Raw genomic sequence first — 55,238 nt, forward strand, 5'->3', positions numbered from 1 at the left:
GGAGGGGGGCGTCGGGCCGGGTGTGTCAGGCCGTCCCGGCGAGGGCGGCGGCGAGCCGTTCGGCGGCCACGACGAGCCGGTCGGTGCCCTCCGCGGCGCCGAAGCCCACCCGCAGGTGCGGGGCGGGCGGCTCGGCGGTGAAGTAGGCCCGGCCGGGGGTGACCGCGGCGCCGGCGCGCAGGGCGGCCGCCGCCACCGCGTGCGGGTCGGTGCCGTCCGGGAGGCGCAGCCAGAGGTGCTGCCCGCCCGAGGGGAGCGTCGCGGGCAGCAGCTCGGGCCGGAGCCGCTGCAGGGTGCCGGCGAGGGCGCGGCGGCGGTCCTGCAGGGCGCCGGAGAGCGCGCGCAGGTGGTGGGCCCAGGCGGGGGCGCCGACGAGTTCGAGGGCGGCGTCCTGCAGCGGGCGGGGCACGAAGAAGCTGTCGACGGCCTGCACGGCGCGGAGCCGTTCGAGGGCCGGGCCGCGGGCGGCGAGGGCGGCGACCCGCAGGTTCGGCGAGGTCGGCTTGGTGAGCGAGCGGACGTGCACCACGACGCCGTCCGGATCGTCGGCCGCCAGCGGCGGCGGCGGGGGTGCGGCGTCGGCGTGCACGAGGCGCCGGGCGAAGTCGTCCTCGACGACGAACGCCCCGGCCGCGCGGGCGATGCGCAGCACCTCGGCCCGGCGCGCGGTGGAGAGCACCGCGCCGGTCGGGTTCTGGAAGAGCGGCTGGCAGGCCAGCACCCTGGCCCCGGTGGCGGCGAAGGCGTCGGCGAGCAGGTCGGTGCGCACGCCGTCGGCGTCCACCGGCACGGGTACGGGACGCAGCCCGGCCGCCCGGGCGACGGCCAGCAGGCCCGGGTAGGTGGGCGACTCGACGAGCACGGGGGCGCCGGGGGCGGCGAGCGAACGCAGCGCGGTGGTGAGGGCGCTCTGGCCGCCGGCGGTCACCAGCACGTCGGCGGCGCCGATCGTGCCGCCGATGTCGCGGGCGAACCAGGCACGGAGTTCCGGCAGGCCCTCCAGCGGCGGGCGGCTCCAGGCGCCGGGGCGGCGGCCGGCCCGGGCGAGGGCGGCGGACAGCGCGCGTTCGGGCTGGAGCGAGGGGTGCAGGTAGCCGCCGTTGAGGTCGACGACCTCGGGGGGCTGCAGGGCGAGCGCGCCGAACACGCCGGTGGCGTCTGCGGAGCGGGCCGGCGGCACGCCGGCCTCGGCGCTCAGCGCGACCTCCTGCCAGCTGGTGTCGCCCGCGGCCGGGACGGCGGGCTGCGGCGCCGCACGGAAGACCCCGGCGCCCGGCCGGGACACGACGAGGCCGTCGGCGGCGAGCAGGGCGATCGCCCGGGCGACGGTCACCGGGCTCACCCGGTGGCGTTCCATCAGCGCCCGGCTCGACGGCAGGCGGCCGCCGACCGGGTAGCGGTCCAGATCCTGGCGGAGGATGCGGGCGAGATCGGCCTCACTGCTACGCTCGTGCATGACAGCACACGATAGCGCTATCCTCTCCCGCCCGGTAGCGGTCGGCGGCACCGCCCTCGCGGCCCTGGGCGTGCTCTGCTTCTCCTTCAGCTTCCCCGCCACCGCGTGGGCCCTGACCGGCTTCGGCCCGTGGACGGCCGCCGGCCTGCGCGGCGTGCTGGCGGCCGCGGTCGCCGCGGCGGTGCTGCTGGCGGCCCGCGCCCCGCTCCCGGACCGCCGCTCCTGGCCGGGCCTGCTGACCGTGGCGGCCGGCTGCGTGGTGGGCTTCCCGCTGCTGACCACCCTGGCCCTGCAGACCTCCTCGACCGCGCACTCGGCGGTGGTGATCGGGCTGCTGCCGCTCGCGACGGCGGTCTTCGCCGCGCTGCGCACCGGGGCGCGGCCGTCCCGCACGTTCTGGTGGGCGGCGCTGGCCGGTGCGGCGGCGGTGGGCGCGTTCACCGTGCAGCAGAGCGGGGGCGCGGTCGGCCGCGCCGACGTCCACCTGCTCGCCGCGCTCCTGGTGTGCGCCGCGGGGTACGCGGAGGGCGGGCGGCTGGCCCGCGTGATGCCGGGCCGGCTGGTGATCGCCTGGGCGGTGGTGGCGGCGCTGCCCGTGTCGGTGCTGACCGCGGCGGTGGCGCTCGCCGCCGAACCGGTGCACGGGGGACCGCGGGCGCTCGCCGGCCTCGCCTACACGGCCGCCGTCTCGCAGGTCGGCGGCTTCGTGGTCTGGTACCGCGGGATGGCCCGCATCGGCGTGCCGAAGGCCAGTCAGCTGCAGCTCGCGCAGCCGCTGCTCACGCTGGGCTGGGCGGTGCTGGTGCTGGGGGAGCGGCTCTCGCCGGCGGCGCCGGTGGCGGCGCTGGCGGTGCTGGCCTGCATCGCGGCCACCCAGCGGGCGCGCGGCTGAGGCGGGCCCGCCGGGCGGTGGCGGGTGGAGCGGGCCCGCCCGGCCGCCGGGGCGGGCGGGCCGGGCGGGGCCGACGGCCGGGGTGGGCGGCCGTCGGCGGGGGGAGCGGCCTCAGTTGACCGTGATGCCGTTCGCCGTGCACGCCTCGGCGAACTCGGGGGTGCAGACCTCGGAGGCCTTGTAGAGGTTGCCCGCGATGACCGTCGAGGCGACCTTGTCCTTGGTGACGACGATGGGGCTGAGCAGCATCGAGGGGATCTGCAGGCCGTTGCTCTCGGTCATGGCGCTCGCGACCGAGGTGATGTCGAGGCCCTTGACCAGGTAGACGGCCATGGTGGCGGCGGCGTCGGCCTCGGGCTTGTACGGCTTGTAGATCGTGTAGGCCTGGTCGCCGGCGAGGATGCGCTGGATGGCGTCGAGGGTGGCGTCCTGGCCGCCGACCGGCACCTTGATGCCGGCCGCCTTGAGGGCGGCGATGACGGAGGTGGCCATGCCGTCGTTGGCCGAGTAGACGGCCTGGATGCCGGACTTGCCGAAGTGCGAGATGGCCTCGTTGACCTTGGTCGCTGCGAGCTCGGGGCGCCATTCGCCGCTCTGCTCGTAGATGATCCTCTTGACCTTCTCGTCGAGGACCTTGTGCGCGCCCTTCTTGAACTGCCCGGCGTTCGGGTCGGAGCCGGCGCCGTTGATCATGACGACGTTGGCGCTCGACGCCTTGTTGCCGAGAGCGTCCAGCAGGGCCTGCCCCTGCAGTTCGCCAGTACGTTCGTTGTCGAAGGATATGTAGGCGGCAACGTTTCCGGCGGCGAGCCGGTCGTACGCGATGACCTTGGTGCCCTTCTTGGCGGCGGCTGCGACCCACGGCGCGGTGGCGCTCGAGTTGACCGGGTCGAGCAGGATCACCTTCACGCCCTTCGCGAGGAGCGCCTCGAACTGCTCCTTCTGCGCGGCCTCGTCGCCGTCGGCGTTGGCGTAGTCGACGGTGCACCGGGTGCACAGCGCCGCCACCGAGGCCTCGATCAGCGGCTTGTCGAAGCTCTCGTAGCGCGTGGACGAGGACTTCTCCGGGAGCAGCAGACCGATGGTCTTGTTCCCGGAGGAGGAGCCCGCGTCGGTGGACGAGCCGCAAGCGGCCAGTGACAGCGCCGCCGACACAGCAGCCGTGCCGGCGAGGATGCGACGCGTCAATGCGTTCATGGTGGGTGGTGCCTCCCTGACAGCGCCGCGACGTGCGGCGATCAGGAAGTCAATCCGTAACACGCGGCGCCCGTCAACAAGTAAAACATTTACGCAGACTTCTCGATCACATTGTTATCTTGTTGAATTCAAGATCGACCTGTGACCGTGCACATCCAAGTTCGGACGACAACTTCTCAACTCGGCGTCCCTGAGCGGCATACCGCGCCGCGGTCACCGCTCGGTGCGCACCACCAGGCACACCCCGGCGACCACGATCCCGCCACCGAGTACGATGGGCCAGGTCAGCGCCTCGGAGAGCACCAGCCACCCGAGCAGCACCGCCACCACCGGGTTGACGTACGCGTACGTCGCCACCAGCGGCAGCGGTGCGCGCTGCAGCAGCCACGCGTACGCGCTGAACGCCACGAGCGAGCCGAACACGACGAGGTACGCCAGCCCCGCCCAGGACGACGCCGAGACCGCCCCCGGATCGAAGCCCTGCGGCTCCTGCCGGACGCACGCGAGCACCAGTGCGCCCGCTCCGCCCGCGAGCATCTCGTACGCGCTCGCCGCCAGCGGGTTCGCCGGCATCGGCAGCCGGCCGGCCAGCACCGAGCCGCACGCCCACAGCAGCGACCCCGTCACCAGCGCGACCAGGCCCGCCGGCCGGACGTCGCCGGTGATGCCCGGCGCGCTCAGCACCACCAGGCCCAGCAGCCCGACCAGCACGCCCCCGAGCGTCGCGCCCGACGTCCGCACCCCCGTCACCCGGCGCACCACCACGACCCACAGCGGCACGCTCGCCACCATCAGCGCGGCCAGCCCGGACGGCACCGACCGCTCCGCCAGCACCACCATCCCGTTCCCGCCGACCAGCAGCAGGGCGCCGACCAGCGCCGCCGAGGCCAGCTCCCGCGGTGCCACCCGCAGCGCGGCCGGCCCCTGCCGCCACGCCAGCAGCCCGGCCAGCAGCACGCCGGCCGTCACGAACCGCGCCGCCGCCGAGAGGAACGGCGGCATGGTCTCCACCACCACCCGGATCGCCAGGTAGGTCGACCCCCACACCACGTAGACGATGCCGAGGGCGCCCCACACGGCGCCCGTGATCCGCGGCCCGGCACCGGCTCCGCCCGGGGCGGCCGCACCGGCCGGGACGGGTGCGGCGTCGACCGGGGCGGCGGAGGCGGAGGGGGTGGCGGAGGGCTCCCCGGCGGGCCGGTGCGAAGCCGATGTCATGCGTGTCTCCCTGGTTCGCTGCTGAACGTTCGTATGACACCACATCCGGGCCGCCCGGCGGGAGCCGCCGCCGGCCTGCGCCTTCCGGATGAAGTCACCGGCCGGGCGCACCCCCTCGGCCGTCCGGGTGCCCCGGCGGTGGTAGGCATGGACCGTCCGAGCGCCGACGGCCCCGACCCTGGGAGAGCACACGCGGTGGAGTGGTTCGCAGCACCCGAGTACTGGCTCGCCCGTGAGGTCTTCCAGCGGCTGCTCGCCCTCCTCTACACCCTCGGCTTCGTCGCCGCAGCCCGGCAGTTCCGCGCCCTGATCGGCGAGCACGGCATGACGCCCGTGCCCCGCTTCACCGCCGCCGTGCCGTTCCGCCGCTCGCCGAGCCTCTTCCACCTCCACTACGACGACCGCACCTTCGCCGCCACCGCCTGGACCGGAGCCGCCCTCGCCGCCGCCCTGGCCGCCGGCGCCGGCGACGCCCTCCCGCTGTGGGCCGCCATGCTCGCCTGGGCCGTGCTCTGGACGCTCTACCTCTCCATCGTCAACGTCGGCCAGACCTGGTACGCCTTCGGCTGGGAGTCGCTCCTGCTGGAAGCCGGCACGCTCGCCGCACTCCTCGGCAACGACACCGTCGCCCCGCCCGTCACCGTGCTCTGGCTGCTGCGCTGGCTGCTCTTCCGCGTCGAGTTCGGCGCCGGGATGATCAAGTGGCGGGGCGACCCCTGCTGGCGCGACCTCACCTGCCTCTACCACCACCACGAGACCCAGCCGATGCCCGGACCCCTCAGCTGGTTCTTCCACCACCTGCCCCGCCCGCTCCACCGGGTCGAGGCGGCCGCCAACCACGTCGTCCAGCTGCTCGTCCCGTTCGCCCTCTTCCTGCCCCAGCCGGCCGCGAGCGCCGCCGCCGCCCTGATGGCCCTCACCCAGCTCTGGCTCGTGCTCTCCGGCAACTTCGCCTGGCTGAACTGGCTCACCATCGCGCTCACCCTCACCGTCGTCGACGCCCGCACCGCCGACCGGCTGCTCCCCCTGCCTGCCACCCCCCGCCACACCGGCACCCCGCTCTGGTACGAGGTGCTCGTGCTCACCGCCACGGCCGGCATCCTCGCCCTCGGCGTCCGCCCCGCCCGCAACCTCCTCTCCCGCCGCCAGGTGATGAACCGCTCCTTCGACCGGCTCCACCTCGTCAACAGCTACGGCGCCTTCGGCTCCGTCACCCGCATCCGGCACGAGATCGTCCTCGAAGGCACGGACACCGCGCGGCCCGGGCCCGACACCCGCTGGCACGCCTACGAATTCCGGGGCAAACCGGGCGAACCCCGGCGAATGCCACGGCAGATCGCGCCGTACCACCTCCGCCTCGACTGGCTCATGTGGTTCGCCGCCATCTCACCGTCCTACGCGCGGCCCTGGTTCACGCCGCTCGTCGCCCGGCTCCTCGTCAACGACCCCGACACCCTCCGGCTGCTCCGCCACAACCCCTTCCCGGACACCCCGCCCGTCTGTGTCCGAGCCCGCCTCTACCGTTACCGGTACAGCAGTTGGCGCCGACTCAGGTCGACCGGCGAGTGGTGGCGGCGCGAACCGCTCCGCGACTTCCTGCCACCCGTCACGCTCAGCGACGTCCACCACCTCGCGCCCCTGCGCGGGCCATGACACGGCACAGCTCCGCAACAACCCAGCCCGGTGCGTGCACGCGTCGAACGGGCACCCGTATTCTGGCCCTCCGCGCCGCACCCGCCGAGCCGCACCAGGCGCCTTCTCCGCAAACCCCCTCCCGTCACCCGCCACGGAACCGGACTTCCACATGACAGTGCGCTACCTGAACGACGCCGACGCCTCGGTGCCGGCCCCGGCTGCCACTCCGGACGGCGAAGCCGGCCCGGACACCCGCGAGGAGCTCGGCCGCTACGCAGACCAGGGCGGATTCAGCCTCACCGCCGACGCCAACCCGTGGCTCGCCGCCACCGACACCGTCACCGGCCCCGAGGACGCCCGCGGAGCCTCGACGGTGCTCGCCGAACTCCGCAGCCTCGAAATCCGTGCCGTCGGCGCAGCCGTCACCGGCATCGCCGCCAAGGCCGAACTCGACGTCCCCGACACCCTGCTCGGCCTCGGCACCCTGCTCGACGTCCTGCAGCGCGTCCACACCACCGGGTCGACCCTCCGCGCCGAAGCCTTCGCCGCAGATCTCGACTCCCTCACCGCCGCCACCGGCAGCCGCCGCTGGCGTGCCGAGCAGGGCGTCAAGCTCTCCTGGAGCAAGCGCCGCGCCCTGCGCGCCGAGGCCCGCGGCCTCGTCGCCGGCAAGAAGCCCAAGCGCATCGAGCTGCACGCCGCCCTCGTCGCCGCAGCCGCCGCCCGTACCGACTGGGCCGCCCTCGCCACCGGCGACGGCCGCCCCACGGTGCCCGCCGACGGCGCCCTGCTCGCCGAGACCGCCCAGGCCATCGACGCGCTCGGCACCGCCGTCCGCGCCCTCGGCCGCCTCCTCCCCGGCCAGGACCCCGAGCAGCTCCAGCTCGCCGACCTCGCCGACCTCGTCGACCGGCTCGCCGCCGACGAGGGCACCCTCTACCGCCTCCCGGCCCTCGCCTCCCTGCGCACCGCCCTCGCCGCCCAGGGCCTGGACGGGCTCCTGGACGAGCTGACGGAGCGTCAGGCGGACCGCGAAGCGGCACTCGCCGCGTACGACCGCCGCACCGCCGCCGCCGAGGCCGAGGACACCACCGAGGCCGAGGAAGCCGCCCGCCAGGCGCTCGCCGCCGGCCCGCGCGAGAGCGGCGAGCAGACCGCGGCGGCCGAGGCCGAGCCGGTGGCCGAGGTCGAGCCTGCCGTTGAGGCTGAGCCGGTGGCCGAGGTCGAGCCCGTGGCTGAGGTTGAGCCGGTCGTCGAGGAGGCCGTCGAGGTCGAGGCCGAGCCCGTGGCTGAGGTCGAGCCTGCCGTTGAGGCTGAGCCGGTGGCCGAGGTCGAGCCCGTGGCTGAGGTTGAGCCTGCCGTTGAGGCTGAGCCGGTGGCCGAGGTCGAGCCCGTGGCTGAGGTTGAGCCGGTTGTCGAGGAGGCCGTCGAGGTCGAGGCCGAGCCCGTGGCTGAGGTTGAGCCGGTCGTTGAGGCTGAGCCTGCCGTTGAGGCTGAGCCGGTGGCTGAGGTTGAGCCGGTGGCTGAGGTTGAGCCGGTGGCCGAGGTCGAGCCTGCCGTTGAGGCTGAGCCGGTGGCTGAGGTTGAGCCGGTTGTCGAGGGGACCGTCGAGGTCGAGGCCGAGCCCGTCGCTGAGGCCGACCCGGTCGTCGAGGTCGAGGCCGAGCCCGTCGCTGAGGCCGACCCGGTCGTCGAGGTCGAGGCTGAGCCCGTCGCTGAGGTCGAGCCCGAGCCCGAGCCCGTCGCCGAGGCCGAGCCGGTTGTCGAGCCCGAGCCCGAGCCCGTTGCCGAGGTCGTCGAGAAGGCGGCTCCCGCCGCTGCCCCGGCTGCCCCGGCTGCCGCTGGTCGGCCGGCGAAGCCGGAGATCACCGCGGGCAAGGCGGTCACCGCGTACACCCCTGCCGAGCTGGCCGCGCTGGTGGGCTGGCTGGACGGTGACGGCACCACCCGCAGCGACGACGAGCTGCTGCGTGCCGCGATGAAGGAGCTGGGCTTCGCCCGGCTCGGTCCCCGTATCAAGGAGGCGCTGGGCGCCGCCGTGACGGAGGTCCGCGGCTGACGCCGTTCCGCAGGAGTGCCCGTGCCCGCCGGCGGATCACCGCCGGCGGGCACGGGTGTGTCGGGGCGGGGTCAGCCGACGGTGATGGCGTCGAGTTTGGCCCGCAGGTAGTCGGTGGAGTCGACGGGGGCGTGGGCGACGCGTCCGAGCGGGGCGGGGAGCGGGGCGACCGTCGTGTGCGGGTCGCACTCGTAGAAGTACACGAGCGACATGAGTTCCTCGTCGGGGGCCTCGGGGGAGGGCGGCAGCACCCGGTGCCGGCCTGAGCGCCACCGGTCGCCGGTCCAGCGGGCCATCAGGTCGCCGATGTTGACGGTGAGCGCGGCGGGGTCGTACGGGGCGTCGGCCCAGCCCTGTTCCTCCGTCCAGACCTGGAGGCCGCCGCGGCCCTGCTGGCGGTCGAGCAGGGTGACGGTGCCGAAGTCGGTGTGGGGTCCGATCCGGTACTGGCCGGGCAGGGGGGTGCCGACGGCGTCGGACGCCGGGTACCAGTTGATGTTGCAGGTGTAGGTGGGGGCGCCGGTGTGGCGGGTGAAGAAGTCCTCGGGGCGGCCGAGGGCGGCGGCGAGCAGGCGGAGGGTCTCGTCGGCGATGGTCCGCATGCGTGCCATGTACGCCTCGACGAGTCGCTGCAGGCCTGGGGCGTCGGTGTCGGGCCAGACGTTGCGCCGGAACCAGAACGCGTCGAGTTCGGCGTCGCCGGTGGTGTTCTCGGCGCCGACGGTCCACGACTCCTTGAGGTCGGGGGGTGTCGCGGTGCCTTCGGAGTAGCCGTTGGCCTCGGCGCCGGGGCCGAGCCAGCCGCGGCCGCCGACGGAGACGGCGTAGCGCCGCTTGACCGCGTCGGGCAGGGCGAAGAAGGCGCGGGCGGCGGCTCTGACCTCGGCGCGTTCGTCCTGCGTCACGCCGTGGCCGGTGATCAGCAGGAAGCCGGCCCGGCCGAGGGCCTCGTCGACGCTGCGGGCGGTGCGGGCGCGTTCGGTGTCCGTGCCGGCGGTCCACGCGCCGAGGTCGACGGTGGGAATGCGTACCTCTGCCATGTCGTCTGCTCCTACTCGCCGATGTCCTCGAACCACAGCTCCGGCCGGGCTGCGATGAAGTCCGTCATCAACCGCACGCAGGCGGGGTCGTCGACGATCGTGATGCCGACGCCGTGCCCGGCCAGCCAGTCGTGGCCGCCGCTGAAGGTGCGGGCCTCGCCGATCACCACCCGCCCGATCCCGAACTGCCGTACCAGGCCCGAGCAGTACCAGCACGGCGACAGGGTCGTCACCATGGTGGTGCGCCCGTAGCCGCGCAGCCGCCCGGCGGCGCGGAAGGCCGCCGTCTCCGCGTGCATCGACGGATCGCCGTCCTGCACGCGGCGGTTGTGGCCGCGTCCGAGGAGTTCGCCGTGCTCGTCGAAGAGTGCGGCGCCGATCGGCACCCCGCCCTCCGCGAGCCCGGCCCGGGCCTCCTCGACCGCGACCGCGAGCATGCGTCCGACATCCACCGTCTCCACCTCCGTCTGCGAAACACCACGGCAACGAATGCTGCGTACCCTCCCTGGCGCCGCATCCCTCGGACCGACGCGCCGCCTTTTTCCCTTCCGTCCTGCTTCCAGCGCCACCGCACCACCCACCCTCAGCCGCCTGACCTGCCGGGAGATCGACATGCCCGCTCTCACCGTCCGCGAGATCCTCGCCCTCGACGTCCTCGGCCCGGCCTCCCCGCTTCTGCTGGCGGGCCGCACCTCCCTCGACCGGCCCGTCCGCTGGGTGCACTCCAGCGAGGTCTACGAGGGCTGCAACTTCCTCTACGGGGGCGAGCTGCTCCTGACCAACGGCTACGGTCTGGCGCGGGCGTCCGCCGACCGGCAGCGCACGTACGTCCGCGAGCTCGCCACGCGGGCCGCGGCGGCGCTCTTCGTCGAGATCGGCCGCGCCCTGCCGGAGATGCCGGAGGCGGTGACCGCCGAGGCCGAGCGGCTGGGCCTGCCGCTGGTGGCGCTGCGCCGGGTCGTGCCGTTCGTGCGGATCGCCGAGGTGGTCAACACGGCGATCGTGTCGCTGTCGCTGGCCGCGCGGGCCACCCGCCGCTTCCGGGACTCCCCGCACACCGTGCCGGGCGGCGCCGACCAGGGGCGCGCCCTGCTCGCCGACCTGCTGGACGGTGTGCCGATCGGCCCCGCGGAGGCGTGTGCCCGGGCCGAACTCGCCGGCTTCCGCGTGCCGGAGGGCCACCGGCTGCTGGGGCTCGCCGCCCGCGGCCTGCCCGGTACGGTGCCGGGGCGGGTGACGGCTCCGGTGCCCGGCCGGGTCGGCGGCTCGGCCATGGCGGCCGAACTCGACGGCGGACTGCTCGCGCTGCTGGCCGTGCCGGCCTCGCCCGACCCCGTGCGGGCCGTGCGGGCCGCGCTGGAGGCGGTCGCGCCGCCCGGTGCCGTGGTGGGCCTGGGGTCCGCCGTACCGGCCGGTGCTGGCTGGCAGCGGAGCGGCGAGAGCCTGCGGGATGCGGCCGCCACCCTCGAACTCGCCGTCACCGTGCCGCCCGCCGAGCCGCGCCGGCCCGGCCCGGAGGAGCCGTACGTCGCCACCGCCCGGGCCTTCACCCTGGAGCGCGAACTCTCCCGTTCGGGCGGGCGCGAGCGCTGGACGCGGCTCGCCGAGGACGCCCTCGGACCGCTGCTGGACTGGGAGTCCCGGCACCCCAGCGATCTCGTCCGCACGCTGGAGGTGCACCTGCGCAACGGCTGCTCGCCGACCCGCACCGCCGGGCTGCTGCACATCGGCCGGCAGTCGTTCTACCAGCGGCTGGAGCGGATCGAGCGGCTGCTCGGGCTCGTGGTCGCCGACCCCGAGCTGCAGGCCGAACTGCTGCTCGCCACGTGCGCGCACCGGCTGCTGCAGGCCGCCGCCCCGGACCGTCCGGTGGCGCGGCGGCGCACCGTGCCGGCCGCTCAGCGGGTCGGCGCGAGTCCCGGCACCCGGCGCAGCGCCGTGTACAGCGCGGCCGTGAGCACGAACCCGGCGACGCAGGTGAGGTCGCCGATCGCGGGCTCCGCGCGGACGAGGTAGCCGCTGAAGTCCTCCTGGTTGGAGAAGAGCAGCACCGACACGACGGTGCCCAGCAGCATGGCGACCGGGCCCGCCCACACCTCGTAGCCGCCGTCCGTCATCCGGGACGAGGTGTCGGCGTCGCTCGTGCCTGCGCGGTGCCGGAGCCACTGGTCGGTCAGCACCACGGCCAGCCAGGGGGCCACCCAGTAGGCGATGACCAGCAGGAACGCCTCGTAGGAGTGGCCGGCGTCGTCGAGGCCGGCCCAGGCGACGAGGAAGCCGAGCACGCCGATCACCGCGGCGACGGGGCCGCGCGGCAGCCTGCGCAGACCGAGGGAGACGAAGGACATGCCGGCGGAGTAGATGTTGATGGCGTTGGCGGAGACGGCACCCAGCATGATCGCCAGGAGGGTCAGGTCGCCCAGCCAGCCCGGCAGGTGGCCGGTGAAGGCCGCCGTCGGGTTCTTCTCGCCGGTGGCGACGGTCGCGGAGGCAGCCCCGACGACGGCGAGCAGCGAGACGCCCGCGAAGACGCCGAGCGCCGGGTACAGCGCGACCTTCCAGCGGGTGGTGCCGGACGGCAGGTAGCGGGTGTAGTCGGAGGCGAACGGGTTCCAGCCCGCCGCGTAGCCGAATGCGGTGCTGAACGCGAGCAGGAAGCCTCCGGCGCTGCCCGCGGTGGACGCGGAGCCGCCGAGGTGGGCCTTGCCGAGCGTCACCGCCGACGCCGCCAGGAACACCACGGTGAGCACCGGCAGGGCGTACTGCTCGAAGCGGTGCACGAAGTTGTGCCCGAGGTACGCCACCGCGACCTGCGCCAGGACGACCAGCACCAGGCACGGCAGGGTCGGCCAGCCGGTCAGGCCCGCGAGGGCGAACGCCCCCGACACGCTGTTGACGGCGAACCAGCCCAGGCCCGCACCGGCCGCGTTGAGCGCCGCCGGCAGCGCGTTGCCCCAGCGGCCGAACGCGACCCGTCCGGCGACCATCTGCGGCACGCCGAACCGCGGGCCGTACGCGCTCAGCACGCCGTGGGTGAGCGAGCCGAGCGCGGTGCCGAGCAGCAGGGCGGCGGTGGCCGTCCAGAAGCCCAGGCCGAAGAACAGCACCGAGATCACCCCGATGTAGATCGTGGCGAACTCCATGTTGGGCGAGAGCCATGTCAGGAGCAGCCCCGACGGGCTTCCGTGCCGGGCCGGTTCGGGGACGGGCTCGGCGCCGGTGGGTTCGACCGCGAGCACGTGGGCGCCGTAGGCGGTGATCTCCGCGGCGGCGCCGGGGGCGGTGGTGGGGGCTGTCGTCATGTCCACAATCTCGACCCGCCGCCAGGACCCCCGCAACGGGCAACCCGCCCGCACCGCCGCCCCCCGGTGCGTACGGTCCGTACGCCCGGGAGCCCTGCGGTGCGGGCGGGTTGCCGCACCGTTACCCGCGGGTTTCACGGCCCGCGGAGCCGGCGGTCCTACCGTGCGGTGGCGGCCAGTCCGTCCAGCTCCTCCTTGCTCGGCGCCAGGGTGTTGCCGCCGAGCGGCTTCGGCGGTCCGGCGGGCTGCAGGGCGTACTGGCCCTGCAGCGGCGTGATCATCGAGGCCGGGGCGTCCGGGAAGGTGGTCAGGTACAGGAGGTACGACTGACCGGGAGTCAGCTGCTTGTCCTCCGAGGTGTACCGGGTGGTGCCGAGGAGACCGCCCAGCTGCTTGATCTCGACGCGGTCCCCGGCCTTGGCCGCGCCCTTGTAGACCTTGCCGACCGTGACGGCGACGACCGTCACCACGAGCGGCTGGTCGGCGGCGGCAGCGCCCGTGCCGGCGGCCGGGTTCAGCTTGGGATCGGTCCCCGTCGGGACGTTCGGGGTCAGGTTGCGCACCTCGCTGCCCGGCAGGGTGACCGCCTCGATCACGAGGTCGGCCTTCCCGAACAGCTCGCTGCTCGACGTGTAGGAGGGGTACGTGGCGTGGTACGCCACTTCGGTGATCGCGGACGACTGCCCCCCCGGCCGACGAGCACGCCGTGCTGCCGAGGGCGAGAGCACCTGCGCAGACCAGTGGGAGAATGAGCTTTTTCAACGCTTTCCCCGATTTCTAGTAGATGGCGTTGACGTCGTCGATGTCGTAGGTGGTCGGTTTGACCAGCGTGTTCCACGACTCGTATTTCATGATCGATGCCGATGACGTGGACGGGTTGTCGACGAGGCTGAGTCCGTGGCCCAGTTCGTGGCCGAAGACGCGGGTCACCATGTTGTTCCAGTTGGTCGCGTCCCGGACGATCGTGGTCGTGTTGAGCTTGATGCTGAACGTGCGGCTGCTGTTGCGTGACCCGGTGCTGGTGAAGAGCCCGTACCAGGTGTCCGCGTACGAGGTGACGCTGAGCGTGTTCGGCGAGTTGGAGAGCGTGCCGATGGCTGCCGGCGTGGGCGTGCCGTTCCAGTTGGAGATGGCGGCGGTCAGCGGCGTCTGCCAGGTGTCGTTGTAGGAGAAGGTCCGGATGCTGAAGCTCGCGGAGGGCATGCCTCCGGACCAGTAGGTCGCGTAGGCGGCCTGGGGTGCTGTCTGGGCGCCGATGCCGGCGACGGTCACGAGTGCTGTGAGCAGGCCGAGGCGGCCACTTGTCCGCACGGAATTCCACCTTCCGGATCATGGATTGTTTCCAAGCCGGAACGGCCTGCCGCTCCCCGGCGCCGAAGGTGCCGGATAACTGCGGGCGATGTGCGCCCGACGGCAGGTCATTTCCCCCCTGGTGCCTGCAGCCCAAGTGTCCGTCGTTGACGAATCAATGGAGTTCTTGCTATGGACGACAATGTCGTTCTGGAATTGTTTTGTCTCCGTCCTGTGTGTGTGGCGTATTTGTCGCCGTCCGCTGCATCCGATGCCTTTTGTCGCGATGGCGGGAGGCATTCGCCCCCCTTCGTCCGGGTCGCGGCGGCGGTCGGCGCCGCGGTGTCCGTCGCGGTGCCGGGACTTCGACGGAGCCGGGGCCCCCGCGGTTCCCCGGCCGCCGGGTGGCGGCCGGGGATGCGGATCCGTCCCGGCCGCCGGGCTCAGCCGCCGAACCGCAGCGTCTGCAGGTGCTCGGGCACGATCACCCGGCCGCCGGGTACGAGCCGGCGGGCCTCGGCGACGACGCCGTCGAGGTCCATGGAGCTGTCGGCCAGGGCGGGTTCGCCGATCGGGGTCTCGAAGTTGTCCCAGTGCACGGGCACGACCGTGCGGGGCCGTCCGAGGGCGTTCAGCAGCCGTGAGGCGTACGCGTGGGTGGTGCCGGTGCGGCTCGGCACGGCCACCATGGCGATGTCGGGCCGCAGCCCGGTGACGTGGCGTTCGACGAAGTCGCTCGCGCCCATGAGGAAGGCGGAGGGGCCGTCGCCGAAGCGGATCTGGAAGGCGAGCGTGTCGCCCTCGGGCAGGTCGGTGATGGTCCGCGGGGCCTGGGCGGGAGGCGCGGTGAGGGTGCCGGGCGCGAAGTAGGTGTGCTTGGCGTTGCGGCTGTGCAGGCTGCCGACGGTCTCCACGGTGAAGCCGTCGAAGTCGAGCACCTCACCGCCCTTGACGGGGACGAGCCGGCCCCGGTCGACGCCCATCGCCGCCAGCAGGTGGCAGGTCGTCTGGGTACCCATGACCGTCGCGCCGGTGGTCCGGGCGATGTGGGGCACGTCGTTGACGTGGTCCCAGTGGCTGTGGCTGACGAGGATCAGGTCCGGCCGGCCGGCGTGCTGCTCGACGAGGGCGGTGTCGACGGTGAGTTCGGTCGCCGGGTCGAAGGCGGGCTTGCGGCTGGTCGCGGGGAACAGCCCGGTGTCGTACCGGGTGAGGTACGGGTCGAGGAGCACCGTCCGTCCGGAACCCTCGATCCGCCAGCCGGAGTTGCCGAGCCAGGTGAAGGCGGTCGCGGTGCCGCCCGTCGGGGCGGGGTCCGCCGCGGGGGCCGCGGCCGCGGCGTGGGCGGGCAGGGCGGCGGCGGGGAGGGCGGCTGCCCCCGCGGCGGCCGTCCTCAGCAGGGTGCGTCGTGCCAACGGGTGTGCGGTCACGGGTTTCTGACATCCTCTCGGCCGATGGGGCGCAGGCGAACTCCTGTGCCCGGCGGGAAGGACCGCATACCGACCGTTCCGGTTCCGCCGAGGCCCCCGGCGGTCCGGCCGGACCGGCCCGTAGGCTTTTCCCATGCGAGACGTTGCGGCGGGGATCGGCTATCTCTTCAAGGGCCAGCGGTGGGTGGCCGGGCATGCCCGGTGGTGGGGGTTCGGGATGATCCCGGCGCTGATCGCCCTGGTGGGGTACGTGGCGGCGATGGTCGCGCTCGTGGTCTGGTCCGGCGACCTCGCCGACTGGGCGACGCCGTTCGCCGACGACTGGGCCTCGCCGTGGCAGGGCCTGCTGCGCGGGGCGCTGGCGGCCACGGTGGTGGTGGGCGGCGGCCTGCTGTCGGTGGTGACCTTCACCGCGGTGACGCTCCTGGTGGGGCAGCCGTTCTACGAGTCGCTCTGCGAGAAGGTCGACGAGACCGAGGGCGGCGCCCCGGCCAAGCCGGACGTGCCGCTCTGGCGGGAGCTGCTGGTGTCGGCGCGCGACAGCCTGTCGGTGCTGCTGCGGGTGGTGGCGATCGGCGTGCTGCTGTTCGCGGGCGGCTTCCTGCCGGTGGTGGGGCAGACGGTGGTGCCGGTGCTCGGCGTGCTGGCCTCCGGCTACTTCCTGACGGTGGAGCTGGCGGCGGTGGCCCTGCAGCGCCGCGGCATCCCGCAGCGCGAGCGGCTGCGGCTGCTGCGGTCGCGGCTGGGGCTGGCGCTGGGTTTCGGCGCGCCGCTGGTGCTGCTCTTCCTGGTGCCGTTCCTGACCGTGCTGGCGATGCCGGGCGCGGTGGCCGGCGCCACCCTGCTCGCCCGCGACCTCGCCCCGGTGGGCGACACCGGCGAGGAGGGTGCCGACGGGGACGACACCGAGGAGGAGGGTGCCGGCGGCCGGAGCGCGGACGGCGCCCACGGTGGGTACGGCGGCCGCGGCGGGCACGGGCCGGAGCACGACGGCCGCGCCGGGCGGAGCATCGACTTCAGCAAGTGACACGGCCGAAGCCACGCAGTGTGACGGTGATTTGACTTTCCGCCACCATCTGGCGGATAAAAGCCGCATGAGCGCACCGGCACGCACCCGAGCGACCGCGACCCCGCCGGCCCCGGCCGGGATCGATCTTGCGGACCCCGGCTTCTGGCGGCTCCCCGACCGGGACCGGGCGGCGGCCTTCGCCGAGCTCCGCCGCCTGGACGGCCCGGTGCGCTTCACCGACCGGGCGTCGGGGCGGTCCTTCCTGGCGCTCGTCCGGCACGCCGACGTGGTGGCCGCGAGCCGTACTCCCGAGGTGTTCGTCAGCGGTCCGGGCGTCACCACGCCCGAGCCGGCGGGCTGGGTGCGGGCGCTGTTCGGCGACTCGATGGTCAACCTCGACGACCCGCACCACGCGGACCTGCGGCGGATCGTCTCGCGGGCCTTCACCCCGCGGCTGATCTCCCGGGTGGAGGACGACATCCGGCGGGTCGCCGCGCGGGTCGTCGACGACGTGCTGGAGCGCCGGCCGGACGACTTCGTGTCGGCGGTCGCCGCGGAGCTGCCGTACCAGGTGATCTGCAACATGATGGGGATCCCGGAGCGGCAGCGCCGGCAGATCCTCGCGCTGGTCAACCACGCGTCCGAGCACACCGGGGTGGCGCGCAGCCGGCTGCGGGTGCCGGGCCGGGGGCTGCGGGCGCTGGGCCGGATGCAGCTCGTCATCGCGGCACTCGGCCGGGAGCGCCGCCGGCGTCCGGCCGACGACCTGATCTCGGCGCTGGTCACCGCGGACGTCGACGGCCGGCACCTCAACTCCCGTGAGCTGGGCGCCTTCTTCTCGCTGCTGCTGGTCGCCGGCGTGGAGACGACCCGTAACGCGCTCGCGCACGGCCTGCACCTGCTGACCGTGCACCCGGAGCAGCGCGCCCTGCTGCTGGACGACTTCGAGCCGCGGGTCGGCGGTGCGGTGGAGGAGATCGTCCGCTGGTCCACGCCGATCGTGCAGTTCCGCCGGACGGTCGCCGCCGATCACGACCTGCACGGCACCCGCCTGGTGCAGGGGGAGAAGGTGGTGCTGTTCTTCGGCGCGGCCAACCGCGACGAGGCGGTCTTCGCCGACCCGGAGTCCTTCGACATCACCCGCTCGCCCAACCCGCACCTGGGGTTCGGCGGCGGCGGCCCGCACTTCTGCCTCGGCGCCTACCTGGCCCGGCAGGAGATGAAGGTGCTCTACCGCGAGCTCTTCGCCCGGCTGCCGGAGGTGCGGTCGGTGGGCGAGCCGGTGCTGATCCCGTCCAGTTTCGACCACCGGGTGCGGTCGCTGCGCTTCACCGGCTGAGCGCGCCTGCCGCGGCCGGCCCGGCGGTCCGCGCGCCGGTCCCCGTGTCCGTCCGTGCCCCTGTCCCTGTCTCCGTCTCCGTCCGTGCGTCCGGGGCCGCGTCCGGCCCGGCGGCGGCGATGGCGAGGGCGGCGGCGCCGACCAGTCCGGCGTCGGTGCCGAGCAGTGCGGGGGTGACGGTGAGGCCCGCGGTGAAGGGCAGTGCGGCGTAGGTGGCGAGGTGGCGCCGCAGGGGTGCGAAGAAGAGTTCGCCCGCGCCTGCGACGCCGCCGCCGACGACGACCGTGTCGAGTTCGACCAGGGTGGCGGTGGCGGCGATGCCGGCGGCGAGGGCCTGGGCGGCCCGGTCGAAGGCGCCGATCGCGACGGGATCCCCGGCGGCGGCCGAGGCGGCGACGGCCGCGGCGGAGGCGTCGGGGCCGGTGGGCCGCCAGCCGTGGTCGTGGGCGTGACGGGCGATGGCCGTGCCGCTGGCGAGCAGTTCGAGGCAGCCGCGCGAGCCGCACGGGCAGGGGTCTCCGTCGAGGTCGACGGTGATGTGGCCGAGGTGGCCGGCGTTGCCCGTGGGGCCGGTGTGCACGGCGCCGTCCAGGACGAGTCCGCCGCCCACGCCAGTGGAGACGACGATGCAGAGGGCGCTGCGGTGCCCGCGGGCGGCGCCCCGCCAGTGTTCGGCGGCGGTCATGGCGACGGCGTCGCCGCCGAGGACGGCGGGCAGGCCGCGGGCGGCGGGGTGGGCGGCGATGTGGTCGAGCACGGGGAATCCGCGCCAGGCGGGGATGTTGACCGGGCTGACCCGGCCGGCCCGGATGTCGACGGGGCCCGCGCTGCCGACGCCCAGGGCGACCGCCTCGGGCCAGGACGGGTGCCCGGCGAGTTCGGTGAGCACCTCGTCGAGGGCCCGTGCCACGACGTCGGCGGCCTCCCGGGCGGGGGTGGGGCGCTGCACCTGCGTGAGGAGCGTGCCCTCGGCGTCGACGAGGCCACCGGCGATCTTCGTGCCGCCGATGTCCAGGGCCGCGTAGAGCGGGGATGCCGCGGCGGGCCTGGGCCGGTGGGGGGCGGTCCGCTGCTTGCTCATGGTGGCTCTCCGGCCGGTGCGTCGGGTCGTGGTGCGGCGGGTCCGGTGGGTCACCGGACCGCCCGGGACGAGTCTGGACTGCCAAGACAACGTTGTCCAGCTCCGGGCCGCGGGCCGACCGGCCCCTGGGGCTCCGGAGATCGGCTTCAGTAAATTTTAGTTCGCAGGACCGGTTCCGTTGCCAAACCTCCTGGAAGCAAGCCTTGAGCGTTCTATGGGCATGGCGCTGATACGGCGCCTGCGTCACACGTCCGTCGGCCCCGGGCCTCCTCGCCCGACCGGCTCACCGCGATCGTCCACGACAACGACCTCATGGCCGCGGTCCGCGGACCGCCGCTCGGTCGTCCGCCGCCCGCCGGCCGCATCCCACCGCCGGTACGCCCGCCCTCACCAGGGCGAACCGGCGCTGCCCCACGGCACCCCCGCGGCCGTACCCGTCCGGACCCCGGACGCGAAGGGCAGGTCCTCGGCCGACGGCACCCCGCTGCGGATCCGGCTCGCCTGCTCCGCCGTGAAGCCGGCCGTGTCGGCGCGCCGGCTCGGGGCGGACGGTTCAGCTGCCCGGGTGGGCGCCCACCGCGTCGCGGATCTGGTCGCCGAGCCCGCCGTTGGCCCGCGCGCAGTTGCCGCAGCAGAAGAACATGCCGGCCACCTCCACGCCGTGGCCGACGATCCGCACGCTGCAGTGCTCGCAGCGCGGGGCGAGTTTCTCCATCGCGCACTCGAAGCTGTCGAAGGTGTACGTGTCGCCGCTGACCGTCTTGATCTCGAAGGACAGCCAGTAGTCGTTCTTGCACACCACGCAGACCGCCATGGTCTCCACCTCGTTCCGCTCGTCCGTGTCTCCCGGCTCTCCGAGTGTCCGGCGGCCCTGCGGGAGCGGCAATCGGTGAGGTGCCGAACGGCGCCCCGCCGGTCCTCAGGCCTGCCGTTCCGGTACGACCGGCAGGCCGGTGTCGGCCTTCACCCGCTTCATCGTCATCAGCGAGTTGACCTGGGCGATCCCGGGCAGGCCGGAGAGCACGTCCGTCACGAAGCGCTCGTACGCGGCGAGGTCGGCGACCGCGATGCGCAGCAGGTAGTCCGGGTCGCCGAAGAGCCGGTGCGCCTCGACGACCTCGGGCAGCCGGGCCACCTGCTGCTCGAAGCCGGCGACGGTCGCCCGGTCCTCGTGCCGCATCACGATCGTCACGAACGGCTGGAAGCCGCGGCCCACGGCGGCGCCGTCGAGCAGCGCCCGGTAGCCGGTGATCACGCCGTCCTGCTCCAGCTGCCGCACCCGGCGCAGGCACGGCGAGGGGGTGAGGTCGACCCGCGAGGCCAGCTCGGCGTTGGTGAGGCGGCCGTCCTGCTGGAGCTCGTGGAGGATTCTGCGGTCGGTGCGGTCCATGGCGCAACATTCTGCCCCTCCGGGGCGCAGGACGGCACGAACCGGTCATCGGCTGCCACGCCGTCGCCGCTACCGTCGGTCACCGACACCACCGGCCGCGGACGACACGGGACACCATGCACGCGCACACCCTGCTGCTCTTCCTCGGAGTGGACCTCCTGCTGGTCTGCACCCCCGGACCGGACTGGCTGCACATCGCCGCCCGCGGCCTCGGCCAGGGCCGCCGGGCCGCGCTGCTCGCCGTCGCCGGCGTCTGCGCCGGATACGCCGTGCACACGGCCCTCTCCGCCGCGGGCCTCGCCGCCGCGCTCCGCGCCGTGCCCGCCGCCCTGCCCGTGCTCCGCTGGGCCGGGGCCGCCTATCTCGCCGTCCTCGCGGTGACGATGCTGCTCTCGCTGCGCAGCCGGGGCGGACGGCTGCCGCGGGCCGCCCCGCAGCCCGACCGGGTGGTGCTCCGGCAGAGCATGCTGACGGCGCTGCTCAACCCCAAGGGCCTGCTGCTGTACCTCTCCCTCGTCCCGCAGTTCGTCGACCCCGCGGGGGCGCTGCCGGTGAGCGGGCAGGTCGGGCTGTTCGGCGTCGTCAACGTGCTGACCTGCGCCGCCGTCTACGGCGCGGTCGCGGTCGCCGCCGGGCGCGCGGGCGAACGCCTCGGCGCCGCCCCTGCCGCGTCCCGCCGGATGACGGCGTGCTCCGCCGTGCTGCTCCTCGCGGTCGCCGGGGTCACCGCCGGCGCCTGACCGGTCCGTTCCCGCTGCCCCGTCGCCGAACTGATCACACGTCATACATCTGCAGGCCGCCCGCCGGACGGGTCCGGCGCATACGATTCGCCGGTATGACGCTGGAGGGGCGGGAGAGCCCGCGGGGGGACGGCTACGCCGGGCACTACATCGTGTGCGGGGGCAACGCCCTCGCCCACCGGCTGCTGCAGGAGCTCGTCGAGCACTACGAGGTGCCGGTGGTCGCCGTGGTGCCCGACCGCGAGCGGGACCACGGGCCGCGGATCGGCCGCCTGCCCGGGGTCACGGCCGTGCTGGAGGCCGCGTCGGTCACCGAGGAGGTGCTGCGCGCCGCCGGCGTGGACCGCGCGGCGGGCATCGCCCTGATGGACGGCGAGGACCGGCACACCATCCACACCGCGCTCGCCGCGCAGGGCGCCAACCCCGGCATCCGCATCGTGCTGCGGATGTTCAACCAGCGCCTCGGCGAGCACATCGAGCGGCTGCTGCCCAACTGCACCGCGCTCTCCGGCTCGGCCACCGCCGCCCCGGCCTTCGCCAGCAGCGCCCTGGGCCGCCCCAACTCCGTCCCGGTCGACGGGCGTTACCTCTACGTGGCGTACGACGAGGACATCCGCGAGGACGGCCGGCTGTGCCTCGCCGCCGACCGGATCGACCGGCAGGACCTCACCCGGCTGCGCCTGCTGCCCGACGCGGCCGGCCGCGCCGCCGAGTTCATCGCGCTGGCACGGCGGATCGGCGACGCCGGGCCGCTGCCGCCGGGCGCGGCGCCGGACCCGCCCGGGGCCGGCGGCGGCCTGGCCGCGCTCCAGGCGCTCGGCAGCGAGCCGCCGCTGCGCATCCCGTGGAGGTCGCGGCTGCGCTGGGCCCTCGTCGACGCCCTGCACGCCGTCACCGGCGTACGGATGCGCCTGGTGCTCAGCACCGCCCTGGCGGCCGTCCTGCTGAGCACCGCCGTGCTCTACCTCGGCCACCGCGACCTCGGCTGGACCCTCTACCTCGCCCTGCTCGACCTCGCCGGCGCCGCCCAGCCGGACACCCCCGGCGCCGGCGGCCCCGGCGGGGCCTGGGCGCGGATCGCCCAGGTCGTCATCACCTTCTGCGGCATCACCTTCATGCCGCTGGCCACCGCGATCGTGGTGGAGGCGCTCGCCAGCGGCCGCCGCGGCGTGCCGCGCGGGCCGAGCGCGGGGGTGCGCGGGCACGTCGTCGTGGTGGGGCTGGGCAGTGTCGGCATCCGGGTCGCCACGCTCGTCCACGAGACCGGGGTGCCGGTGGTCTGCGTCGAGCGCGACCCGCAGGCCCGCGGCATCGCCGCCGTCCGCGCGCTCGGCATTCCCGTGCTGGTCGGCGACGCACCGCTGGCGAGCCAGCTGCGCCGCGCCCGGATCCACCACGCCCGCGCGCTGGCCGCGGTGACGAGCGACGACGCGGCCAACCTGGAGGCCGCGCTGGAGGCCCGCGCGGTCCGCCCGGACGTGCGGATCGTGGTGCGGCTCTTCGACGACGACTTCGCGCACCACGTGTACGCGACGCTCGGCGACGTCGCCTCGCGCTCGGTCTCCTACCTCTCCGCCCCGGCGTTCGCCGCCGCCCTGATGGGCCGTGAGGTGCTCGGCACGCTCTCGGTCTACCGCCACGTGCTGCTCGTCGCCGAGCTGGCCGCCGACGCGGGCTCCGGCCTGGTCGGGGCGGACCTGCACGCCGTCGAACGGCCGGGCGGGGTACGGGTGATCGGGGTGCGGCTCGCCCGCCGCCCCGGCGAGGTGCAGTGGAACGTCGCCGACCGGTCCCGCCGCCTGGTGGCCGGTGACCGGATCGTCGTCGCCGCGACGCGCAGCGGGCTCGCCCGGATCGTCGGCCCCGCGCAGCCGGTGCCGCCGCCCGCCGCGGCGCCGCCCGCGCCACCGTCCGCCGTGCCACCGCCCGCCGGTCCGCCGGACGGCGCCCCGGTCAGTCCGTGAGGACGCCCTCCGCCCGCGCCGCGGCCAGCCACGCCGGGTACGCGGCGAGCAGCCGCTCGTACAGCGCGTCGTCGGCCAGCGACCGCGGATGCCGGCCGGTGGCGCAGAACCCGGCGTTCGGGGTGGCCCGGCCGTCGGCGTCCGGCAGCGAGCGCAGGAAGCGGAAGTGCTTGGCGTCGTGCTCCCCGAAGCCGAGGAACTGCCAGAAGACCGGCAGCTCCGACGACTCCCGCAGGAGCGTGAGCACCGCCTTCTTGTCGAAGGCGGCGCCGTCGGTCTGGAAGATCACGAACGCCGGGTCGGTGGCGCCGCACTCCCGGTGGTGCGCCAGCACCGCCCGCATCGCGGGCGCGTACCGGGTGCCGCCGAACTGCGCGCCCACGTCCTTCCGCACCTGCTCGACCGCGCCGGTGTGCCGGCCGATCAGCACCTCCTGCGGCTCGTACGCGCGGTCGTTGAAGAGCACCACCGGCACGCTGCCGTCGTCGTCGAGGTTGGCGGAGAGCGCGAGCGACTGCTCGGCGAGGCGCTGCACCGAGCCGTCGCGGTAGAGGGCGCTCATCGACGCGGAGTGGTCGAGCACCAGGTAGACGGCGGCGCGGCGGCCGTCCAGGCCCTGCTTGCGCAGCGAGACACCGGCGGCCTTGTAGAGCGACACCAGGGCGGGGGCGGTGGCCCGGAGCTTCGTCAGGTCGATCGCCGGCCCCGCGGCCGCGACGTCGCGCGCCGGGCGCCCCGGGGTCTCCGGCGCGGCCGGTGCCGGGCGGTTCGGCGCGGCGGCGGCCTCGGGCGCGGGGCCGGCTGCACGCCGGCGGCGACGGAACATCCACATGAGCAGGCCCCTCGGTCTCGTCCGGCCTGCGATCGTCGCAGCACACGGCCCGGCGGGCAAGGGATCGGCCGCCGGGCCGGCGCACCGTCAGCGGTGGCGGAACTCCGGGGGGCGCTTCTCGGCGAAGGCGTTCATGCCCTCCTTCTGGTCCGCGGTCGCGAACGCGGCGTGGAACAGCCGCCGTTCGAAGCGCACGCCCTCGGCGAGGGTCGTCTCGAACGCCCGGTTGACGCTCTCCTTCATCATCACCGCGGCCGGGGCCGACATCGCGGCGACGGTCGCGGCGGTGGCCATCGCCTCGTCGAGCAGGTCGGCCGCCGGGACGATCCGGGAGACCAGGCCGGCCCGCTCCGCCTCCTCCGCGTCCATCATCCGGCCCGTCAGGCAGAGCTCCATCGCCTTGGCCTTGCCGACCGCGCGGGTCAGGCGCTGCGAGCCGCCGATGCCGGGGATGACACCGAGCTTGATCTCCGGCTGGCCGAACTTCGCGGTGTCCGCGGCGAGCAGGATGTCGCACAGCATGGCCAGCTCGCACCCGCCGCCGAGCGCGTAGCCGGCGACCGCGGCGACCACCGGGGTGCGCAGCCGTCCGAGGGTGTCCCACGGGCCGAGCCAGTCGTCCAGGTAGACGTCGGGGAAGCGGTTGTCCTGCATCTCCTTGATGTCGGCCCCGGCCGCGAAGGCCTTCTCCGACCCGGTGATCACCAGACAGCCGATGCCGGGATCCCGGTCGAACGCGGTGGCGGCGGCGACCACCTCGTCCATCAGCTGCGCGTTGAGCGCGTTGAGCGCCTTCGGCCGGTTGAGCGTGATCACCCCGACCCGGTCCTTGCGGTCCACCAGGATCGTCCCGTACTCGGTCATCGTCGTTGACTCCCTTCGCTGCGCCGCTGCCCGGCGCCGGCCCTGACGGTGCCTACGATCGCCGACCGACCGGTCGGTGCGCCAGTACCGCCGGCCGAGACGGGCGTCACGCCGCGCCGGGCTCCGGGCCTGCGGTGAAGTAGCGGTCGACGTCGGCCGCGGTGACCTCGGCGAGCGAGGCCGGCTTCCAGTGCGGGTCGCGGTCCTTGTCGACGACCTGGGCGCGGATGCCCTCGACGAGGTCGTGCGACTCCAGCGCGGCGCAGGAGACCGTGTACTCCTGCTCCAGGGTCTCCGCGAGGGTGCGGTGCGTACGGGCGCGGCGCAGCGCGGCGAGGGTGACCTTCAGTGCGGTGGGCGACTTGGCGCGGATCTCCCGGGCCGCCTCCGCCGCGCCGTCGCCGCCGTCGGCGTCGAGCCGGGCCAGGATCTCCTCCACGCTCCCGGCGGCGTAGCAGGTGTCGATCCAGCCGCGCTGCGCGGCGAGCCCGGCGGCGGGCGCCCCGGCGGCGTACGCGGCCAGGGCCTCGCCGGGGGTCAGCGTGGCGAGGGCCGCGGTGAACTCCGGCAGGGCCGCCGCGGGCACGAAGTGGTCGGCGAAGCCGCAGAGCAGGGCGTCTCCGGGGCCCATCGCGGCGGCGGTGAGCGCGAGGTGGGTGCCGAGCTCGCCGGGGGCGTGGGCGAGCAGGTGGCTGCCGCCGACGTCCGGCATCAGGCCGATGCGGGTCTCCGGCATGGCCACCGTGGAGCGTTCGGTGACGACACGTACGCCGCCGTGCGCGGAGAGGCCGACGCCGCCGCCCATGGTGATGCCGTCCATCACGGCGACGTACGGCTTGGGGAAGCGGGAGATCTGCAGGTTCAGCCGGTACTCGTCGGCGAAGAACACCCGGGCCTGCGCGCCGCCCGCCCTGGCGTCGTCGTGCAGCGCCCGGATGTCGGCGCCCGCGCAGAGCCCGCGCTCGCCGGCGCCGGTCAGCACGACGGTGGCGACGCCGTCGTCGTCCGCCCAGGCGGTGAGGGTGTCGCGGATGTCGAGCACCATGGCGTGGGTGAGCGCGTTGAGCGCCTTCGGCCGGTCGAGGACGATGCGGCCCGCCAGGCCGTCGCGTCGGAACTCCACTGTCATGCGCTACTCCTGTCGTGCGGGCGGTCCGGCTGACACGATACGTGCGGGGCAGCCCGTGGGGGGCGCCGGAGACGGTGGGTGAGAGATGGACTTCGTCGATGTCGTGGTGGCCGTCGGGGTGATCGGGCTGCTGCTGCGCGGGCTGTTCCGGCGCGGCTTCACGTCGGGGTCGCTGCTGATGGCCCTGGTGTTCGGCGGGCTCGGCCTGTGGCGGGGCCTGGGCCCGGGGCCCGGCTGGCTGGTCTGGCCGGCCGTCGCGTTGCTGGCGGTGACGCTGATCGAGTTCGTCGTCGCCGCCGTCACGGGGACGCGGCTGCCGCGTACGCCCATGGCCGAGGTGAAGGCGCAGCTCCTCGCGGACGCCCGCAGCGACACCGGGCGGAAGCAGTTGACGCTGGCCGTGGCCCCGGGCGGCGCCGTGATGATGGACGGCGTCTGGGAGGGCACCTCCCGCCGCGACGTGGTGATGCCGGGCGGCGGCTGCCCGGTCTGCCTCGTCGAGGAGGTGACGGCCGAACTGGCCGGCCCGGACGCGGAGGGCCTGGCCGCCTACCGCCGCGACCGGGCCGCCGGGACGAACCGGCTGGTCGTGCTGAGCCGCCGCGACGGTGGCTGGGACACGGCCGTGGAGCCGGTGCGGGCCTCGCCGAAGCCGTTCCGCACGGTGGGCTGCCCGGTCCACGGCTGAACCGGGCGGCCCACCGGCGGCGCCGGGGTCCGGGCCGTGGCGCGGGTCAGGGCAGGATCCGCCCGGTGACCTCGCCGAAGCCGATCCGGGTGCCGCCGGGCCCCGGGGCGGTGGCCGTGATGGTGACCTCGTCGCCGTTCTCCAGGAAGGTGCGGGTGGTGCCGTCGGCGAGCTTGACGGGCTGCTCGCCGTTCCAGGTGAGCTCGATGAGGGCGCCGCGGCCCTCCGGCTCGGGGCCGCTGACGGTGCCGGAGGCGTAGAGGTCGCCGGTGCGCAGGGAGGCGCCGTTGGCGGTGAGGTGGGCGAGCTGCTGCGCGGCCGTCCAGTACATCGCGGCGAACGGCGGCCGGCTGACGACGTGCCCGTTGAGGGAGACCTCCAGGGCGATGTCGAGGCCCCACGGCTCGCCGCCGCGGTCGTCGAGGTAGTCGAGCGGGTCGACGTCGCGGTGGGGCGGGGTGACGCGGGCCTGCTCCAGGGCGTCCAGCGGCACCACCCACGGCGAGACGGAGGTGGCGAACGACTTGCCGAGGAACGGCCCGAGCGGCACGTACTCCCACGCCTGGATGTCCCGTGCGGACCAGTCGTTGAGCAGGCACACGCCGAAGACGTGGGCGCGGAAGCCGCTGAGCGGCACCCGGCTGCCGAGCTCGCTGGGCGTGCCGACGACGAAGCCGATCTCGGCCTCGATGTCGAGGCGCCGGGTCGGTCCGAACGACGGCAGCGCGTCGGTGGGGGCCTTCCGCTGGCCGTGCGGCCGGACGATCGGTGTGCCGGAGACCACCACCGTGCCCGCGCGGCCGTGGTAACCGATCGGCAGGTGCTTCCAGTTGGCGGTCAGCGCGTCCTGGCCGGGGCGGAAGATCCGGCCCAGGTTGGTGGCGTGGTGCTCGGAGGCGTAGAAGTCGACGTAGTCCGCGACCTCGAACGGCAGGTGCAGGTCGACGGCGTGCAGCGGCAGCAGGCACGGGGCGACGGCCGGCCGGTGCGCCTCGTCGGTCAGCCACGCGGTGAGCGCCCCGCGGACCTCCCGCCAGGTGCGGTGCCCGGCCGCCATCAGCGGGTTGAGCGAGTCGGCGTCGAGCAGGACGGACGGCGCGCCGACCGCGCGCGCGGCGGCGCCCGCGTCCAGCACGCGGTCGCCGATGCGGACGCCGATCCGGCGGCGGCCGGGCCGGTCGTCGGCGGTGAAGACGCCGTACGGCAGGGCGTGCACGCCGTACGGGGAGTCCTGGGGGATGGCGAGCCAGGTCAACGGTCCTCCAGCGGTGGTGGGCCGAGCAGGCCGAGGCCGGCCAGGTCGGCGAGCGGTTCGTCGATGCTGCAGGTGCCGAACGACGTGAACGCGGCCCGTGCGCCGCGCACCTGAGCATCCGTCAATTCGGCTGCGGCCTTGGCGAGGAGGGGCCCGGAGCGCTCGGCGAGCGCCTCCGCCGCGGCCGCCCGGTCGTCCCCGGCGGCCGCGGCCAGCAGCACGTTGAGGAAGCCGTGGTGGTCGTGGCCGGTCGCCGGGTCGGTGTGCCGCACCGCGTGGTGCAGGCCGGCCGTGCACTTGTAGGGGAGGCCGCGCCCGGCGCAGCCCGCCAGGAACCCGGCCAGCTCCGCGACGGACGGGAAGGCGTCGGCGGTGAGCCCGCCGGTGCGGTACTTCGCCCGGTACGGCGTGCCGGCGAGGGCGTCGAGCGAGGCCTCCGTCCGTCCGTCGCGGGGGAGTTCGACGGCGGCGTCGATGCCGGGCGGCAGTTCGGCGCCGAGCTGCGCCACGGTGGCGGCCACGTCGTTCGTGGCGATCTCCAGGCCTGCCACGTCGAGTCCGGCGGCGTCCGCGAGCGCCGCGGCCGGGCCCGTACTGCCCCCCGGCAGTACCAGCCCGACGGGCAGCCCGCGGCCCGACCGCACCAGGGCGGGCAGCAGGGCGGGTCCGCAGAGCAGGGGGCCGACCGTGTCCGCGTACCAGGCGGTGCGGTGCCGGCGGTGGGCGGCCACGGCCTCGTCGAGCGGCAGGTCGCCGGGCGGGAAGACCGCGGCGTCGTCGAAGAGGCCGCGGAAGAGGGCGGTCACCGGGCCGGCCCCCGCCCGCCGGACCACGTCCAGGGGTAGCCCGGGTCCTCGCTCGCGGTGCCGCCCTCGCCGAGCTCCAGTGGGCGGAACGTGTCGACCATGACGGCGAGTTCGTCGAAGAACTCGATGCCGACGGAGCGCTCGTAGGCGCCCGGCTGCGGGCCGTGGGTGTGCCCGCCGGGGTGCAGCGAGATCGAGCCCTGGCCGATGCCGGAGCCCTTGCGGGCCTCGTAGTCGCCGCCGCAGTAGAACATCACCTCGTCGCTGTCGACGTTGGCGTGGTAGTACGGCACCGGGATCGACAGCGGGTGGTAGTCGACCTTGCGCGGCACGAAGTTGCAGATCACGAAGTTGGCGCCCTCGAAGACCTGGTGGGCCGGCGGCGGCTGGTGGATCCGCCCGGTGATCGGCTCGAAGTCCGCGATGTTGAAGGCGTACGGGTAGAGGCAGCCGTCCCAGCCGACCACGTCGAAGGGGTGGTGCGGCACGGTGTAGCGGGTGCCGGCGACGCCGTGCGGCCCGCGGTGCTTGACCAGGACGTCGACGTCCGCGCCGTCCACCAGCAGCGGCCCGTCCGGTCCGCGCAGGTCGCGCTCGCAGTAGGGCGCGTGCTCCAGCAGCTGCCCGAACCGCGAGAGGTACCGCTTGGGCGGGGTGATGTGGCTGTTGGCCTCGATGCAGTACGCGCGCAGCGGGCCGTCGCCGGTGGGCACCCAGCGGTGCGTGGTGGCCCGCGGGATGATCACGTAGTCGCCCCGGCCGACCTCCAGCGTGCCGAAGACAGTCTCCACGGCGGCGCTCCCGGACTCCACGTACACGCACTCGTCGCCGAGCCCGTTGCGGTAGAGCTCGCTCGGGGCGCCGGCGACGGCGTACGAGATGCGCACGTCGGCGTTGCCGAGCACCAGGCGGCGGCCGGCCACCACGTCGGTGCCCTTCCACTCCTCGCCGAAGAGCCGGTGCAGCTTCAGGTGGCGGGGGAGCAGGGGGTGGTTCGGCGTGGTGGCCTGGTCCGGCAGCTCCCACGGCCGGGCGTCGACGACCGCCGAGGGGATGCCCCGGTGGTAGAGCAGGGAGGAGTCCGAGGTGAAGCCCTCCTCGCCCATCAACTCCTCGTAGTACAGCCCGCCTTCGGGTGTGCGGTGCTGGGTGTGCCGTTTGCGCGGGATGTCGCCGAGCTGCCGGTAGTGCGCCATCGTGGGTCTCCTCGGGGCTCAGGGGTCGGGGCTCGGAGGGTGGGGCTCGGAGGGGCTCAGAGGTTGCCGCGCTTGTCCTGCTCGCGCTCGATCGCCTCGAAGAGCGCCTTGAAGTTGCCCTTGCCGAAGCCGAGCGAGCCGTGCCGCTCGATGAACTCGTAGAAGACGGTGGGCCGGTCGCCGATCGGCTTGGTGAAGATCTGCAGCAGGTAGCCGTCCTCGTCGCGGTCGACGAGGATGCCGCGGCTCTTCAGCTCCCCGATCGGCACGCGGACCTTGCCGATCCGCTCCCGCAGCGCCGGGTCGTCGTAGTACGAGTCCGGGGTGTTGAGGAACTCGACGCCGCGCGAGCGCAGCACGTCGACGGTGGTGAGGATGTCGTTGGTGGCGAGCGCCATGTGCTGGCAGCCGGCGCCGGTGTAGAACTCCAGGTACTCGTCGATCTGCGACTTCTTCTTCGCGATCGCGGGCTCGTTCAGCGGGAACTTCACCCGGTGGTTGCCGCTCGCGACGACCTTCGACATGAGGGCGGAGTAGTCGGTGGCGATGTCGTCGCCGACGAACTCGGCCATGTTCACGAAGCCCATCACCCGGTTGTAGAACGAGACCCACTCGTTCATCCGGCCGAGCTCCACGTTGCCGACCGCGTGGTCGAGCGCCTGGAAGAGCCGCCGCGGCGCACCCTCCGGCCGCTGCACCCGGGTCTCGGCGGCGACGTAGCCGGGCAGGTACGGACCCCGGTAGCGGGAGCGGTCGATCAGGGTGTGCCGGGTCTCGCCGTAGGTGGCGACGGCGGCGCGGCGCACGGTGCCGTTGTCGTCGGAGACGTCGTTCGGCTCCTCCAGGATCACGGCGCCCTGGGCGCGGGCGTGCGCGATGCACCGGTCGACGTCCGGCACCTCCAGCGCGAGGTCGACGACGCCGTCGCCGTGGCGGCGGTGGTGGTCGAGCAGCGGACTGTCGGGGGAGACCCCGCCCTTGATCACGAAGCGGCAGGAGCCGGAGCGCAGCACGAACGCCTTGCGGTCGCGGCGGCCGGTCTCGGGGCCGGAGTAGGCGACCAGCTCCATGCCGAACACGGCCTGGTAGAACTGCGCCGTCTGGGTGGCGTTGCCGACGACGAACACCACCGCGTCCTGCGCGGTGACCGGGAAGGGATCGCCCGCGGGGTCGTGCTCGACCAGCCCGACGAGGGTGCGCAGCTGCTCGGCGTCGAGCCCGGCCTCCAGCTCCTCGGGGGTGAGTTCCACGGCGTTGGCGGTCATCGGTGCTCCTCCACGTTGAGGTTCTCCGCACCGCGGGGGGTGGGGCGGTTGCGGTTGCGCTGAGAATGCCCGCGGCCGGGGGGTTGGGCAACAGCTGCGATCCGCACTGATCAATGTGTACAGAATGAGCAGGTCCCCGGGGTCAGGGCTGGTCAGGTTGCCCAGTCGGCGGCGGCTGCGGCGAGTCGGCTGTCGAACCACTGTGCCGCCAGCCCGGAGACGGCCGCCAGCGCACCCGGCTCCTCGAAGAGGTGCGTGGCCCCCGGAACGACGGCCAGCTCGTGCTCGCACCGCAGCGCGTCCGCGGCCCGCCGGTTGAGCTCCAGCACGGTGGTGTCCGCCCCGCCGACGATCAGCAGGGTGGCGGCGGTGACCGCGGGCAGCCGGTCGCCCGCGAGGTCGGGCCGGCCGCCGCGGGAGACCACCGCGGCCACCGGCAGGCCGGGTTCGGCGGCCGCCCACAGCGCCGCCGCCGCGCCGGTGCTGGCCCCGAAGTAGCCGACGGGCAGCCCGGCGCAGTCCGGCCGTGCGGTGACCAACCGGGTCACGGCGGCGAGCCGGCCGCCGAGCAGCACGGGGTCGAAGACCTTCGCCCGGTCGGGCTCCTCCTCGGGTGTCAGCAGGTCCAGCAGCAGGGTGCCGAGACCGGCCCGGCGGAGCTCGCCAGCCACGTGGCGGTTGCGCGGACTGTGCCGGCTGCTGCCGCTGCCGTGCGCGAACAGCACCAGCCCGACGGCGCCCGGGGGCACCGCGAGGGTGCCGCTCAGGGCGGCGCCGCCGGCGTCCAGGGTGATCTCCGTGCCGTCCGCCGGACGGGCGGTCGCGGCCTCGTGCAGGAGCCGTTCGACCTCGGCGTCGGAGGTCTGGGTGAAGTCCCGGTAGAACTCGCCGATCGCCCGGAACCGCGTGGGCGTGTGGGGGCACACCAGCGCGTCGACATCGCCGCCGAGCCGCTGCGCCCAGTCCGCGGGGGCGACCGGTACGGCCAGCACCACGCGGGCCGCCCCGCGGGCCCGGACGATCCGGCAGGCCGCGAGCGCCGTCGAGCCGGTCGCCACGCCGTCGTCGACGACGACGACGGTGCGCCCGCGCACGGCGACCGGGGACCGGCCGCGGCGGTAGCGGGCGGCCCGGCGCTCCAGCTCGGCGCGCTCGCGGCGCTCCACCTCGGCGAACTGCCCGGCGCTCACCCGGGCGCCGTGCACCACCGCCTCGTTGACGACCCGGGTGCCGCCCTCGCCGATGGCGCCCATGCCCAGCTCCGGCTGGGAGGGCACCCCGAGCTTGCGGATCACGCAGATGTCGAGCGGCGCACCCAGCGCCCGGGCGACCGGCGCGGCGACGGGTACGCCGCCGCGCGGCAGGGCCACCACGACCGGGTCGGCGTCACGCCAGCGCTCCACTTCGGCCGCCAGCCGGCGGCCCGCTTCCTCGCGGTCGGTGTAGTACATGGCTGACCTCTCCACGTCCACCGTACGTCCGGGGGCGCACCCGCAGGCCGGCTCCGCTGCGCCTACGGCAGGGCGGCGGCCAGCAGGTCCAGCCGGCGGATGTCGGGCGGTGCGGCGAGCATCCGCGGGGCGGCCTCCATGAGCGCCGCGGCGATCGGGCCCTGCAGGTGCGCCTGCAGGCCCTGCTCGTCGTCGAAGGTGTCGAAGATGCCGAACACCGTCGTGCTCTCCCGGAACGCGTACCAGGTGCGGGTCTCCACCTCCTGCTGGGCGAGCGGCAGTGCGCCGAGCAGCAGCTCGGCGACGGCCTCGGCGTGTTCGGGCTTCGCCTCGATGCGGGCGAGCAGGGCGACGGGGGGCATGGCGGACCTCCTGGGCGGGGCGGGGCGGGGCGGGGCGAACGGGACGGGCCGGGCCGGCTGGTGCCGGGCGGTGCTCAGGTGTTCAGGTGTGCCGGGCGAAGCCTGCCGGTGACACGGTGTACTCGCCGGTGTCCGGGGCGTGGCGCACGCAGGAGGACTGCGGGTACGAGCCGGGCACCGGCCGGGCCTGCGGCTGCTTGACCGGGCGGCAGGCGGTGTCCGGGCCGGTGCCCTCGGCGGCCCGGACACCGGCGTGGTCGCCCATGGAGACCCGGGCGAGGCCGTCGCCGGTGCGGTCGCGGAGTGGGCGGGCCGGTCGGGTGCGGCGGCATGCCGGAGGCCTTTCGTGCGGGGGCACTGCTGGCCACTGTGCCGGGCGCGGCGCGGGGCGGCCCGGGGTGCTGCTCCGTCCGGGGGACCGTCGGTGACGGGGCGTCAGCCGGTGGCGGGTTCCGGCCGTTGGCGGGAGCCCGTCCGGGCGGACGTCTTGACGGTCCCTTGACCCGGGTCAGATCATCATGACCGCGTCAATGTGTGCCGTCCGCCCACCCCACATGGGCGGCATGCCGTCAGGTCCCGTTCTGCCCCACCGGAATCCGGAGTCCTACGTGTCCGAGCATGCCCACCGGCGTGCGCAGCGGCGATCCCGCCTGCGCCGTTCCGCCGCGATCCTCGCCGCAGCCGCCGCCGCGGCCGCAACCCTCCTCGCGCCGAGCGCCTCGGCGCGCCCGGCCCCCGCACCGGCAGCCCTCGCCGCTGCGCCCGACATCCCCGTCGCCAACGTCAAGGCGCACCTGGCCCAGCTGCAGTCCATAGCCACCGCCAACGGAGGCAACCGGGCGCACGGGAGGACCGGCTACAAGGCGTCGATCGACTACGTGAAGGCCAAGCTGGACGCGGCGGGCTACACCACGACGCTCCAGACCTTCACCTACAACAGCGCGACCGGCTACAACCTGATCGCCGACTGGCCGGGCGGCGACACCTCGCACGTCGTCATGGCCGGCGCCCACCTGGACTCCGTCACCGGCGGGCCGGGCATCAACGACAACGGCTCCGGCTCGGCCGGCATCCTGGAGACCGCCCTGGCCGTCTCGCGGGCCGGCCTGCAGCCCACCAAGCACCTGCGGTTCGGCTGGTGGGGCGCCGAGGAGTACGGCATGATCGGCTCCACGAAGTACGTCAACGGCCTTGCCGCGGCCGACCGTTCGAAGATCGAGGCGTACCTCAACTTCGACATGATCGGCTCGCCGAACCCGGGCTACTTCGTCTACGACGACAACACCAAGCTCGACACCCTCTTCAAGACCTACTTCTCCGGTCTCGGTGTCGCCACCGAGCCCGAGACGGAGGGCGACGGGCGGTCCGACCACGCGCCGTTCAAGAACGCGGGCATCGCGGTCGGCGGCCTGTTCAGCGGCGCCGACTACATCAAGACCGCTGCCCAGGCGACCAAGTGGGGCGGCACCTCGGGCGTGGCGTTCGACCGCTGCTACCACTCCTCCTGCGACACCTCGGCGAACATCAACGACACCGCGCTCGACCGGATGACCGACGCCGTCGCGTACGCGATCTGGACGCTCGGCACCGAGACCGCCCCGCCGCCCGGCACGGTCTTCGAGAACACGGCCGACGTGGCCATCCCGGACGCGGGCGCCGCCGTGACCTCCTCGGTCACCGTCAGCGGGATCACCGGCAACGCGCCCGCCGCGCTCCCGGTCGGCGTCGTCATCAAGCACCCGTACCGCGGCGACCTGGTGATCGACCTGGTGGCCCCGGACGGCAGCACCTACCGGCTGAAGAACTCCAGCAGCGACTCCGGCGACGACATCAACACCACCTACACCGTCAACGCCTCCTCGGAGGCCGCCAACGGCGTCTGGAAGCTGAAGGTGCAGGACGTCGGCGCGCAGGACGTCGGCAACATCGACAGCTGGAAGCTGACCTTCTGACGTAGCGTCGGCCGCAGGGGGGGAGGGGGTGCCGGGATCCGGCGCCCCCTCCCCGCCGCGTGCTACGGCTGCATCTCGTACGCGCCCGACAGCGCCTCGACCTGCGCCCACACCCGCTCGGCGCGGCCCGTGTCCGCGACCGGGCGGCGCACGTGCGCCAGCGCCCAGGCGGCCTGCTCCTCCGTGGTGGAGGCCTTGCCGTGCAGCTCGGTGGCGTGCGCGGAGAAGTCCCGCACCAGGGCGTCGAAGATCTGGTCCAGCACGTCCCCGCCTTCGCCGGACGCGGTCAGGCCGGTCAGTTCGGCCTGCTCCAGCACCAGCTGGCCGTAGACGACGAGGGCGAAGAGCTGGCCGATCTCCAGCAGGAAGTCGAGGTCCTGCTGCTGGTCGGCGCTCGGGGCGTGGGTGAGCAGCAGGGTGCACAGGCCGTCGGCCTGCTCGCGGAACCGGGCGACGTTCGGCACGGAGGCGTGCGCGTCGTAGGCGGTGCGCCAGTCGTGGAAGCGGATCGCGCCCAGGCCGCGCGCCGGGCCCTGCGCGAAGAGGAAGGTGTCGTCCGCGGCGTCGACCCGGGTCGGCACCGGCGCGAACTCCTCCGGGGCGAAGAGGTAGTTGCCCATGAACTTGAGGATCAGCGCCAGGTTGACGTGGACGGTGCCCTCCAGCTTCGGCAGGCCGCGGATGTCCTTGGCGGCCTTGTCGAAGTAGGTGTCCGCCTCGAAGCCCTTGGCCGCGATGACGTCCCACATCAGGTCGATGACCTTCTCGCCCTCCGTGGTGACCTTCATCTTGGTCATCGGGTTGAAGAGCAGGTAGCGGCGGTCGTCCGCCGTCGCGGTGCGGAAGTAGTCCACGGCCCGCGCGCTGAACAGCTTCATCGCCGCCAGGCGGGCGTACGCGTCGGTCAGTTCCCGCTTCACGTGCGGGAAGGCGGTGACCGGCCTGCCGTACAGCACCCGGTTCTGCGCGTGCGTGACGGCCTCGTACATCGCGTGCTCGCAGATGCCGATCGAGGCGGTGCAGAGGTTGAACTTGCCGACGTTGACGGTGTTGAGCGCCGCGTCGAAGGCGGCCCTGCCGGTGTGCAGCACGTCCTCCGCGCGCACCGGGTACTCCTCCAGGCGGAACTCGCTGACGTACATCTGCGCGTTCACGACGTTCTTCACCAGGTGGTACGCGTCGTGCCGGCTGTCGGCGGCGAAGAACACGTACCCCTCGGGGCCGTCCACGTCGGAGCGGCGGCCGAAGACGGAGACCAGGCCGGCGACGTTGCCGTTGCCGATGTAGTACTTCGAGCCGGTGGCGGTGAAGCCGCCCTCGCCGTCCGGGGTGAGGATCATGTCGGTGGAGTAGATGTCGGCGCCGTGGCTGCGCTCGGAGAGGCCGAACGCCATCACGTGGCCCTCGGTCAGCAGCTTCGCGGCGCGGGCCCGCACGGCCTCGTTCCCGCTCTGCCAGACCGGGCCGAGGCCGAGGATGGTGACCTGCCAGGTGTACCAGTAGCCGAGGCCGTAGAAGCCGAGGATCTCGTTGAGCTCGGCGATCCGGGCGGTGTCCCAGCGCTTCGCGGGGTCGGCCGAGGACGGCGTCAGGAACTCCGCGAACAGCCCCTCCTTCGCGGCGAACTCCAGGAAGTCCCCGTACCAGGACCGGTCGACGTACGTGTCGATCAGGGCCTTCTTGCCGCGCGACTCGAACCAGTCGACGGTCGCGCGCAGCAGCCGGCGGGTGGTGTCGTCGAACTGCGCGGGGTCGTAGGTGCGCGGGTTGAACAGCATCATCAGGTCCCAGGGGTCGAGGGTGTCGAGGGCGGGGTGCCGAGGCGGTGCAGGGTGGCGAGCACGTCGTCCAGCCAGGCGAGGATCATCCGCTCGTACTCGATGCCGCCGCGCAGCACCACGTGCTGGAGGCGCTGCGCGTCGTCGAGGGCGTTCGGGTCGGGGAAGTCGCGCTGCTCGCCGGTGAGGTAGCGGGCGAGCAGGGCGGCGTGGTCGGCGCGGTGCCGTTCGACCTCGGGCACGAGCGCGGCCGGGTCGTCGAACGCCGCGGCCCGGATCTTCACGGCGAGCTCGTGCCGGACGGTCTCCGGTTCGACGGGCTCGCGCAGCCAGCCGACCAGCACGCCGCGCCCGGCGGCGGTGGCCGAGTAGACCTTCTTGTCCGGCCGGGTGTCCTGGGCGACCGCCTCGACGGCGACCCAGCCGTCCGTCTCCATCCGCCGCAGCACCCGGTAGATCTGCTGGTGGGTGGCGGTCCAGAAGCGCCCGATGGAGCGGTCGAACCGGCGCGCCAGTTCGTAGCCCGAGCCGGGCTGCTCCAGGAGGGAGACGAGGATCGCGTGCTCCAGTGCCATGACGGCATCCTGCTATGCACCAAGTTGCATATGCAACGGGGTGCACGGGCCCTGAGACGCACCTCACGTGTCGGCGCGGCGCGCCAGAATGGGCCGATGGACGACGAGGAACTGCTCGCCCGGCGGATGCACGCGCAGTTCGGCCGGCCCGACCCGGCGACGGCGGAGGTCGCGCGGACCTCCGGCGGCGTCCAGGCGCAGGACGGCCCGGCGGCCCGGCTGGCCCTGCGGGCCCGCGGGGTCGCCGACCCGGCCGGGCCCGCGCGGGCCGCCGCCGCCGGAGACGTGGTCACCCTCGCGCTGATGCGCGGCACCCTGCACCTGGTGCCGGCCGCGGACGCCCGCTGGCTGCTCGGCCTCTTCGCCACGCGCAACCTCGCGGCCGGCGCCCGCCGCCGCCGCGAGCTCGGCCTGACCGACGAGGTCTGCGCCCGCGCCCTCGACCTCCTCCCCGGCCTGCTGGACGTGCCCCGCAGCCGGGCCGCGCTGATCGGCCTGCTGAACGCCCGGGGCCTCGGCGTCGACCCGAAGGGCCAGGCGCCCGCCCACCTGATCGGCTACGCCTCCGCGCACGGGGTGCTCTGCCGGGGTGCGGACCTCGGCGCCCGCGAGCCCGGGTACGTGCCGCTGCCCGCCGGCGGCCCGGCCCCGGCGGATCCGGCCGCCGAGCTGGCCGGGCGTTACCTCGCGGCCTTCGGGCCGGCCGGGCCGGGCGACTTCGCCGCCTGGGCGGGCCTGCCGGTGTCCGAGGCGCGCCGCGCGGTGGAGGCGGCCGCCCCGGAGGAGGCCTCGCCGGGGCTGTTCGCCGCGGCCGGTTCCCCGGAGCCGCCGGCGGGCGGTCCGGCGGTGCGCCTGCTCGGCGCGTACGACGGCTACCTGCTGGGTTACCGGAGCCGGGAGGTGATGCTGGCGGAGCCGTACGCGCGGCGCATCAACGCCGGGGGCGGGGTGATCCGCCCGGCGGTCGTGGCGGACGGCCGGATCGTCGGCACGTGGCGGCGGGAGGGCGCGGAGCCGGTGGTGGAGCCGTTCGGTCCGCTGCCCCGCGGGGTGCGGGCCGCGCTGGCGGACGAGGTCGCGGCGGTGGCGGCGTACCTGCAGGGGCGGCGGCCGGCCCTCCGATCTGCCGGAACACGGCAAAGGGGTGATAATCGCGCATAAAGGTTGGATAAGGGATTTTACGGGTACGGGCTCTTCGGCTACCCGTATCCCCGACTAGGAGGTGGTCCTGGTGTCGACCCAGCTTCCGACGGGTATGGAACACCACCCCGACATTCTCGAACTGCGCGAACACTACGAGCGCGTCACCTCGACGCCGCTCATGCAGGGCATCGAGGCGCTGGCCGTCTGCTGCGGCCTGTTCCTGGCGATCTCGCCGTGGGTGGTCGGCTTCGCGGCCTTCCCCGCGGCGGGCGGATTCGCCGGGGTCACCCTCAGCAACCTGATCCTGGGCCTGGCGTTCGCCATGCTGATGGGCGGCTACGGCTCCGGCTTCGAGCGCACCCACGCCCGTGCCTACGCGGGTGCGGCCATCGGTGTCTGGACGATGCTCGCCCCGTGGTGGACGACCGGCGACCAGGCCGTCACCCGGACCATCTGGACCAACCTGATCACGGGCGGCCTGATGACCTGCCTGTGCCTCGGTGCGATCGGCCTGACCCTCACCGGCGCATCGGCGATGAGGGGCGGGAGGCGCGGATGACGGAAGCCGCCACGGACGGCAGCAGACCAGGGTGCGGCCCCGCGGGGCCGCACCCTTCCGCGTGGCGGCGGCCTCAGGGCCGGGTCATCCGCAGCACGTCCAGCGCCTCGTCGAGCTGCCGCTCCGTCAGCAGGCCCCGCTCGACGTAGCCGCGCTCCAGGACCACCTGGCGGATCGTCTTCCGCTCCGCCAGCGACTGCTTCGCGACCTTCGCCGCCTCCTCGTAGCCGATCCAGCGGTTGAGCGGCGTGACCACGGACGGCGAGGACTCGGCGTACTCGCGGGCCCGTTCGGCGTTGGCCGTCACGCCGTCGACCGTCCGGTCGGCCAGCAGCCGGGCGCTGGTGGCCAGCAGCCGCACCGACTCCAGGACGTTCCGGGCGATCACCGGCAGCATGACGTTCAGCTCGAAGTTGCCGCTCGCGCCGGCCACGGTCACCGTGGTGTCGTTGCCGACGACCTGCGCGGCGACCATCAGCACGACCTCCGGCAGCACCGGGTTGACCTTGCCGGGCATGATCGACGAACCGGGCTGCAGGTCGGGCAGGTTGATCTCGCCGAGGCCGGTGCGCGGCCCCGAACCCATCCAGCGCAGGTCGTTCGCGATCTTGGTGAAGCCCACCGCGATCGTCTTCAGCTGCCCGCTCAGCTCGACCAGTCCGTCGCGGGCGCCCTGCGCCTCGAAGTGGTCGCGGGCCTCCGTCAGGGGCAGACCGGTGGCCCGGGCGAGTGCGGCGACCACCGCCGCCGGGAAGCCCGGCGGGGTGTTGATCCCGGTGCCCACCGCCGTACCGCCGAGCGGGAGTTCGGCCACCCGGGGGAGTGCCGCCCGCAGCCGCTCCACGCCGTACCGGACCTGCGCCGCGTAGCCGCCGAACTCCTGGCCGAGGGTGACCGGCGTGGCGTCCATCAGGTGCGTACGGCCGGACTTGACGACCTCGGCGAACTCCGCGGCCTTCCGCTCCAGCGCCGCCGCGAGGTGCTCCAGCGCCGGCACCAGCTCGCCGGTCACCGCCGCCGTCGCCGCGATGTGGATGGACGACGGGAACACGTCGTTGGACGACTGGCTCGCGTTGACATGGTCGTTCGGGTGCACCGGACGGCCGAGCCGCTCGGTGGCGAGGGTGGCGATGACCTCGTTGGCGTTCATGTTGGACGAGGTGCCGGAGCCGGTCTGGAAGACGTCCACCGGGAACTGGTCGTCCCAGCGGCCCGCCGCCACCTCCTCCGCCGCCAGCCGGATCGCCTCCGCGGTGTCGGCCTCCAGCACGCCGAGCTCCGCGTTGACCTGCGCGGCGGCCGCCTTGATCCGGGCGAGCGCGGCGATGTGGGCACGCTCCAGCGGCCGGCCGGACACCGGGAAGTTCTCCACCGCCCGCTGCGTCTGCGCCTGCCACCTGGCCGCCGCCGGCACCCGGACCTCGCCCATCGAGTCGTGCTCGACCCGGAACTCTTCCTCGTCACCCATGGGGCCACCTCCTGGACAGCACAGCCGCGCCGGGGGCCGCGGTATTTCCGCGCCCTGCCCGGCCTCTCCCCGATCCTGCCCGGCCTCCCCGGTCCTGCTGCGCCCCGCCGCGTTCCGCCCCGCCGCGTTCCGCCCCGCCGTGTTCCGCGCCCGCCCGGCCGCGGTTCAGCCGAGCCGCGCCGTGCTCCGGACGGACGCGGCGGTGAGGCCCGGCTGGACGAGCACCGGGTCGTCGGCCCGCGCGCCGGCCAGGACCGCCGGGTCGAGCGTGACGGTCAGCAGGCCGGGTGCGTCCTCGGCGGCCTCCGCCAGCAGGTACCCGTCCGGGCCCCACACCGCACTGCCGCCGCACCCGGTGTACGGGCCGGCGGCCCCGACGTGGTTGGCGAGCAGCACGTAGAGGGTGTTGTCGAGGGCGCGGGCGGGGAACACCGTCCGCCGCTGGTGGGCGCCCGGGCCGGTGCCGAAGAGCGCGCCGACCAGGTAGGCGTGCGCGCCGTCGAGGGCCGCGGCGCGGGCGTGCTCGGGGAAGCCGCTGTCCCAGCAGACGCCGAGGCCCAGCCGCCAGCCGTCCAGCTCGACGGTGCTGCCGCCCGCGCCGCGGGAGAACCCGGCGGCCCGTTCGTTCGGCGTGGCGAACTCCTTGCGGTAGACCGCGGCGAGCCGGCCGGTGCCGTCCAGCACGAGTGCGGCGATGTGCAGCGCGCCGGTGCCGGCGTCGCGGACGGGGGCGCCGACCACCACCGCCGTGCCCGTCTCCGCGCAGGCCGCGGCCAGCGGGGCGAGCCGGGGGTCGCCGGGGGCGACGGTGAGGGTGTCCGGGTCGGCGGCGATCGCGGCCGGCTCGTAGCCGGTGAGGAACAGCTCGGACAGCAGGAGCAGCCGGGCTCCTTCGGCCGCGGCCCGGCGCACCAGCGCGGCGGCGGTCGCGGTGTTCGCGGCGACGTCCAGCGGGACGACCGGGGTCTGGGCGACGGCGATGCGCAGCGGCGACGCGGGAAGCCCGTGTACAGGAGTGCTCACGGGGGCCAATCCTTACATGTGCCGCGCGGCGGCTCAAGGCCCGGCCCCGGCGGTGCACCGCCCGCGTGGCGCGGGCCCGGCCTCCCGGCCGCGATGCACCATGGCGCCATGACGGACCGACCCGACCCGGCCGCGTGCTACGCGGAGATCGCCGAGGACCTGCTGCCGCACGGCGCCGCCCCGGCGCGGCTGTACGGCATGCCCTGCCTCCGGGACGCCCTCGGCGAGGCCTTCGCCGGCCTGTACGGCGGCGAGCTCGTCTGCCGGCTCGGGCGCGGCAGCCCCGCCCTCGCCGAGGCCCTGCGGGTGCCCGGGGCCCACCTCTTCGACCCCGCGGGCGGCCGCCCGATGGAGGACTGGGTCTGCATCCCGCCGGTCGCCGCCGCGCACTGGGCGAACTTCGCCGAGGCGGCGCTCCGCACCCCGCGGCCGGAAGCCCCGCGGCCGGAAGCTCCGCGGCCGGAAGCCGCGCGGCCCGGCCCGCGCACGCCTACCGGCGGGTAGCCCCGGTGCGCGATACTCGTCGCCGCGGCCCGCCGCAGCCGCCGCACGCCGTTCGCGCCGCCCGCGCCGCCCCGCCCGGAGGAGAGTCCGCAGCATGGCCACCACCCCCCGCCTCGACCCCGCAGACCTGCTCGCCGTCGGCGACCTCCTCACCGACGAGGAGCGCCTCGTCCGCGACACCGTGCGGAAGTTCACCGACGACCGGATCCGCCCGCACATCGCCGACTGGTTCGAGCAGGGCGTCTTCCCCGTCCACGAACTCGCCCCCGAGCTCGGCCGGCTCGGCGTCCTCGGCATGCACCTCGACGGCTACGGCTGCACCGGCTCCACCGCCGTCGAGTACGGCGTCGCCTGCATGGAGCTGGAGGCCGCCGACTCCGGCCTGCGCAGCTTCGTCTCCGTGCAGGGCTCGCTCGCCATGCGCTCGATCCACGCCTTCGGCTCCGAGGAGCAGAAGCAGCAGTGGCTGCCCGAACTCGCCGCCGGCCGGGCGATCGGCTGCTTCGGCCTCACCGAGCCCGACTTCGGCTCCGACCCGGCCAACATGCGCACCCGGGCCCGCCGCCGCGGCGACGACTGGGTGCTCGACGGCTCCAAGATGTGGATCACCAACGGCTCGGTCGCCGACGTCGCCGTCGTCTGGGCGCGGACCGACGACGGCGTCCGCGGCTTCCTCGTGCCCCGCGGCACCCCCGGTTTCACCGCCACCGACATCCACGGCAAGCTCTCGCTGCGGGCGTCCGTCACCAGCGAACTCGCCCTCGACGGCGTCGTGCTCCCCGCCGACGCCGTCCTCCCCGGCGCCCGCGGCCTGCGCGCCCCGCTCTCCTCCCTCGGCGAGGCCCGGTACGGCATCCTGTGGGGCACCGTCGGCGCCGCCCGCGACTGCTACACCGCCGCCCTCGACTACGCCAAGAGCCGCATCCAGTTCGACCGGCCCATCGCCGCCTTCCAGCTGACGCAGGAGAAGCTCGTCGAGATGGTCCTGGAGCTGGAGAAGGCGTACCTCGTGGCCCTCCGGATCGGCCGGCTCAAGGACGAGGGCCGCAGCCTGCCCGCGCACATCAGCTTCGGCAAGCTCAACAACGTCCGCACCGCCCTGGAGATCGCCCGCTCGGCCCGCACCGTGCTCGGCGCCAACGGCATCACCACCGCGTACCCGGTGCTGCGGCACGCCAACAACCTGGAGTCGGTCCTCACCTACGAGGGCACGAGCGAGATCCACACGCTCGTCCTCGGCGAGGCCGTGACCGGCGAGTCCGCGTACCGCTGACGCACCCGCCGACGTACCGCTGACGCGCCCGCCGACGCGCCGCCGGGGCCGCCGCGGCCCGGCGAAAACGGTTCGCGGCGGCCCGCACCGGTCCGTACGGTGGGGCGCCATGGAGACCACCACGCTCTGGCGCCCCACCGGTCCGGCCGAGCTCGCGCTCGTCGAGGCCGCCGGCCGGCGCGCCTGGCCGCCGCGGCTGCCCGAGCAGCCGATCTTCTACCCGGTGCTCAACGAGGACTACGCCGTCCGGATCGCCCGGGACTGGAACGTGCCCGCCTCCGGCGCCGGATTCGTCACGCGCTTCGAGGTGGAGAGCGCCTACCTCGCCCGCTTCCCCGTCCGGCAGGCCGGCGGCGAGACCATCCTGGAGCTGTGGATCCCCGCCGAGGAGCTGGAGGAGTTCAACCGGCACATCGTCGGCACCATCGACGTCGTCCGGGAGTTCCGCGCCGAGCCCGTCCCGGACGCCGCGGGTTAGGGTACGAATCCCGACCACCCGAGGAGCTCCATGGCAGGCCCGACCGTAGACGCCGGGGGCGGCCGCTCCCTCTCGGCGCCCGCCGCGACGGCGGGCGCCGGGAAGCCGGGCCGGGCCACCGTCGCCGTGCTCGGCAGCCTCGTCGCCCTCGGGCCGCTCACCACCGACCTCTACCTGCCGGCCCTTCCCGCGCTCACCGACGACCTGGGCTCGACCGCGCCCGCCGTCCAGCTCACGCTGACCGGTTCCCTCCTGGGCATGGCCGCCGGGCAGCTGCTCTTCGGCCCGATGAGCGACCGCCTGGGCCGCCGCCGGCCGCTGCTGGCCGGCATGGGCCTCTACACGCTCGCCACCGTCGTCTGCGCGCTGGCCCCGAGCGTGCCGGTGCTGATCGCGGCCCGGTTCGTGCAGGGCGCGGCGGGTGCGGCCGGACTCGTCATCTCCCGCGCGGTCGCCCGCGACCGGTACGAGGGCGTCGCCATGATCCGCTTCATGGCCTCGCTGGCGATGATCTCCGGCCTCGCCCCGATCGTCGCCCCCGTGCTGGGCGCGCAGCTGCTCCACGTCACCTCCTGGCGGGGGAGCTTCGCCGTGCTCGCGGCCTTCGGCGTGCTGCTGACCGTGGTGGCCGCCCTCTGGCTGCGCGAGTCGCTGCCGCCCGAACGGCGCCACGGCGGCGGCCTGTCGACCACCGTCCGGGCGATCGGCGGGCTGCTGCGCAACCGCCGGTTCGTCGGGTTCACCGCCACGACGACGTTCTCCTTCGGCGCCCTGTTCGGGTACGTCGCCGGGTCCTCCACGGTGCTGCAGGAGGTCTACCACGTCTCGCCGCAGGCCTACAGCCTGCTCTTCGCCGTCAACTCCGTGGCCCTGATGGCCACCACCCAGCTCAACGGCCGGGTGCTCGTCACCCGGCTGCGGCCGGCGACGCTGATGCTCACCGGGCTGGGCGGGGCCGTCCTCGCCGGGCTCGTGCTGACCCTGGCCACCGGGGTGTGGGACGCCGGACTGGTCGCCGTCTGTCCGGCGATGTGCCTGCTGATGGCCTCGATGGGCATCGTCGGCCCCAACTCCTCGGCGCAGGCACTCACCCTCGCCCCGCACGCGGCCGGCTCGGCCTCCGCCCTCCTCGGCCTGTCCAGCTTCCTGTGCGGCGCCGTCGTCGCGCCGCTGAGCAGTGCGGCCGGCCACCCCTCCGCCCTCGCGCTCGGCCTGGTGGTGCTCGTCTCGGCGCTGCTGTCGCTGACGGCCTTCCTGGTGCTGTGCCGGCCCTGGCGGCCCGCCGCCACCGTGCCCGCGGCGGGCTGAGCCCCGGCGGCGTCGCGGACGCGAGGGGGCCCGCCCGGAGTGCCGGGCGGGCCCCCTCGGACCGTGGGGTGCGGGTCAGGCGATGGAGAAGTCGTCGCCGTGGACGCCGCCCTGGCCGAACCAGCCGTGCAGGTAGACGGAGACGGTGCCGTTGGCGCCGGTGGTGAAGGGCACGGTGAGCTTGGTCCAGCCGGTCGAGGACGTCCAGGTGGAGGCGGTGGCGCCGCCGCTCACGCCGGCGAAGGCGTAGCTGCCCTGCACCCACGCGGTCAGCGTGTAGGCGTGGTTGGGGGCCAGTGCCACGCTCTGGGCGCACTCGCCGGTCTGGCCGGAGGTCGCCGCGGCGAGCAGGGCGTGGCCGCCCGTACGGGCCGGGGCGGTGACCACGCCGCCGCCGCTCTGGCACGTCCAGGGGGCGAGCGAGCCGCCCTCCAGGCCGCCGTTGACGACGGCTCCGGTGCCGCCGCCCCCGGTGCCCTGCACGGTCAGCGTGTAGGTGGTGCTGTGGCTGCCGGTGGCCGCGGTGCCGGTGACCGTGAGCGGGTAGCTGCCGGGTGCGGCGGCCGCGGTGGTGGCAACGGTCAGGGTGGTGGACGCGCCTGCGGTCACCGAGGACGCGCCGAGGGTGGCGGTGACCCCGGCCGGGGCGCCGGTCACCGCGAGGCCGACCGTCTGGGCCGAGCCCGCGGTGACGGCGGTGTTCACGGTGGCGGTGGTGCCGGCACCGGCGGTCACGCTGCCCGCGGCTGGGCTGAGCGCGACCGAGAAGTCGTTGGTGACGGGCCCGCTGCCGGAGGTGAAGGGCGCGAAGACGTGGCTGAAGTCCCAGGTGTTCTGGGCGATGCCGGAGCAGCCGTCGGCGGCGGCGCCGCCCGCGCAGCTGCCGTTGTCGCGCTGGAGCGCCCAGAACGACAGCTCGTTGATGCCCTTGGAGACGGCCCAGTTGTAGACGGTCGTGGCGTTGGCCAGGGTGAAGGTCTCGGCCGGGCCGAAGTCGTCGACGCCGATCATCTCGGTGATGCCGATCGAGGCCCACAGCTGCGCGGCGGTCCTGGTGGGGTAGAGCTTGGCGAGCTGGTCGTACAGGCCGGTGGCGGCGGTCTGGGTGTCGGTCGCCATGTTGTGCGCGGCGTTGTCGTAGTAGTCGAACGTCATGAGGTTGACGACGTCGATCCGGGCGTTGTTCTGCACGGCGTTCTTCAGCACGGCGAGGCCGCTCGCGGCGAGCCCGCCCGTCGTCGTCGGCAGGGTGTAGGAGAACTGGACGGAACGGCCGTTGGCGGCGGCCCAGTCCTGGGTCAGCTTGATCGCCTTGTTTCGGCGGTCGATGCCCGCGGTGTTGTCGAGCGAGTCGACCTCGATGTCGAGGTCGATCCGGCTGATCTCGTAGGTGGTGATCAGGTGCTCGTAGGCGGCGGCGATCTGGTTGACGTCGGTGCAGCTGTCGGCCAGTTCGGTGCCGGTGGTGTCGGCGGCGTAGCCGCCGAGCGACGGGATGACGTCGCCGCCGGCGGCGCGGATCGCCGCGATGTCGCTGCCGAAGGTGGACGCGGCGATCGGCATGCCGGTGTCGCCGTTCCAGTACGGGGTGCAGGAGCCCGCGACGGCGGTCTGGATGAACGCCATCGTCAGGTGCTTGGCGCCCGACTGCCGGGCCAGCGCGGCCGGGCTCTCGCCCGTCCAGGCCTCGAAGTAGGGGGCGAAGACGTGCTGGGGCAGCGGGGTCGCGGCCTGGGCCGCGCCGCCGCCGGTGACGGCGATCCCGGCGGCGGCGAGCAGGGTGGCGCAGCTGGTGAGGACGGCCTTGAGCGGCCGGTGCAGACGCATGGGTACTCCACGGGGACGGTGGGTGCGGTGGGTGGTGCGGCGGTGCAGGGAAGGCACGGCCGGCCGGCGGTCACACCCCCACGATGCGGTCCCGGTCGGAGGAACGGGCACCATCTTTGGTCTGGACCAGTCGTCTGTCAAGAGTCCTAACTGTTCGTCAGCGGCCCATCCGGCCGGGAGCGGTGGCGGTGCCGCCGGCCGTGCGGCGCGGTACGGACGGCCCGCCGGAACGCGCGGCGGCCCCGCCACCGCGGTGGTCGCGGGGCGGGGCCGGTGCTGCGCGGGGCCGGGTGGCGCTCGCGGGGTGGTGCGGGGTGGTGCGGTGGGGTCAGCTCAGGCCGTTGGTCTTCAGCCAGTCCGCGGCGACGGCGGACGGGTCCTCCTTGTCGACCGCGACGCGCTTCATCAGTGCCGTCAGTCCGGCGGTGTCGAGCTTGGCGGAGACGGCGTTGAGGGCGGCCGTGGCGGTGGCGTCGACCCCGGCCTTGTTGACCAGCGGGACGATGTTCTGCACGCTGAAGATGTTCTTCGGGTCGTCCAGCGCGACCAGCTTGAGCTGCACGAGCCGCGGGTCGGTGGTGAAGACGTTGCCGACCTGCACGGCGCCGTCCTTGAGGGCGTTCGCGGTGGTCTCGCCGGTGGGCTTCCACTCCTTGAAGGTCAGCCCGTAGACGTCCTTGAACTGCGCCTCGCGGCGCGACTTGAACTCCGGCGGGCCGCCGATGACGAGGTCGGCGGCCTTGCCGTTCAGGTCGGCGATCGACTTCAGGCCGAGCTTGGCGGCGTTCTCCTGGGTGACCGTCAGCGAGTCCTTGTCCTCGGCGGCGGCCGGGTCGAGGATGGTCAGCCCGGCCGGCAGCTTCTGCAGCAGGGCGGCGTCGACCGCCTGGGTGCCGGCCGCGGTGGTCTTGGGGTCGAGGTAGCCGAGCAGGGCGCCGTTGTACTCGGGGAGCACCGTCAGGTTGCCGCTCTGCAGCTGGCCGTAGAGCACCTCGCGGCTGCCGATGTTGAACTTCTCCTGGACGCTGACGCCCTTGGCCTTCAGCGCCTGCGAGTAGATCGAGGCGAGCAGGACGTTCTCCGGGAAGTTCGCGGAGCCGACCACGACGGTCTTCCCGCTGCCGCCGCCGGAGGCAGGCCCGGGGCCGGAGGCGGACGTCGTCGGGGCGGCGAGCGGGTCGCCGCCGCCGGAGGAGGAGCACGCGGCCGCACCGAGCAGGAGGGCTGCGGCGGCGAGGACACGGACCGGACGGGTGGTCATGTGGATTCCTTGGGTGTGCGAGAGGACCGACGTGCGCGGGCGCCCGGCGGGAGCGAGAGGCGGATCAGGAGGGCGAACAGCAGTTGGGTGGCGACCGCGAGCAGCACCACGAGCAGCGCCCCGCCGGCGGTGGCCGGGTAGTCGCGGGTGGCGAGCCCGTCGATGACGTACCGCCCGAGGCCGCCGAGGCCGACGTACGAGGCGACGGTGGCGGTCGCGATCGTCTGGACGGTCGCGGTGCGCAGCCCGGCCAGCAGGGTCGGCAGGGCGGCCGGCAGGCAGACCTGGCGCAGCACCTGGGGGTGGGTCAGGCCGATGCCGAGCGCCGCGTCGCGGACCTCGGGGTCGGTGCCGCGGACCCCTTCGGCGGCGGCCACCAGGAGGGGCGGTGCGGAGAGGGCGACCAGCGGGACGAGGACGGCGGTGTCGCCGACGCCGACGAGCAGCACGGCCAGGGTGACGAGGCCGAGCGTGGGCAGCGCCCGGGCGACGCCGGTCAGCGCGGTGACCACGACGGTGCCGCGGCCGGTGTAGCCGATGAGCAGGCCGAGCGGCACGGCCAGCACCACGGCCCAGAGGAGCGCCACGCCGCAGAGGGCCAGGTGCTCGGCGATCCGGTGGCCGACGGCGTCCGGCCCGGACTGCCGGGCCGGTGCGAAGAAGAAGGTGTGCAGCCAGCCGGTCCAGTTCACCGGGTGCCTCCCGAGGCCCAGGGTGCGAGCAGGCGGCGGGCCAGCACCAGCAGCAGGTCGGTGGCGAGGGCGAGCAGCGCGACGAGGGCGATGCCGGCCACGATCGGGGTGGGGAAGGTGCGCTGGAACCCGTCGATGAAGAGGTAGCCGAGGCCGCCCCGGCCGACCAGCGCGCCCACCGCGGCGAGCGAGATGGACGAGACCGCGGCGACCCGCACCCCGGCCACCAGGAACGGCACGGCCGCGGGCAGTTCCACGGCCGTCAGCCGGTGCCACGGCCCGTAGCCCATGGCGGTGGCGGCCTGCCGGACGGCGTCCGGGGTGGCGCGCAGCCCGTCGACGGTGGTCGGCAGCAGCACGGCCAGCGCGTAGAAGGTGAGCGGCACCATGACGGTCGCCCGGGTCGCGAGCCCGGTGTACGGGATCAGGACCACGAAGACGGCGAGCGAGGGCAGCGCGTACACGACGTTGAAGACGGCGGCGAGCGGCTGGTAGAGGCGCGGCCAGCGCGCGCAGGCGAGGCCGAGCGGCACCGCGGCCACCAGCGCGATCAGCACCGGCACGAGGGAGATGACGGCGTGGTCGAGGGTCAGGTCGCGCAGGTACGCGAGGTGGTCGCCGATCCAGTGCCAGCGGACGATCGGCTCACCGTCCACCGTCGTCCTCCCCGCCGGTGCCGCCGGTGCCGCCGGTGCCGCCGGTGTCCGGGGTCTGCGTCCCGGGCCCGAGGGCGGCGAGGACGGCCGCGCGGGTGGCCAGGCCGGTGGCCCGGCCGTCGGCGCCGACGGCGACCGCGGCGCCGCTGGGGGACAGCACGGCGGCGTCCAGCGCCGCCCGCAGCGAGTCGGCGGCCGGGGCGAAGCGCGGGGCGGGCCGGCGGTCGCCGTCCTGCTCCCAGGCGTCGGGCCGGCCGTCGGCGTCCAGCAGGAGCCGCCAGCCGCCGAGCACGGTGCCGGCCGGCAGCAGCCCGACCGCCGAGGCGGGGCGCAGGCCGAGGCCGCGCAGCCCGCGGTCGCGGCCGAGGAAGGCGGCGACGCCGTCGTCCGCCGGGGCGGTGAGCAGGGTGTGCGGGTCGGCCAGCTGGGCGATCCGGCCGTGGTCGCGGAGCACCACCACGTGGTCGCCGAGCCGCACGGCCTCCTCGATGTCGTGGGTCACGAACAGCACGGTCTTGTGCAGCTCGGACTGCAGGCGCAGCAGCTCCTCCTGGAGCCCGGTGCGCACCAGCGGGTCGACCGCGCTGAACGGCTCGTCCATCAGCAGGACGGGCGGGTCGGCGGCCAGGGCGCGGGCCACGCCGACGCGCTGCTGCTGCCCGCCGGAGAGCTGGTACGGGTAGCGGCGGGCGGTCTCCGGGGCCAGCCCGACGAGTTCGAGCAGTTCGGCGGCGCGGGCCCGGGCCTGCTTGCGGTCGTGGCCGAGGAGGTACGGCACGGTCGCGACGTTGTCGATCACCCGCCGGTGCGGGAAGAGGCCGGCCTGCTGGATGACGTACCCGATGCCGCGGCGCAGCCCGGCGGGCTTCAGCCCGGCGACGTCCGCGCCGTCGAGGAGCACCCGGCCGCCGGTCGGCTCCACCATCCGGTTGACCATGCGCAGGATCGTCGTCTTGCCGCAGCCGGACGGCCCGACCAGCACGGTTATTCGGCCGGCCGGGACGTCGAGGTCCAGGCCCTCGACGGCGACGGTGCCGTCCGGGTGGCGCTTGGCGGCGCCTTCGAAGGTGATCACAGGTGGTTCCCAGCGGCCTGACGTCGTATGAGAGGGACACGGATGTGGCGGAAGTGACGGACGAGCACCTGATCGGCTGCCCCGGCCGGGGTCACGCCAAACCCCCGCCGTCCGATCGGGCGGTGGGCAGACCGGCCGCCGCCCAGGCGACGAAGCCGCCGTCCAGGTCGGTCGCCCGGTGCAGGCCCAGCTCGCGCAGGCTCGCCGCCGCCAGGCTGGAGGCGTACCCCTCGGAGCACACCACGATCCAGGCGACCCCGTGGCCGGTGGCCTCCGGGATGCGGTGGCTGCCGGCCGGGTCGAGCCGCCACTCCAGCACGTTGCGCTCGACGATCAGCGCGCCGGGGATCTCCCCCTCCCGGGCGCGCTGCGCCGCCGGGCGGATGTCCACCAGCCGGGCGCCGGCCGCCACCGCGGCCTGCGCCTCCACCGGCCCGGGCCGGTGCACCCCGTCCCGCGAACGGGCCACCAGGTCGTCGATCGTCGTCACCACTGCTCCGGTCCTTCCTGTGCGGTGCGGACCAGTCCGCCGGCCCGCAGGTCGTAGCGCGACATCCCGCCGAGCGGCGGCGAGTACGCGTGGATCGTCACGGCCGGTGCGGCCGAGGTGTTGCGGACGTCGTGCAGGTAGTCCGGGCCGAACGCCCGGATGTCGCCCGACGCGACCCGTCGCACCGTCAGGCCGCCGTCCGGGCCGCCGAGCGACAGCTCCTCCAGCTCGCCGAGCGCCACCGTGAAGGCGCCGCGCGAGCCGCCGTGGTCGTGGAAGCCGGTCGACTGGCCGGGCAGCCAGCTGATCAGCCACACCTCGTGATCGTCCGTCAGGGAGATCCGCTCGTACCACCGGTCGTCACCGGCCAGCCTGACACGGTGGATCCACCGGTCGGGCTGCGCGGCGAGCTCCCGGACGACGGCGCGCAGCGCGTCCGGGGAGAGCGGGCGGGAGGTGTCGTCGGGGACGCCGGCCGCGGGTGCGGCGGTGGCGTCCGGTGCGGGTACGGCGAAGTCCAGGCTCATGACGGGATCCTCGGGGGTGCCGGAGGGCGGCGGGCGTGCGCACGTGCAGTGGCACGCCGACCGGGGAGGGGTGAGCTTCAGGAACGGACGGTCCGGGCCCCGGGGGACAGCACGGGGAGGAGGTGGACCGTCAGCAGGCACACATGTCGCTCGCCTGGCGTCGCAGATCGACGTGCAGGCGGCAGACCAGGGTGGTGCCGGGCTTCATGGGGCGATCGTTTCACGCGGGGGGCGGGGTGCGTCAAGCCGCGTCCGGCAGGTGGGAGGTGCCGTGCCCCGTTCGGCGGCGGCGCGGCACGGCCGGCGGGTGCGCGGAGACCGGGTGCGTGACCGGCGGGTGTGCGGCCGGCGGGTGTGCGGGAGGGGTGGTGCGCGGAGGGACGGGCGGCGCACGGCGCGGCGGCCCGCCCCGGTGGTGGGGCGGGCCGCCGGGGACGCCGGGTGTCAGTTGTTCTGCACGGCGTCCGCGTCGGCCGCGGCGGCGGCGCTCTCGGCGGCGTCGAGCTTCTGCTGCATCTGCGGGCCCTGCCCGTCGTCCTGCTGCACCTGCCCGGCCCGGTCGGGGCCGCCCGCCTGCGGGCCGCAGCCGGTGAGCAGCAGCACGGCCGCGGCGGCGAGCGCGGCGGCCGCGCCGGCCCGGCGGGTCACTTGGACGCCGCCGGGGAGGAGCCCTGCTTCGCGCACCAGTCGGCGACCGCCTTCAGGTCGTTCCGGCGGGCCTCCAGCGTGGGCAGCAGGCTCCTGCGGAAGGTCAGCCGGTTGTCGAGGTACGTGTACACCTCGGTGTGCCCGGCGGCCTTGGCCTCGGCCACCCGCTTCTCCAGCCGGGCCACCGATCCGGCCACCGTGGCGTCGCCGCCGAGCCGCTTCGTGGCCTTGGCGAGGCGTGCCTCCGTCACCGGCAGGCGCTTGCAGATCGCCTTCGAGCCGTCGCCGGTCGGCGTCTCCGCCGCCCCGGCGGGAGCTGCGGCGGCGAGCAGGGCGCCCGCCAGGACGATCGCGCAGACGGCGGCGGTCGTGCGGTTCTCGGACATCGCGGTCTCTCTTCCGGGTACGACGGGGATCGGACGCGGGGGAGCGTAGGAGGCCTTCTTGTGGAAACCCTGTGATCCGGTGCGGGGCCGGTCCGCGCGCACCGGCCGCCCGTGCGGCGCCACTCGTGGGGCCGTTCGCCCGGCTGACGTCCGGCTGGCGCCCGGGTGCCCACCGGCCGGGCGTCAGCCGCCCGCGAGCCAGTCGCGGCGGGCCGGCAGGACGAGCGTCGGGGCCTCCGGCCGCAGCAGCGGCAGCCGCACCTCGAAGCGGCAGCCGGTGCCGCCCGGGCCCCCCGCGACGGTCACCGTGCCGCGGTGCAGGGCCGCCTGCTGGGCGACCAGGGTCAGCCCGAGACCGGAGCCGGGGCTGTCCGGGCTCCGGTGGAAGCGCCGGAACACCGCGGCCCGTTCGGCCGGTGCGATGCCGGGGCCGTCGTCGTCGACGGTGAGCACGGCCGAACCGCTGCGCCCGGCCCGCAGGCGTACGGTCACGCGGGCCGGGGCGGGGCTTGTCCGGCCGTGCACGGCGGCGTTGCCGATCAGGTTGGCCAGCAGGATGCGCAGGCCGGCGTCCCAGCCGAACACCGTGACGCCGGGGGCCGTTCCCGTGTCGACGCGGGTCTCCGGGTGCCGTCGGGCGGCCTCGGCGGCGGCGGCCTCCACGAGGTCGCCCAGGTCGAGCGGGCCGAAGGCCGAGACCTCGACGAGGTCGCCGAGGGCGAGGGTGCGCAGGGCCGTCACCAGATCCTCCAACCGGCCGTGGTCCTCGGCGAGTTCGCCGACGATCTCGGTGCGTTCGGCGGCCGGGAGACCGGGGTGGGCGCCGAGCACGTCGAGGTTGGTGCGCATGGCGGTCAGCGGGGTGCGCAGCTCGTGCGCGGCCGCGGACGAGAACGACCGCGCGGTGTCCAGCGCCTGCGCGGTGCGGGCCGCCTGCTCGTCGTAGCGGGTGAGCAACAGGCCCAGGGCGGAGGCGAGTTCGTCGACCTCGGCGACGCCGCTCGGGTGATGCGCCAGCGCGGCGGCCCCGGCCCGCGGGTCGATGGCCGCCGCCCGCCGGCTGAGCCGCCGCAGCGAGGCCGTCGCCCGCCCCGCCAGCGCGAACGCGAGCAGCCCCGAGACCGGCGCGGCGAGCAGCGCCACCAGGACGACCCGCCGCCGCACCGCCCTGACCTGCGGGTCGACCGCGGTGGACGGCTCCACCAGCCAGAGCGTGCCCGGCGCCGCGCCGTCCACCGGCACGGCCAGCACCCGCCACGCCGTGCCGCCGTCCCGCACGGTGACCGGTCCGCCGGCCGCCGCCGGGAGCGCCACGGAGTCGGCGGGCTGCGGGCCCACCGCGAGCCGTACGGCGCCGTCCGCGCCCGCCAGCCGCACCCCGGAGTCGAGTGCGCCGTCGAGGACCTTCCGCTGCTGGTTCTGCTCGGCCCGGGGCCGGTTGCGGGCGTCGGCGGCCAGCAGGGTGCGGGCGCCGGGCAGCACGGCGGAGGCCCGCGACCGCAGCAGCGCGTCCTGCTGGGTCAGCAGGTCGCGGCGTACGAGACCGAGCAGCAGGAGCCCCGCCGCCAGCACCAGCAGCGGCACGAGCACGGTCACCGAGAGGGCGATCCGGGTGGAGAGCCTCACCGGGCACCGCCGTCCCCCGGCGCGCGGAGCACGAAGCCGACCCCGCGCACGGTGTGGATCAGCCGGGGCCGTCCGCCGGCCTCCAGCTTGCGGCGCAGGTAGCTGACGAAGGTGTCGACGGCGTCGCTGCGCACCTCGAAGTCGTAGCCCCAGACGCGGTCGAGCAGCTGGTCGCGGGTGAGCACCAGGCCGGTGTTCCGCACGAACTGCGTGAGCAGCTCGAACTCGCGTCTGGTCAGCTGGAGTTCGGTGTCGCCGTGATGGGCCTGCCGGGTGTCCGGGCGGACGGCCAGCGGTCCGGCGCGCAGCACCTCGCAGGTCGCGGGGGCCGGCCGGCGGCGGAGCAGCGCGTGGAGCCGCAGCACCAGTTCCTCCAGCGCGAACGGCTTCACCAGGTAGTCGTCGGCGCCCGCCTGCAGGCCGGCGACCCGGTCGGCGAGCTCGTCGAGCGCGGAGAGCATGAGCACCGGAGTGTCGTCGCCGCGGGCGCGCAGCGCCCGGCAGACCTCGGTGCCGCCCAGGCCGGGCATCGAGACGTCGAGCACGAGGACGTCGGGCGGCTCGGCGGCGGCGCTCCGCAGGGCGGCGGTGCCGTCCGCGGCGAGCCGGACGGCGAAGCCGCTCAGCCGCAGCCCGCGCTCCAGCGAACGCCGGATCGCCGCGTCGTCGTCCACCACCAGCACCTGTCCGGCGGGCACGTTCCCGCTGGTCATCGGCGCCTCCTCGGGTCCGGCCGCACGGCTGCCGGCCGTGCGGCCGGGGCGCCGACTCTCCCACACCGCCGGCCGGGCCAGGCCCCGGGGTCAGGGCTTGCGGGCCACCACGCCGTACATGCTGACCCGGTCGGCGCCCTCGGCGGGCTCGCCCTCGGGCCGCCAGAGCGGCACGGTCACCACGCCGGGCTCCAGGATCTCCAGGCCGTCGAGGAAGCCCTCGACCTCCGCCCGGCTGCGGCCGACCAGCGGGGCGGTGGCCTTGTCGTAGACGCCGGTGACGCGGTCTCGGATCTCGGCCGGGATGAAGTCGGCGGTGCCGTGCGACAGGATCAGGTGGCTGCCGGGCGCGAGCGCGTCGAGCAGCGTGCGCAGCACCCCGGCGG

54 protein-coding genes (1 of these 54 running past the window's edge) are annotated in these 55,238 nt (G+C 74.7%); 16 read left to right on the forward strand and 38 right to left on the reverse strand.

The genetic code is table 11. The features are described 5' to 3' along the window. Nucleotides 1-25: 25 nt before the first annotated feature. Nucleotides 26-1,456: a PLP-dependent aminotransferase family protein gene (locus tag SNE206_RS03290; protein WP_407911790.1), complete on the reverse strand. Its 1,431-nt coding sequence runs from the start codon at nt 1,454-1,456 to the stop codon at nt 26-28. Here SNE206_RS03290 and SNE206_RS03295 point away from each other — a divergent pair. Beyond that, nucleotides 1,455-2,348 carry a DMT family transporter gene (locus tag SNE206_RS03295; RefSeq protein WP_407911791.1) on the forward strand — a complete coding sequence of 298 codons (894 nt, stop codon included), beginning with the start codon at nt 1,455-1,457 and terminating at the stop codon, nt 2,346-2,348. The two genes, SNE206_RS03290 and SNE206_RS03295, sit on opposite strands and share 2 nt — an antisense overlap. Nucleotides 2,349-2,459: 111 nt before the next feature. Here SNE206_RS03295 and SNE206_RS03300 read toward each other — a convergent pair whose 3' ends face one another. Beyond that, nucleotides 2,460-3,545, reverse strand: coding sequence for a sugar ABC transporter substrate-binding protein (locus SNE206_RS03300; protein WP_407911792.1), 1,086 nt, complete (start codon nt 3,543-3,545; stop codon nt 2,460-2,462). A gap of 213 nt (nt 3,546-3,758) precedes the next feature. Next, nucleotides 3,759-4,763, reverse strand: coding sequence for an EamA family transporter (locus SNE206_RS03305; RefSeq protein ID WP_407911793.1), 1,005 nt, complete (start codon nt 4,761-4,763; stop codon nt 3,759-3,761). Between the two features lie 195 nt (nt 4,764-4,958). Between SNE206_RS03305 and SNE206_RS03310 the strand changes: the two genes are divergently transcribed. Continuing rightward, nucleotides 4,959-6,416: a lipase maturation factor family protein gene (locus SNE206_RS03310; RefSeq protein WP_407911979.1), complete on the forward strand. Its 1,458-nt coding sequence runs from the start codon at nt 4,959-4,961 to the stop codon at nt 6,414-6,416. A gap of 151 nt (nt 6,417-6,567) precedes the next feature. Further along, entirely contained in the window at nt 6,568-8,457 is a 1,890-nt protein-coding gene (locus SNE206_RS03315; RefSeq protein ID WP_407911794.1) for a hypothetical protein, read from the forward strand. Between the two features lie 71 nt (nt 8,458-8,528). Here the strand turns inward: SNE206_RS03315 and SNE206_RS03320 are convergent, their stop codons facing one another. Beyond that, nucleotides 8,529-9,497: an isopenicillin N synthase family dioxygenase gene (locus tag SNE206_RS03320; RefSeq protein ID WP_407911795.1), complete on the reverse strand. Its 969-nt coding sequence runs from the start codon at nt 9,495-9,497 to the stop codon at nt 8,529-8,531. Nucleotides 9,498-9,508: 11 nt separating this feature from the next. Beyond that, complete coding sequence (locus SNE206_RS03325) at nt 9,509-9,934, reverse strand: nucleoside deaminase (RefSeq protein WP_407911980.1); 426 nt, start codon at nt 9,932-9,934, stop codon at nt 9,509-9,511. 175 nt (nt 9,935-10,109) lie between these two features. Between SNE206_RS03325 and SNE206_RS03330 the strand changes: the two genes are divergently transcribed. Next, nucleotides 10,110-11,513, forward strand: coding sequence for a PucR family transcriptional regulator (locus SNE206_RS03330; protein ID WP_407911796.1), 1,404 nt, complete (start codon nt 10,110-10,112; stop codon nt 11,511-11,513). On the opposite strand, the gene SNE206_RS03335 is transcribed toward SNE206_RS03330, so the two are convergent. The 4 genes from SNE206_RS03335 to SNE206_RS03350 form a co-directional block, all read right to left on the reverse strand. Further along, nucleotides 11,396-12,799: a purine-cytosine permease family protein gene (locus SNE206_RS03335; protein WP_407911797.1), complete on the reverse strand. Its 1,404-nt coding sequence runs from the start codon at nt 12,797-12,799 to the stop codon at nt 11,396-11,398. The two genes, SNE206_RS03330 and SNE206_RS03335, sit on opposite strands and share 118 nt — an antisense overlap. Before the next feature lie 158 nt (nt 12,800-12,957). After that, nucleotides 12,958-13,461, reverse strand: coding sequence for a hypothetical protein (locus SNE206_RS03340; protein WP_407911798.1), 504 nt, complete (start codon nt 13,459-13,461; stop codon nt 12,958-12,960). 115 nt (nt 13,462-13,576) lie between these two features. Further along, on the reverse strand, nt 13,577-14,110 hold the full coding sequence (locus SNE206_RS03345; protein WP_407911799.1) for a hypothetical protein: 534 nt from the start codon (nt 14,108-14,110) through the stop codon (nt 13,577-13,579). A gap of 422 nt (nt 14,111-14,532) precedes the next feature. Then, nucleotides 14,533-15,519 carry an MBL fold metallo-hydrolase gene (locus SNE206_RS03350; protein ID WP_407911800.1) on the reverse strand — a complete coding sequence of 329 codons (987 nt, stop codon included), beginning with the start codon at nt 15,517-15,519 and terminating at the stop codon, nt 14,533-14,535. Between the two features lie 133 nt (nt 15,520-15,652). On the opposite strand from SNE206_RS03350, the gene SNE206_RS03355 reads away from it, so the two are divergent. Next, entirely contained in the window at nt 15,653-16,546 is an 894-nt protein-coding gene (locus tag SNE206_RS03355) for an EI24 domain-containing protein (RefSeq protein WP_407911801.1), read from the forward strand. Between the two features lie 67 nt (nt 16,547-16,613). Then, on the forward strand, nt 16,614-17,867 hold the full coding sequence (locus SNE206_RS03360) for a cytochrome P450 (RefSeq protein ID WP_407911802.1): 1,254 nt from the start codon (nt 16,614-16,616) through the stop codon (nt 17,865-17,867). Here the strand turns inward: SNE206_RS03360 and SNE206_RS03365 are convergent. From SNE206_RS03365 to SNE206_RS03375, 3 genes are all read right to left on the reverse strand, one after another. Then, nucleotides 17,857-18,948 (reverse strand): ROK family protein, encoded by a 1,092-nt coding sequence (locus SNE206_RS03365; RefSeq protein WP_407911803.1) that lies wholly within the window; start codon nt 18,946-18,948, stop codon nt 17,857-17,859. The two genes, SNE206_RS03360 and SNE206_RS03365, sit on opposite strands and share 11 nt — an antisense overlap. 553 nt (nt 18,949-19,501) lie before the next feature. After that, nucleotides 19,502-19,762, reverse strand: coding sequence for a hypothetical protein (locus SNE206_RS03370; protein ID WP_030265899.1), 261 nt, complete (start codon nt 19,760-19,762; stop codon nt 19,502-19,504). A gap of 105 nt (nt 19,763-19,867) precedes the next feature. Then, the gene (locus SNE206_RS03375) at nt 19,868-20,338 is read right to left on the reverse strand and encodes an Lrp/AsnC family transcriptional regulator (protein ID WP_407911804.1); all 471 of its coding nucleotides are present in this window, start codon (nt 20,336-20,338) and stop codon (nt 19,868-19,870) included. A gap of 116 nt (nt 20,339-20,454) precedes the next feature. Here SNE206_RS03375 and SNE206_RS03380 point away from each other — a divergent pair, with 116 nt between their 5' ends. Together SNE206_RS03380 and SNE206_RS03385 are read left to right on the forward strand one after the other, a co-directional pair. After that, a complete protein-coding gene (locus SNE206_RS03380; protein WP_407911805.1) occupies nt 20,455-21,078 on the forward strand; it encodes a LysE family translocator in 624 nt (207 codons plus the stop codon). Between the two features lie 95 nt (nt 21,079-21,173). Further along, the gene (locus SNE206_RS03385; protein ID WP_407911806.1) at nt 21,174-23,042 is read left to right on the forward strand and encodes an NAD-binding protein; all 1,869 of its coding nucleotides are present in this window, start codon (nt 21,174-21,176) and stop codon (nt 23,040-23,042) included. On the opposite strand, the gene SNE206_RS03390 is transcribed toward SNE206_RS03385, so the two are convergent. The 3 genes from SNE206_RS03390 to SNE206_RS03400 form a co-directional block, all read right to left on the reverse strand. Continuing rightward, the gene (locus tag SNE206_RS03390) at nt 23,032-23,874 is read right to left on the reverse strand and encodes a VWA domain-containing protein (RefSeq protein ID WP_407911807.1); all 843 of its coding nucleotides are present in this window, start codon (nt 23,872-23,874) and stop codon (nt 23,032-23,034) included. The genes SNE206_RS03385 and SNE206_RS03390 overlap by 11 nt on opposite strands. Nucleotides 23,875-23,961: 87 nt before the next feature. Then, entirely contained in the window at nt 23,962-24,738 is a 777-nt protein-coding gene (locus SNE206_RS03395) for an enoyl-CoA hydratase (RefSeq protein ID WP_407911808.1), read from the reverse strand. Nucleotides 24,739-24,844: 106 nt separating this feature from the next. Next, on the reverse strand, nt 24,845-25,867 hold the full coding sequence (locus SNE206_RS03400; RefSeq protein ID WP_407911809.1) for an enoyl-CoA hydratase/isomerase family protein: 1,023 nt from the start codon (nt 25,865-25,867) through the stop codon (nt 24,845-24,847). An 85-nt stretch (nt 25,868-25,952) separates the two neighbouring features. On the opposite strand from SNE206_RS03400, the gene SNE206_RS03405 reads away from it, so the two are divergent. Beyond that, nucleotides 25,953-26,555: a hypothetical protein gene (locus SNE206_RS03405; protein WP_407911810.1), complete on the forward strand. Its 603-nt coding sequence runs from the start codon at nt 25,953-25,955 to the stop codon at nt 26,553-26,555. A 46-nt stretch (nt 26,556-26,601) separates the two neighbouring features. Here SNE206_RS03405 and fahA read toward each other — a convergent pair whose 3' ends face one another. From fahA to SNE206_RS03440, 7 genes are all read right to left on the reverse strand, one after another. Then, a complete protein-coding gene (gene fahA, locus SNE206_RS03410; protein ID WP_407911811.1) occupies nt 26,602-27,810 on the reverse strand; it encodes a fumarylacetoacetase in 1,209 nt (402 codons plus the stop codon). Then, on the reverse strand, nt 27,807-28,616 hold the full coding sequence (locus tag SNE206_RS03415; protein ID WP_407911812.1) for a hypothetical protein: 810 nt from the start codon (nt 28,614-28,616) through the stop codon (nt 27,807-27,809). The genes fahA and SNE206_RS03415 overlap by 4 nt, the downstream gene beginning before the upstream one ends. After that, on the reverse strand, nt 28,613-29,812 hold the full coding sequence (locus tag SNE206_RS03420) for a homogentisate 1,2-dioxygenase (RefSeq protein ID WP_407911813.1): 1,200 nt from the start codon (nt 29,810-29,812) through the stop codon (nt 28,613-28,615). The genes SNE206_RS03415 and SNE206_RS03420 overlap by 4 nt, the downstream gene beginning before the upstream one ends. 56 nt (nt 29,813-29,868) lie before the next feature. Continuing rightward, entirely contained in the window at nt 29,869-31,077 is a 1,209-nt protein-coding gene (gene hppD, locus SNE206_RS03425; RefSeq protein ID WP_407911814.1) for a 4-hydroxyphenylpyruvate dioxygenase, read from the reverse strand. 152 nt (nt 31,078-31,229) lie between these two features. Further along, nucleotides 31,230-32,528, reverse strand: coding sequence for a phosphoribosyltransferase family protein (locus SNE206_RS03430; protein WP_407911815.1), 1,299 nt, complete (start codon nt 32,526-32,528; stop codon nt 31,230-31,232). Nucleotides 32,529-32,590: 62 nt separating this feature from the next. Continuing rightward, nucleotides 32,591-32,890, reverse strand: a complete 300-nt coding sequence (locus tag SNE206_RS03435; protein WP_407911816.1) for a putative quinol monooxygenase — start codon at nt 32,888-32,890, stop codon at nt 32,591-32,593. Between the two features lie 82 nt (nt 32,891-32,972). Beyond that, nucleotides 32,973-33,248, reverse strand: a complete 276-nt coding sequence (locus tag SNE206_RS03440; RefSeq protein ID WP_407911817.1) for a hypothetical protein — start codon at nt 33,246-33,248, stop codon at nt 32,973-32,975. 250 nt (nt 33,249-33,498) lie between these two features. Between SNE206_RS03440 and SNE206_RS03445 the strand changes: the two genes are divergently transcribed. Then, on the forward strand, nt 33,499-34,842 hold the full coding sequence (locus SNE206_RS03445) for a M28 family metallopeptidase (RefSeq protein WP_407911818.1): 1,344 nt from the start codon (nt 33,499-33,501) through the stop codon (nt 34,840-34,842). 62 nt (nt 34,843-34,904) lie between these two features. Here the strand turns inward: SNE206_RS03445 and SNE206_RS03450 are convergent, their stop codons facing one another. Then, nucleotides 34,905-36,623, reverse strand: coding sequence for an acyl-CoA dehydrogenase family protein (locus SNE206_RS03450; protein WP_407911819.1), 1,719 nt, complete (start codon nt 36,621-36,623; stop codon nt 34,905-34,907). Beyond that, nucleotides 36,623-37,195, reverse strand: a complete 573-nt coding sequence (locus SNE206_RS03455) for a PadR family transcriptional regulator (RefSeq protein WP_407911820.1) — start codon at nt 37,193-37,195, stop codon at nt 36,623-36,625. The genes SNE206_RS03450 and SNE206_RS03455 overlap by 1 nt, the downstream gene beginning before the upstream one ends. 96 nt (nt 37,196-37,291) lie before the next feature. Here SNE206_RS03455 and SNE206_RS03460 point away from each other — a divergent pair, with 96 nt between their 5' ends. Both SNE206_RS03460 and SNE206_RS03465 read left to right on the forward strand, forming a co-directional pair. Then, entirely contained in the window at nt 37,292-38,356 is a 1,065-nt protein-coding gene (locus SNE206_RS03460; RefSeq protein WP_407911821.1) for a DNA glycosylase AlkZ-like family protein, read from the forward strand. Nucleotides 38,357-38,426: 70 nt separating this feature from the next. Then, nucleotides 38,427-38,897, forward strand: a complete 471-nt coding sequence (locus SNE206_RS03465; protein ID WP_407911822.1) for an SPW repeat protein — start codon at nt 38,427-38,429, stop codon at nt 38,895-38,897. Nucleotides 38,898-38,970: 73 nt separating this feature from the next. Here SNE206_RS03465 and SNE206_RS03470 read toward each other — a convergent pair whose 3' ends face one another. After that, the gene (locus tag SNE206_RS03470; protein ID WP_407911823.1) at nt 38,971-40,365 is read right to left on the reverse strand and encodes a class II fumarate hydratase; all 1,395 of its coding nucleotides are present in this window, start codon (nt 40,363-40,365) and stop codon (nt 38,971-38,973) included. Between the two features lie 165 nt (nt 40,366-40,530). Then, nucleotides 40,531-41,388 carry a carbon-nitrogen hydrolase family protein gene (locus tag SNE206_RS03475; protein WP_407911824.1) on the reverse strand — a complete coding sequence of 286 codons (858 nt, stop codon included), beginning with the start codon at nt 41,386-41,388 and terminating at the stop codon, nt 40,531-40,533. A 108-nt stretch (nt 41,389-41,496) separates the two neighbouring features. On the opposite strand from SNE206_RS03475, the gene SNE206_RS03480 reads away from it, so the two are divergent. From SNE206_RS03480 to SNE206_RS03495, 4 genes are all read left to right on the forward strand, one after another. Further along, nucleotides 41,497-41,892: a hypothetical protein gene (locus SNE206_RS03480; RefSeq protein WP_407911825.1), complete on the forward strand. Its 396-nt coding sequence runs from the start codon at nt 41,497-41,499 to the stop codon at nt 41,890-41,892. A 94-nt stretch (nt 41,893-41,986) separates the two neighbouring features. Continuing rightward, nucleotides 41,987-43,165 carry an acyl-CoA dehydrogenase family protein gene (locus SNE206_RS03485; RefSeq protein ID WP_407911826.1) on the forward strand — a complete coding sequence of 393 codons (1,179 nt, stop codon included), beginning with the start codon at nt 41,987-41,989 and terminating at the stop codon, nt 43,163-43,165. Between the two features lie 109 nt (nt 43,166-43,274). Further along, complete coding sequence (locus SNE206_RS03490; RefSeq protein WP_407911827.1) at nt 43,275-43,643, forward strand: hypothetical protein; 369 nt, start codon at nt 43,275-43,277, stop codon at nt 43,641-43,643. Nucleotides 43,644-43,673: 30 nt separating this feature from the next. Continuing rightward, nucleotides 43,674-44,951, forward strand: a complete 1,278-nt coding sequence (locus SNE206_RS03495) for a multidrug effflux MFS transporter (RefSeq protein WP_407911828.1) — start codon at nt 43,674-43,676, stop codon at nt 44,949-44,951. Between the two features lie 75 nt (nt 44,952-45,026). On the opposite strand, the gene SNE206_RS03500 is transcribed toward SNE206_RS03495, so the two are convergent. From SNE206_RS03500 to SNE206_RS03555, 12 genes are all read right to left on the reverse strand, one after another. Beyond that, on the reverse strand, nt 45,027-46,778 hold the full coding sequence (locus tag SNE206_RS03500; protein ID WP_407911829.1) for a glycosyl hydrolase family 18 protein: 1,752 nt from the start codon (nt 46,776-46,778) through the stop codon (nt 45,027-45,029). 328 nt (nt 46,779-47,106) lie between these two features. Further along, on the reverse strand, nt 47,107-48,039 hold the full coding sequence (locus SNE206_RS03505) for an ABC transporter substrate-binding protein (protein ID WP_407911830.1): 933 nt from the start codon (nt 48,037-48,039) through the stop codon (nt 47,107-47,109). Continuing rightward, a complete protein-coding gene (locus SNE206_RS03510) occupies nt 48,036-48,731 on the reverse strand; it encodes an ABC transporter permease (RefSeq protein WP_407911831.1) in 696 nt (231 codons plus the stop codon). The genes SNE206_RS03505 and SNE206_RS03510 overlap by 4 nt, the downstream gene beginning before the upstream one ends. Next, nucleotides 48,728-49,387 (reverse strand): ABC transporter permease, encoded by a 660-nt coding sequence (locus tag SNE206_RS03515; RefSeq protein ID WP_407911832.1) that lies wholly within the window; start codon nt 49,385-49,387, stop codon nt 48,728-48,730. Before SNE206_RS03515 ends, SNE206_RS03510 begins: the two co-directional genes overlap by 4 nt. Next, on the reverse strand, nt 49,377-50,462 hold the full coding sequence (locus SNE206_RS03520) for an ABC transporter ATP-binding protein (protein ID WP_407911833.1): 1,086 nt from the start codon (nt 50,460-50,462) through the stop codon (nt 49,377-49,379). Before SNE206_RS03520 ends, SNE206_RS03515 begins: the two co-directional genes overlap by 11 nt. Nucleotides 50,463-50,553: 91 nt before the next feature. Continuing rightward, nucleotides 50,554-50,955: a rhodanese-like domain-containing protein gene (locus SNE206_RS03525; RefSeq protein ID WP_407911834.1), complete on the reverse strand. Its 402-nt coding sequence runs from the start codon at nt 50,953-50,955 to the stop codon at nt 50,554-50,556. Next, nucleotides 50,949-51,479, reverse strand: coding sequence for a cysteine dioxygenase (locus SNE206_RS03530; RefSeq protein WP_407911835.1), 531 nt, complete (start codon nt 51,477-51,479; stop codon nt 50,949-50,951). The genes SNE206_RS03525 and SNE206_RS03530 overlap by 7 nt, the downstream gene beginning before the upstream one ends. Nucleotides 51,480-51,923: 444 nt before the next feature. Further along, nucleotides 51,924-52,127, reverse strand: a complete 204-nt coding sequence (locus SNE206_RS03535) for a hypothetical protein (RefSeq protein ID WP_407911836.1) — start codon at nt 52,125-52,127, stop codon at nt 51,924-51,926. Continuing rightward, entirely contained in the window at nt 52,124-52,513 is a 390-nt protein-coding gene (locus SNE206_RS03540) for a hypothetical protein (protein WP_407911837.1), read from the reverse strand. Before SNE206_RS03540 ends, SNE206_RS03535 begins: the two co-directional genes overlap by 4 nt. Nucleotides 52,514-52,696: 183 nt before the next feature. After that, a complete protein-coding gene (locus SNE206_RS03545; RefSeq protein ID WP_407911838.1) occupies nt 52,697-54,139 on the reverse strand; it encodes a sensor histidine kinase in 1,443 nt (480 codons plus the stop codon). Next, a complete protein-coding gene (locus SNE206_RS03550; protein WP_407911839.1) occupies nt 54,136-54,852 on the reverse strand; it encodes a response regulator transcription factor in 717 nt (238 codons plus the stop codon). Before SNE206_RS03550 ends, SNE206_RS03545 begins: the two co-directional genes overlap by 4 nt. A 90-nt stretch (nt 54,853-54,942) precedes the next feature. Further along, nucleotides 54,943-55,238, reverse strand: partial view of an SAM-dependent methyltransferase gene (locus SNE206_RS03555; RefSeq protein ID WP_407911840.1) — the 3' end only. Its footprint extends 532 nt past the window's final position; only the last 296 of its 828 coding nucleotides appear in the window; its start codon lies off the right edge, out of view; the stop codon is at nt 54,943-54,945.

It is taken from the genome of Kitasatospora sp. NE20-6, from assembly GCF_045862635.1.

Excerpts from the sequence above, each read along its gene's own strand:
- SNE206_RS03295 (WP_407911791.1), top strand. The coding sequence starts at position 1,455 with ATGACAGCACACGATAGCGCTATCCTCTCCCGCCCGGTAGCGGTCGGC.
- SNE206_RS03290 (WP_407911790.1), bottom strand. The coding sequence starts at position 1,456 with ATGCACGAGCGTAGCAGTGAGGCCGATCTCGCCCGCATCCTCCGCCAG.
- SNE206_RS03300 (WP_407911792.1), bottom strand. The coding sequence starts at position 3,545 with ATGAACGCATTGACGCGTCGCATCCTCGCCGGCACGGCTGCTGTGTCG.
- SNE206_RS03305 (WP_407911793.1), bottom strand. The coding sequence starts at position 4,763 with ATGACATCGGCTTCGCACCGGCCCGCCGGGGAGCCCTCCGCCACCCCC.
- SNE206_RS03315 (WP_407911794.1), top strand. The coding sequence starts at position 6,568 with ATGACAGTGCGCTACCTGAACGACGCCGACGCCTCGGTGCCGGCCCCG.
- SNE206_RS03320 (WP_407911795.1), bottom strand. The coding sequence starts at position 9,497 with ATGGCAGAGGTACGCATTCCCACCGTCGACCTCGGCGCGTGGACCGCC.
- SNE206_RS03325 (WP_407911980.1), bottom strand. The coding sequence starts at position 9,934 with ATGCTCGCGGTCGCGGTCGAGGAGGCCCGGGCCGGGCTCGCGGAGGGC.
- SNE206_RS03330 (WP_407911796.1), top strand. The coding sequence starts at position 10,110 with ATGCCCGCTCTCACCGTCCGCGAGATCCTCGCCCTCGACGTCCTCGGC.
- SNE206_RS03335 (WP_407911797.1), bottom strand. The coding sequence starts at position 12,799 with ATGACGACAGCCCCCACCACCGCCCCCGGCGCCGCCGCGGAGATCACC.
- SNE206_RS03355 (WP_407911801.1), top strand. The coding sequence starts at position 15,653 with ATGCGAGACGTTGCGGCGGGGATCGGCTATCTCTTCAAGGGCCAGCGG.
- SNE206_RS03360 (WP_407911802.1), top strand. The coding sequence starts at position 16,614 with ATGAGCGCACCGGCACGCACCCGAGCGACCGCGACCCCGCCGGCCCCG.
- SNE206_RS03365 (WP_407911803.1), bottom strand. The coding sequence starts at position 18,948 with ATGAGCAAGCAGCGGACCGCCCCCCACCGGCCCAGGCCCGCCGCGGCA.
- SNE206_RS03370 (WP_030265899.1), bottom strand. The coding sequence starts at position 19,762 with ATGGCGGTCTGCGTGGTGTGCAAGAACGACTACTGGCTGTCCTTCGAG.
- SNE206_RS03375 (WP_407911804.1), bottom strand. The coding sequence starts at position 20,338 with ATGGACCGCACCGACCGCAGAATCCTCCACGAGCTCCAGCAGGACGGC.
- SNE206_RS03380 (WP_407911805.1), top strand. The coding sequence starts at position 20,455 with ATGCACGCGCACACCCTGCTGCTCTTCCTCGGAGTGGACCTCCTGCTG.
- SNE206_RS03385 (WP_407911806.1), top strand. The coding sequence starts at position 21,174 with ATGACGCTGGAGGGGCGGGAGAGCCCGCGGGGGGACGGCTACGCCGGG.
- SNE206_RS03390 (WP_407911807.1), bottom strand. The coding sequence starts at position 23,874 with ATGTGGATGTTCCGTCGCCGCCGGCGTGCAGCCGGCCCCGCGCCCGAG.
- SNE206_RS03395 (WP_407911808.1), bottom strand. The coding sequence starts at position 24,738 with ATGACCGAGTACGGGACGATCCTGGTGGACCGCAAGGACCGGGTCGGG.
- SNE206_RS03400 (WP_407911809.1), bottom strand. The coding sequence starts at position 25,867 with ATGACAGTGGAGTTCCGACGCGACGGCCTGGCGGGCCGCATCGTCCTC.
- SNE206_RS03405 (WP_407911810.1), top strand. The coding sequence starts at position 25,953 with ATGGACTTCGTCGATGTCGTGGTGGCCGTCGGGGTGATCGGGCTGCTG.
- SNE206_RS03420 (WP_407911813.1), bottom strand. The coding sequence starts at position 29,812 with ATGGCGCACTACCGGCAGCTCGGCGACATCCCGCGCAAACGGCACACC.
- hppD (WP_407911814.1), bottom strand. The coding sequence starts at position 31,077 with ATGACCGCCAACGCCGTGGAACTCACCCCCGAGGAGCTGGAGGCCGGG.
- SNE206_RS03430 (WP_407911815.1), bottom strand. The coding sequence starts at position 32,528 with ATGTACTACACCGACCGCGAGGAAGCGGGCCGCCGGCTGGCGGCCGAA.
- SNE206_RS03435 (WP_407911816.1), bottom strand. The coding sequence starts at position 32,890 with ATGCCCCCCGTCGCCCTGCTCGCCCGCATCGAGGCGAAGCCCGAACAC.
- SNE206_RS03450 (WP_407911819.1), bottom strand. The coding sequence starts at position 36,623 with ATGATGCTGTTCAACCCGCGCACCTACGACCCCGCGCAGTTCGACGAC.
- SNE206_RS03455 (WP_407911820.1), bottom strand. The coding sequence starts at position 37,195 with ATGGCACTGGAGCACGCGATCCTCGTCTCCCTCCTGGAGCAGCCCGGC.
- SNE206_RS03460 (WP_407911821.1), top strand. The coding sequence starts at position 37,292 with ATGGACGACGAGGAACTGCTCGCCCGGCGGATGCACGCGCAGTTCGGC.
- SNE206_RS03470 (WP_407911823.1), bottom strand. The coding sequence starts at position 40,365 with ATGGGTGACGAGGAAGAGTTCCGGGTCGAGCACGACTCGATGGGCGAG.
- SNE206_RS03480 (WP_407911825.1), top strand. The coding sequence starts at position 41,497 with ATGACGGACCGACCCGACCCGGCCGCGTGCTACGCGGAGATCGCCGAG.
- SNE206_RS03485 (WP_407911826.1), top strand. The coding sequence starts at position 41,987 with ATGGCCACCACCCCCCGCCTCGACCCCGCAGACCTGCTCGCCGTCGGC.
- SNE206_RS03490 (WP_407911827.1), top strand. The coding sequence starts at position 43,275 with ATGGAGACCACCACGCTCTGGCGCCCCACCGGTCCGGCCGAGCTCGCG.
- SNE206_RS03495 (WP_407911828.1), top strand. The coding sequence starts at position 43,674 with ATGGCAGGCCCGACCGTAGACGCCGGGGGCGGCCGCTCCCTCTCGGCG.
- SNE206_RS03500 (WP_407911829.1), bottom strand. The coding sequence starts at position 46,778 with ATGCGTCTGCACCGGCCGCTCAAGGCCGTCCTCACCAGCTGCGCCACC.
- SNE206_RS03505 (WP_407911830.1), bottom strand. The coding sequence starts at position 48,039 with ATGACCACCCGTCCGGTCCGTGTCCTCGCCGCCGCAGCCCTCCTGCTC.
- SNE206_RS03530 (WP_407911835.1), bottom strand. The coding sequence starts at position 51,479 with ATGAGCCTGGACTTCGCCGTACCCGCACCGGACGCCACCGCCGCACCC.
- SNE206_RS03540 (WP_407911837.1), bottom strand. The coding sequence starts at position 52,513 with ATGTCCGAGAACCGCACGACCGCCGCCGTCTGCGCGATCGTCCTGGCG.
- SNE206_RS03550 (WP_407911839.1), bottom strand. The coding sequence starts at position 54,852 with ATGACCAGCGGGAACGTGCCCGCCGGACAGGTGCTGGTGGTGGACGAC.